This window comes from Pseudomonas sp. NCCP-436 (assembly GCF_019656335.1).
GTDB lineage: Bacteria > Pseudomonadota > Gammaproteobacteria > Pseudomonadales > Pseudomonadaceae > Aquipseudomonas.
This window is the reverse complement of the sequence record NZ_BPLZ01000009.1, coordinates 1-57,671: the sequence shown is the minus strand read 5'-3', so window position 1 is coordinate 57,671 and position 57,671 is coordinate 1. Positions and strand designations below refer to the sequence as shown.

At 61.6% G+C, this 57,671-nt stretch carries 49 protein-coding genes and 1 pseudogene (1 of these 50 running past the window's edge); 31 read left to right on the top strand and 19 right to left on the bottom strand.

The window, feature by feature from the left end:
• A protein-coding gene (locus NCCP436_RS11245) for a 23S rRNA (adenine(2030)-N(6))-methyltransferase RlmJ (protein WP_220804095.1) crosses the window boundary here: on the bottom strand, positions 1-314 show its start. Its footprint begins 529 nt before the window's first position; only the first 314 of its 843 coding nucleotides appear in the window; its start codon is at positions 312-314; the stop codon falls past the left edge of the window.
• 316 nt (positions 315-630) lie between these two features.
• Here NCCP436_RS11245 and NCCP436_RS11240 point away from each other — a divergent pair, with 316 nt between their 5' ends.
• From NCCP436_RS11240 to NCCP436_RS11200, 9 genes are all read left to right on the top strand, one after another.
• A complete protein-coding gene (locus NCCP436_RS11240) occupies positions 631-1,686 on the top strand; it encodes a nitronate monooxygenase family protein (protein WP_220804094.1) in 1,056 nt (351 codons plus the stop codon).
• An 81-nt stretch (positions 1,687-1,767) separates the two neighbouring features.
• Positions 1,768-3,573: an acyl-CoA dehydrogenase gene (locus tag NCCP436_RS11235; RefSeq protein ID WP_220804093.1), complete on the top strand. Its 1,806-nt coding sequence runs from the start codon at positions 1,768-1,770 to the stop codon at positions 3,571-3,573.
• A 126-nt stretch (positions 3,574-3,699) separates the two neighbouring features.
• Positions 3,700-5,421, top strand: a complete 1,722-nt coding sequence (locus tag NCCP436_RS11230; RefSeq protein WP_220804092.1) for a potassium/proton antiporter — start codon at positions 3,700-3,702, stop codon at positions 5,419-5,421.
• Positions 5,422-5,566: 145 nt separating this feature from the next.
• Positions 5,567-8,854, top strand: a complete 3,288-nt coding sequence (gene mscK, locus NCCP436_RS11225) for a mechanosensitive channel MscK (protein WP_220804091.1) — start codon at positions 5,567-5,569, stop codon at positions 8,852-8,854.
• Positions 8,855-8,963: 109 nt separating this feature from the next.
• Entirely contained in the window at positions 8,964-10,427 is a 1,464-nt protein-coding gene (selO, locus tag NCCP436_RS11220) for a protein adenylyltransferase SelO (RefSeq protein ID WP_220804090.1), read from the top strand.
• 205 nt (positions 10,428-10,632) lie between these two features.
• On the top strand, positions 10,633-11,613 hold the full coding sequence (locus NCCP436_RS11215) for a sulfite exporter TauE/SafE family protein (RefSeq protein ID WP_220804089.1): 981 nt from the start codon (positions 10,633-10,635) through the stop codon (positions 11,611-11,613).
• Positions 11,614-11,731: 118 nt separating this feature from the next.
• Complete coding sequence (locus NCCP436_RS11210) at positions 11,732-13,009, top strand: bifunctional O-acetylhomoserine aminocarboxypropyltransferase/cysteine synthase (RefSeq protein ID WP_220804088.1); 1,278 nt, start codon at positions 11,732-11,734, stop codon at positions 13,007-13,009.
• 55 nt (positions 13,010-13,064) lie between these two features.
• The gene (gene trxC, locus NCCP436_RS11205; protein ID WP_220804087.1) at positions 13,065-13,499 is read left to right on the top strand and encodes a thioredoxin TrxC; all 435 of its coding nucleotides are present in this window, start codon (positions 13,065-13,067) and stop codon (positions 13,497-13,499) included.
• 93 nt (positions 13,500-13,592) lie between these two features.
• Positions 13,593-14,036: a YiiD C-terminal domain-containing protein gene (locus NCCP436_RS11200; RefSeq protein ID WP_220804086.1), complete on the top strand. Its 444-nt coding sequence runs from the start codon at positions 13,593-13,595 to the stop codon at positions 14,034-14,036.
• Between the two features lie 22 nt (positions 14,037-14,058).
• On the opposite strand, the gene NCCP436_RS11195 is transcribed toward NCCP436_RS11200, so the two are convergent.
• Together NCCP436_RS11195 and hemE are read right to left on the bottom strand one after the other, a co-directional pair.
• Positions 14,059-14,829, bottom strand: coding sequence for a ParA family protein (locus tag NCCP436_RS11195; RefSeq protein ID WP_220804085.1), 771 nt, complete (start codon positions 14,827-14,829; stop codon positions 14,059-14,061).
• 126 nt (positions 14,830-14,955) lie between these two features.
• Positions 14,956-16,023, bottom strand: a complete 1,068-nt coding sequence (hemE, locus tag NCCP436_RS11190; RefSeq protein ID WP_220804084.1) for a uroporphyrinogen decarboxylase — start codon at positions 16,021-16,023, stop codon at positions 14,956-14,958.
• A 229-nt stretch (positions 16,024-16,252) separates the two neighbouring features.
• Between hemE and NCCP436_RS11185 the strand changes: the two genes are divergently transcribed.
• Together NCCP436_RS11185 and NCCP436_RS11180 are read left to right on the top strand one after the other, a co-directional pair.
• A complete protein-coding gene (locus NCCP436_RS11185) occupies positions 16,253-17,212 on the top strand; it encodes an aliphatic sulfonate ABC transporter substrate-binding protein (protein WP_220804083.1) in 960 nt (319 codons plus the stop codon).
• A 45-nt stretch (positions 17,213-17,257) separates the two neighbouring features.
• Positions 17,258-18,619 carry an LLM class flavin-dependent oxidoreductase gene (locus NCCP436_RS11180; protein ID WP_220804082.1) on the top strand — a complete coding sequence of 454 codons (1,362 nt, stop codon included), beginning with the start codon at positions 17,258-17,260 and terminating at the stop codon, positions 18,617-18,619.
• A gap of 48 nt (positions 18,620-18,667) precedes the next feature.
• On the opposite strand, the gene NCCP436_RS11175 is transcribed toward NCCP436_RS11180, so the two are convergent.
• From NCCP436_RS11175 to NCCP436_RS11130, 10 genes are all read right to left on the bottom strand, one after another.
• Entirely contained in the window at positions 18,668-20,086 is a 1,419-nt protein-coding gene (locus NCCP436_RS11175; RefSeq protein WP_220804081.1) for an FAD-dependent oxidoreductase, read from the bottom strand.
• 34 nt (positions 20,087-20,120) lie between these two features.
• On the bottom strand, positions 20,121-24,566 hold the full coding sequence (gene gltB, locus NCCP436_RS11170; protein WP_220804080.1) for a glutamate synthase large subunit: 4,446 nt from the start codon (positions 24,564-24,566) through the stop codon (positions 20,121-20,123).
• 237 nt (positions 24,567-24,803) lie between these two features.
• A complete protein-coding gene (locus tag NCCP436_RS11165) occupies positions 24,804-26,318 on the bottom strand; it encodes an AAA family ATPase (protein ID WP_220804079.1) in 1,515 nt (504 codons plus the stop codon).
• Between the two features lie 10 nt (positions 26,319-26,328).
• Positions 26,329-27,432, bottom strand: a complete 1,104-nt coding sequence (gene aroB, locus NCCP436_RS11160; RefSeq protein WP_220804078.1) for a 3-dehydroquinate synthase — start codon at positions 27,430-27,432, stop codon at positions 26,329-26,331.
• 51 nt (positions 27,433-27,483) lie between these two features.
• Positions 27,484-28,002, bottom strand: coding sequence for a shikimate kinase AroK (aroK, locus tag NCCP436_RS11155; RefSeq protein WP_220804077.1), 519 nt, complete (start codon positions 28,000-28,002; stop codon positions 27,484-27,486).
• 5 nt (positions 28,003-28,007) lie between these two features.
• Positions 28,008-30,164 carry a type IV pilus secretin PilQ gene (pilQ, locus tag NCCP436_RS11150; RefSeq protein ID WP_220804076.1) on the bottom strand — a complete coding sequence of 719 codons (2,157 nt, stop codon included), beginning with the start codon at positions 30,162-30,164 and terminating at the stop codon, positions 28,008-28,010.
• A 54-nt stretch (positions 30,165-30,218) separates the two neighbouring features.
• A complete protein-coding gene (gene pilP / locus NCCP436_RS11145; RefSeq protein WP_220804075.1) occupies positions 30,219-30,743 on the bottom strand; it encodes a type 4a pilus biogenesis lipoprotein PilP in 525 nt (174 codons plus the stop codon).
• Positions 30,740-31,366 (bottom strand): type 4a pilus biogenesis protein PilO, encoded by a 627-nt coding sequence (gene pilO / locus NCCP436_RS11140; protein WP_220804074.1) that lies wholly within the window; start codon positions 31,364-31,366, stop codon positions 30,740-30,742. The genes pilP and pilO overlap by 4 nt, the downstream gene beginning before the upstream one ends.
• Positions 31,363-31,938 carry a PilN domain-containing protein gene (locus NCCP436_RS11135; RefSeq protein ID WP_220804073.1) on the bottom strand — a complete coding sequence of 192 codons (576 nt, stop codon included), beginning with the start codon at positions 31,936-31,938 and terminating at the stop codon, positions 31,363-31,365. The genes pilO and NCCP436_RS11135 overlap by 4 nt, the downstream gene beginning before the upstream one ends.
• On the bottom strand, positions 31,938-33,002 hold the full coding sequence (locus NCCP436_RS11130) for a pilus assembly protein PilM (RefSeq protein ID WP_220804072.1): 1,065 nt from the start codon (positions 33,000-33,002) through the stop codon (positions 31,938-31,940). The genes NCCP436_RS11135 and NCCP436_RS11130 overlap by 1 nt, the downstream gene beginning before the upstream one ends.
• Before the next feature lie 181 nt (positions 33,003-33,183).
• On the opposite strand from NCCP436_RS11130, the gene NCCP436_RS11125 reads away from it, so the two are divergent.
• Positions 33,184-35,583 (top strand): penicillin-binding protein 1A, encoded by a 2,400-nt coding sequence (locus tag NCCP436_RS11125; RefSeq protein WP_220804071.1) that lies wholly within the window; start codon positions 33,184-33,186, stop codon positions 35,581-35,583.
• Positions 35,584-35,642: 59 nt separating this feature from the next.
• Here the strand turns inward: NCCP436_RS11125 and NCCP436_RS11120 are convergent, their stop codons facing one another.
• From NCCP436_RS11120 to rpmE, 3 genes are all read right to left on the bottom strand, one after another.
• Positions 35,643-36,911 (bottom strand): malic enzyme-like NAD(P)-binding protein, encoded by a 1,269-nt coding sequence (locus NCCP436_RS11120; protein WP_220804070.1) that lies wholly within the window; start codon positions 36,909-36,911, stop codon positions 35,643-35,645.
• A gap of 276 nt (positions 36,912-37,187) precedes the next feature.
• Positions 37,188-37,988: a thermonuclease family protein gene (locus NCCP436_RS11115; protein ID WP_220804069.1), complete on the bottom strand. Its 801-nt coding sequence runs from the start codon at positions 37,986-37,988 to the stop codon at positions 37,188-37,190.
• A 26-nt stretch (positions 37,989-38,014) separates the two neighbouring features.
• Positions 38,015-38,227, bottom strand: a complete 213-nt coding sequence (gene rpmE / locus NCCP436_RS11110) for a 50S ribosomal protein L31 (protein ID WP_220804068.1) — start codon at positions 38,225-38,227, stop codon at positions 38,015-38,017.
• 158 nt (positions 38,228-38,385) lie between these two features.
• Here rpmE and NCCP436_RS11105 point away from each other — a divergent pair, with 158 nt between their 5' ends.
• The 9 genes from NCCP436_RS11105 (at position 38,386) to NCCP436_RS11065 (ending at position 49,264) form a co-directional block, all read left to right on the top strand.
• Positions 38,386-40,605, top strand: coding sequence for a primosomal protein N' (locus tag NCCP436_RS11105; RefSeq protein WP_220804067.1), 2,220 nt, complete (start codon positions 38,386-38,388; stop codon positions 40,603-40,605).
• Positions 40,606-40,706: 101 nt separating this feature from the next.
• Positions 40,707-42,458, top strand: a complete 1,752-nt coding sequence (gene argS / locus NCCP436_RS11100) for an arginine--tRNA ligase (RefSeq protein ID WP_220804066.1) — start codon at positions 40,707-40,709, stop codon at positions 42,456-42,458.
• Positions 42,459-43,133 carry an SPOR domain-containing protein gene (locus NCCP436_RS11095; RefSeq protein ID WP_220804065.1) on the top strand — a complete coding sequence of 225 codons (675 nt, stop codon included), beginning with the start codon at positions 42,459-42,461 and terminating at the stop codon, positions 43,131-43,133.
• A 95-nt stretch (positions 43,134-43,228) separates the two neighbouring features.
• The gene (hslV, locus tag NCCP436_RS11090; RefSeq protein ID WP_220804064.1) at positions 43,229-43,759 is read left to right on the top strand and encodes an ATP-dependent protease subunit HslV; all 531 of its coding nucleotides are present in this window, start codon (positions 43,229-43,231) and stop codon (positions 43,757-43,759) included.
• Between the two features lie 42 nt (positions 43,760-43,801).
• The gene (gene hslU, locus NCCP436_RS11085) at positions 43,802-45,142 is read left to right on the top strand and encodes an HslU--HslV peptidase ATPase subunit (RefSeq protein WP_220804063.1); all 1,341 of its coding nucleotides are present in this window, start codon (positions 43,802-43,804) and stop codon (positions 45,140-45,142) included.
• 59 nt (positions 45,143-45,201) lie between these two features.
• Complete coding sequence (locus NCCP436_RS11080; protein ID WP_220804062.1) at positions 45,202-45,573, top strand: gamma-butyrobetaine hydroxylase-like domain-containing protein; 372 nt, start codon at positions 45,202-45,204, stop codon at positions 45,571-45,573.
• Positions 45,574-45,858: 285 nt separating this feature from the next.
• The gene (gene phaC / locus NCCP436_RS11075; protein WP_220804061.1) at positions 45,859-47,541 is read left to right on the top strand and encodes a class II poly(R)-hydroxyalkanoic acid synthase; all 1,683 of its coding nucleotides are present in this window, start codon (positions 45,859-45,861) and stop codon (positions 47,539-47,541) included.
• Positions 47,542-47,676: 135 nt separating this feature from the next.
• The gene (gene phaZ / locus NCCP436_RS11070) at positions 47,677-48,531 is read left to right on the top strand and encodes a poly(3-hydroxyalkanoate) depolymerase (protein WP_220804060.1); all 855 of its coding nucleotides are present in this window, start codon (positions 47,677-47,679) and stop codon (positions 48,529-48,531) included.
• A 118-nt stretch (positions 48,532-48,649) separates the two neighbouring features.
• Positions 48,650-49,264, top strand: coding sequence for a TetR/AcrR family transcriptional regulator (locus NCCP436_RS11065; RefSeq protein ID WP_220804059.1), 615 nt, complete (start codon positions 48,650-48,652; stop codon positions 49,262-49,264).
• A 37-nt stretch (positions 49,265-49,301) separates the two neighbouring features.
• On the opposite strand, the gene NCCP436_RS11060 is transcribed toward NCCP436_RS11065, so the two are convergent.
• From NCCP436_RS11060 to NCCP436_RS11050, 3 genes are all read right to left on the bottom strand, one after another.
• Positions 49,302-50,051 (bottom strand): phasin family protein, encoded by a 750-nt coding sequence (locus NCCP436_RS11060; RefSeq protein WP_220804058.1) that lies wholly within the window; start codon positions 50,049-50,051, stop codon positions 49,302-49,304.
• Between the two features lie 10 nt (positions 50,052-50,061).
• Entirely contained in the window at positions 50,062-50,496 is a 435-nt protein-coding gene (locus tag NCCP436_RS11055; protein WP_220804057.1) for a phasin family protein, read from the bottom strand.
• A gap of 148 nt (positions 50,497-50,644) precedes the next feature.
• Positions 50,645-50,920 carry a polyhydroxyalkanoic acid system family protein gene (locus NCCP436_RS11050; RefSeq protein ID WP_220804056.1) on the bottom strand — a complete coding sequence of 92 codons (276 nt, stop codon included), beginning with the start codon at positions 50,918-50,920 and terminating at the stop codon, positions 50,645-50,647.
• 140 nt (positions 50,921-51,060) lie between these two features.
• On the opposite strand from NCCP436_RS11050, the gene ubiE reads away from it, so the two are divergent.
• The 10 genes and pseudogenes from ubiE to NCCP436_RS17655 all read left to right on the top strand — a co-directional run.
• Entirely contained in the window at positions 51,061-51,831 is a 771-nt protein-coding gene (gene ubiE, locus NCCP436_RS11045) for a bifunctional demethylmenaquinone methyltransferase/2-methoxy-6-polyprenyl-1,4-benzoquinol methylase UbiE (protein WP_220804055.1), read from the top strand.
• A complete protein-coding gene (locus NCCP436_RS11040) occupies positions 51,831-52,445 on the top strand; it encodes an SCP2 domain-containing protein (protein ID WP_220804054.1) in 615 nt (204 codons plus the stop codon). The genes ubiE and NCCP436_RS11040 overlap by 1 nt, the downstream gene beginning before the upstream one ends.
• Entirely contained in the window at positions 52,442-54,019 is a 1,578-nt protein-coding gene (gene ubiB, locus NCCP436_RS11035; RefSeq protein WP_220804053.1) for a ubiquinone biosynthesis regulatory protein kinase UbiB, read from the top strand. Before NCCP436_RS11040 ends, ubiB begins: the two co-directional genes overlap by 4 nt.
• Before the next feature lie 53 nt (positions 54,020-54,072).
• On the top strand, positions 54,073-54,474 hold the full coding sequence (gene hisI / locus NCCP436_RS11030; RefSeq protein ID WP_220804052.1) for a phosphoribosyl-AMP cyclohydrolase: 402 nt from the start codon (positions 54,073-54,075) through the stop codon (positions 54,472-54,474).
• Positions 54,467-54,799, top strand: a complete 333-nt coding sequence (locus tag NCCP436_RS11025; RefSeq protein WP_220804051.1) for a phosphoribosyl-ATP diphosphatase — start codon at positions 54,467-54,469, stop codon at positions 54,797-54,799. Before hisI ends, NCCP436_RS11025 begins: the two co-directional genes overlap by 8 nt.
• A 23-nt stretch (positions 54,800-54,822) precedes the next feature.
• Positions 54,823-55,056: a twin-arginine translocase TatA/TatE family subunit gene (gene tatA, locus NCCP436_RS11020; RefSeq protein WP_220804050.1), complete on the top strand. Its 234-nt coding sequence runs from the start codon at positions 54,823-54,825 to the stop codon at positions 55,054-55,056.
• Positions 55,057-55,068: 12 nt separating this feature from the next.
• The gene (gene tatB, locus NCCP436_RS11015) at positions 55,069-55,410 is read left to right on the top strand and encodes a Sec-independent protein translocase protein TatB (RefSeq protein ID WP_220804049.1); all 342 of its coding nucleotides are present in this window, start codon (positions 55,069-55,071) and stop codon (positions 55,408-55,410) included.
• A complete protein-coding gene (tatC, locus tag NCCP436_RS11010; RefSeq protein ID WP_220804048.1) occupies positions 55,407-56,192 on the top strand; it encodes a twin-arginine translocase subunit TatC in 786 nt (261 codons plus the stop codon). The genes tatB and tatC overlap by 4 nt, the downstream gene beginning before the upstream one ends.
• The gene (locus NCCP436_RS11005; protein WP_220804047.1) at positions 56,189-56,899 is read left to right on the top strand and encodes a 16S rRNA (uracil(1498)-N(3))-methyltransferase; all 711 of its coding nucleotides are present in this window, start codon (positions 56,189-56,191) and stop codon (positions 56,897-56,899) included. Before tatC ends, NCCP436_RS11005 begins: the two co-directional genes overlap by 4 nt.
• A gap of 103 nt (positions 56,900-57,002) precedes the next feature.
• Positions 57,003-57,671, top strand: a pseudogene (locus NCCP436_RS17655) (IS3 family transposase); the annotation flags it as partial.

Genomic DNA, 57,671 nt, shown 5'->3' with positions numbered 1-57,671 from the left:
AGGCGTGCCAGCTCGGGCGAGCCGGGGTAGTAGCGCAGAACGCCATCCGGATTCATTGCCCGCACCACTTCCAGATAGGCCTCCACCGCATCCGGCAACTGCGTGGCCTGCCACAAACGAGCGATGCCTTCGAGGTATTCACCGGTACGACTGGCCTCATCGGCGTGCAGGTCATAGAGGCCGACACCGGCATGGCTGTCGAGGTAGGCGAAGGGTGCATCCTTGCGCGACAGCAGGGCGATCAGGCGGGTCAGAACCAGGTGCTTGAGCACATCGGCATGGTTGCCGGCATGGAAGGCGTGGCGGTAGTTCATAAGGCTCTCCGAAACGGTCGGCAAGTTTACCAGAGCACCGGGAATCTCCCGGCGACGATTTATCCGACGTGCTGGGCGCCGGGAGAATCGTGCCCCCTATCGCTACAGCAGCAGGCTAATAACCATGTCCCAACCTGACTGAGCCGGGGCTTGCGCTTGTCTGCGTTAATGATCAGCCTGTACAGCGTTTGCCTCTGGCTGGTGGAGCACTGGAGCGCCGCCCTCTACAGCCTTACCAGCATAGTACTGTGCGGATCGCTGCTGTGGTCGTGGCGCTCTGTTAACCCCATCCGCCCCCTGAAACAGGAGCCTTGCCATGTCCCTTACCGCCCTGTTCGGCTGTGAACTGCCGCTGATTCAGGCCCCGATGGCCGGATCTCAGGATCATCGTCTGGCGGCCAGCGTATGCGTTGCCGGCGCGCTTGGCTCGATTCCTGCTGCCATGCTCAGCGCCGAGGCACTGCGCAAGGAACTGCAGGCCATGCGCTCGCTGACCGCGCGACCGTTCAATCTGAATTTCTTCTGTCATTCATTGCCACAAGCCGATGCCTCTCGCGAGTCGGCCTGGCGCCAGCTACTGACCCCCTACTACGCCGAGCTGGGACTGGATCCGACCAGTCCCCCCAGCGGCCCAGGCCGTCTGCCGTTCAATGCCGAGACGGCCGAGCTGGTAGAGGAATTCCGTCCGGCAGTGGTGAGTTTTCACTTCGGCCTACCGGAGGCGTCACTGCTGGAGCGCGTGCGTCGTAGCGGGGCAAGGATCCTATCCAGCGCCACCACCCTGAACGAAGCGCTATGGTTGCAGGAACGTGGCGTCGATGCGGTGATCGCCCAAGGCCTTGAAGCAGGAGGCCATCGCGGCCACTTTCTCGAGCACGATCTCAGCCGTCAGCTCGGCACTTTTGCCTTGCTACCGCAACTGGTCGATGTCCTGAATGTACCGGTGATCGCCGCCGGAGGCATCGGCGATGCCCGCGGCGTAGCAGCGGCCATGGCCCTCGGCGCAGCCGGCGTACAGGTGGGCACGGCCTACCTGCTGTGCCCGGAGGCCGCCACCGGCCCCCTTCATCGGGCCGCATTGCAGAGCCCGGCGGCACGCCATACGGCGCTGACCAACCTGTTCAGCGGTCGTCCTGCACGCGGCATCGTCAACCGCCTGATGCGCGAGCAGGGGCCGCTTCAGCCGCAGGCGCCAGTCTTCCCCCTGGCCACGGCAGCCATCGCCCCATTGCGAGCAGCCGCCGAGGCGCGCGGCAACAGCGATTTCTCGCCACTCTGGGCCGGTCAAAGTGCGCCACTGTGCCGACCGCTCCCCGCCGCTGAGCTGACTCGTGAACTAGCCCGTGGCTTCGCTGCCGGAGCGTCGGTGTAGCGGTGCATCACGCCAACTGATGATGCTGGGCAGACGCCCTGCCGGCTGCCTAGACTCGCTGCATCATCAGGAGGCCGCTTCATGTCCGAGACTCTGCTCAGCTCCCGCAACCTGGCGTTCGAACTCTACGAAGTACTCGACGCCGAGGCACTGACCCAGCGCCCGCGCTTCGCCGACCACAACCGAGAGACGTTCGACGCTGCGCTCGGCACTGCCCGGCAGATCGCCGAGCAACTGTTCGCCCCGCACAACCGCAGAAACGACGAGCATGAACCACAGTTCATCGACGATGCGGCGGTATTGATCGCCGAGGTGGAACCGGCCCTGCGCGCCTTCCACGAGGCCGGTTTTCTCAACGCCACCCGCGATTTCGAGCACGGCGGCATGCAACTGCCCAATCTGCTGTCGCAGGCCTGCTTCGCCCACTTCCAGGCCGCCAATATCGCCACCAGCTCTTACCCGATGCTGACGATGGGGGTGGCCAACCTGATCGAGGCATTCGGCAGTGTCGAGCAGAAGGCACGCTTTCTACAGCCAATCATCGACGGCCGCTTCTTCGGCACCATGGCCCTGACCGAACCGCACGCCGGCTCCTCGCTGTCAGACATCAGAACCCGTGCCGAGCCGCACGCCGACGGCAGCTACCGCATCCGCGGCAACAAGATATTCATCTCCGGCGGCGACCAGCCAATCTCCGAAAACATTGTGCACATGGTACTGGCCAAGCTACCGGACGCACCGCCCGGGGTGAAGGGCATCAGCCTGTTTATCGTGCCCAAGTTTCTGGTCAACCAGGACGGCTCGCTGGGCGCGCGTAACGACGTGACCCTGGCCGGACTGTTCCACAAGATGGGCTGGCGCGGCACTACCTCCACGGCGCTGAATTTCGGCGACAATGGCCGATGCGTCGGTTACCTGGTAGGCCAGCCGTACCACGGTCTGTCCTACATGTTCCAGATGATGAACGAAGCACGCATCGGCGTCGGCATGGGCGCCACCATGCTCGGCTACGCGGGCTACCTGTACTCGCTGGAGTATGCCCGCCAGCGTCCCCAGGGCCGCCAGCCGGACGGCAAGAACCCGACCAGCCCGCAGATCCCCATAGTCGAGCACGCCGACGTGCGGCGCATGCTGCTGGCGCAGAAGGCCTACGTGGAGGGCGCCTTCGACCTGGGCCTGTACGCCGCCCGGCTGTTCGATGACACCCAGACCCTGGAGACCGCCGAGGACCGCACCCGCGCCCTGGAGCTGCTCGACCTGCTCACCCCCATCGTCAAATCCTGGCCCTCGGAGTTCTGCCTCAAGGCCAACGAACTGGCCATCCAGATCCTCGGCGGCCACGGCTACACCCGCGAATACCCGGTGGAGCAGTACTACCGCGACAACCGCCTCAATCCGATCCACGAGGGCACGCACGGCATCCAGTCGCTCGACCTGCTCGGGCGCAAGGTCTCGCAGAACGGTGGCGCCGCGCTCAAGCAACTGCTCAAGCTGATCAACGACTGCTGCCAGCGCGCTAGCGAACATGAGTCGCTCACAGCCCTGCGTCAGCCACTCGAACAATTGCTGGCACGCCTGCAGGCGGTGACCCTGGCCCTGCTCGGCGACCTGATGAGCGGCAAGGTCAACCAGGGCCTGGCCAACTCGGCGCTGTACCTGAAGGTGTTCGGCCACACGGTGATCGGCTGGCGCTGGCTGGAACAGGCGATTCGCGCCGAGCAGGGCCTGGCCCGCACGGACAATGCCGAAGAACAGGCCTTCTACCGCGGCAAGCTGCAGGCGGCGCGTTACTTCCTGACCTGGGAAGTACCCAGCTGCCACCATGACCTGGCCATTCTCGAAGCGCGCGACGACACTTGCCTGGGCATGAAGGACGCCTGGTTCTGAGCCCTGGCAAACCCTGCGCAACCTAATGAAACAAGGAGGATGGTTTTTTTTGACAGCGGCGTCAGGCGTCGGGTTAGAATCGCTGGCACGCTGAATGCATATATGACCATCGCAAGGAGTTAGACATTGGACGCAGGCGCCATCAATCAGCTGTTCTTGATCGGTGCCCTGTTGGTTGCCTTCAGCATCATGGTCAGCTCGGTGTCCACCCGCGTGGGCATCCCGATTCTGGTCATCTTCCTAGGCGTCGGCATGCTTGCCGGCGTCGACGGCATTGGCGGCATCGTCTTCAACGACTATTCGCTTGCCTATCTGGTTAGCAACCTGGCACTGGCCGTAATCCTGCTCGACGGTGGTATGCGCACGCGCAAGGCCACCTTCCGCGTAGCTCTTTGGCCAGCCCTGTCGCTAGCGACCTTCGGTGTGGTGATTACCGCCGGTCTGACCGGCATTGCTGCGGCCTGGCTGTTCAACCTGAGCCTGATCGAGGGCTTGCTGATCGGCGCCATTGTCGGCTCCACTGATGCTGCCGTGGTGTTCAACCTGCTAAACGGCAAGGGACTGAACGAACGCGTAGGCTCCACTCTTGAAATCGAATCGGGCAGCAACGACCCGATGGCGATGTTCCTCACCGTCTCGCTGATCGCCATGATCTCCGCCGGCCAGACCAGCTTCAGCTGGGGAATCCTGCTCAGCCTGTTCGAGCAGTTCGGCATCGGCGTAATTCTGGGACTGGCCGGCGGCTGGCTGCTGCTGCAACTGATCAACCGTCTAAGCGTGGCGGACGGCCTCTACCCACTGCTGGCCGTCAGCGGCGGCATCATGATTTATGCCCTGTCCGGCACCATTGGCGGCAGCGGCATCCTCGCCGTCTATGTCTGCGGCCTGCTGCTGGGCAACAGCCCGATCCGTAACCGACACGGCATCCTGCATATGTTCGATGGTCTGGCCTGGCTCAGCCAACTGGGCATGTTCCTCGTGCTTGGCCTGCTGCTCACCCCGAGCGACCTGCTGCCGATTGCCGTGCCGGCACTGCTGCTGTCACTGTGGATGATCCTCTTTGCCCGCCCACTGTCGGTATTCATCGGCCTGCTGCCGTTCAAGGGTTTCAACCTGCGCGAACGCACCTTCATTTCCTGGATCGGCCTGCGCGGCGCGGTACCGGTGATCCTTGCTGTATTCCCGCTGATGGCCGGTCTGAACAACGCCCAGCTGTTCTTCAACGTGGCCTTCTTCATTGTGCTGGTCTCTCTGCTGCTGCAGGGCACCACCCTGGGCTGGGCTGCACGCAAGGCTCGGGTGGAAATTCCGCCGACGCCGTCGCCGATCTCCCGAGCCGGCCTGGGCATCCACCCGACCAGCCAGTGGGAGCTGTTCACCTACCAGTTGGGGGCGGACAAGTGGTGTATCGGCGCTCCGCTGCGCGATCTGAAGATGCCCGAAAACACCCGTATTGCCGCGCTGTTCCGGGGCCAGCAATTGCTCCACCCATCGGGCAGCACCAAGCTGGAAGCCGGCGACCGGCTCTGCGTCATCGGCCATGAGGACGACCTGCCGGCACTGAGCCAGCTGTTCAGCGAGGAACCGAAGCGCGCAAGCGACCTACGCTTCTTCGGCGACTTCCTGCTGGAAAGCGATGCCGAGCTGGAGGCAATCGCTCAGCTCTACAGTCTCGATCTGGATGATGCCGCGCCCAACCAGCGACTTGGCCAGTTCATTACCCAACTGCTCGACAGCGAGCCGGTGGTCGGCGATCAGGTGCAGTGGAATGGCCTGACCTGGACCATCGCCGAAATGGCCGGGAACCAGATCCGCAAGATTGGCGTCCGATTCACGGAAGGGCGCTGAGCCCCGCATGCCGTCGTTGCGTGCGGACAGGCAACGATGGCAAAGCCCGCGTACGGATTGACCACGCGGCAGAGACTTTTCCCGCAAGATCCCCTAGGCTTCGTTCCAGCTCCCGACGACACTCACCTTCTTGCGCGTCCATCCCATGAGCTTTCTCCGCGTTGCCCTGACCACCGCCCTGTTCATCCTGTACTGCAGCCTTGCCAGCGCCGCTGACAGTCCGCCGTCGGCTGAAACTATACGCAAGAACCTGGATGGCCTGGCCGAGCGGCAATTGTCGGAAGCGGAGAAAAACCAGGCGCAACAGGCGCTGGAGCAAAGCCTTTCTCTGTTGCAGGAACGCAGTGACAGCGAACAGCGCCTGACTCAGCTACTTGAGCAATTGCGACAGGCACCGCAACAGATCGAGCAAGCGCGTCGCGAACTGGCGCAACTGCAAGCACTTCCGGCAGTAGACATAGCCCAGGAACAGACTGACAGCTCACCGCAGGAACTGGAGCAACTACTGGCCGAACGCAGTGCCCAGCTCAACGCGTGGCAACAACAGATCATCGAAGCCAACAGCCTGGTCATCAATGCGCAGATCCGGCCGGAACGGGCGCAGACCGAGATCGCCGCCAATCAGGCGCGTACCCAGCAGATCAATACCGCGCTGAAGAGCGAACGCCTCGATGACCGACCGTTGACACCCGAGCTGCGTACCCAGCTCAACGCCGAAATGGCCATGCTGGCAGCACAGACCCGCCTGCGACGCGAGGAACTGGCTGCTAACAGCCTGCTGCAGGATCTCGGCAGCAGCCGTCGCGAGCTGCTCGATGAACGCATCCGCCGCGCCGAGCAGGAACGCCTGGCATTGCAGGAACTGATCAACGAGAAACGTCGCGCCGAGTCGCAGCAAACGGTAGAGGAACAGTCCCAGCAGGTACGTCGGACATACTCCAGCGACCTGCTGGCACAGGAGAGCGCGCATAACCTGCGCCTGTCCGACTATCTGCTGGAGGTGACCAACCGCCTCAACCAACGCACCCAGCAGAACCTGCAGACCCAGCAGCAACTGGACAACCTGGCACAGACCCGTCAGACCCTGGACGAGCAGATCAGCGTACTGGAAGGCAGCCTGCTGCTGTCAAAGATCCTCTACCAGCAGAAGGAGGCCCTGCCCCGGGTTAGCCAGGCTCGCAGCAATCTGGCCGACGAGATCGCCGATCTTCGTCTCTACCAGTTCGACCTGAACCAGCAGCGTGAGGCTATCGCTCAGCCTGAGCGCTATATCGACCAGTTGCTTGCCGAACACCCGCCGAGCGAAGCGCAGGACAGAATCCGCGTCCAGCTTCAGGCACAACTGACAACCCGGCGCGACCTGCTGGAACGACTCAACCGCAGCCTGGATGCATTACTCAGCGAGTCCATCACCCTGCAACTCAACCGTACCGAGCTGGCCGCCACCGCCGCCAGCCTGCGCACCACCCTGGATCAGCAAATGTTCTGGCTGCCGAGCAACCGACCGCTGGATCTGCACTGGCTGAGAAATGTTCCACAGCGCGCCAACCAGCAGCTGGAAGAGATTGCCTGGTCCGATGCAATCAACGATCTGTTTGCCGGGCTCGCGCACCGTCCCCAGCTGTTTCTGCCACTACTACTGCTGATCGGCCTGCTCCTGTGGCAGCGTCGCCGGCTCGGTGAAAAACTCGGCGAAATCGGTCGCGAGATCGGCCACTACCGCCTCGACAGCCAGTTGCACACGCCACTGGCTCTGCTGCTGTGCCTGCTGCAGGCACTGCCGGGCGCTCTGTTCCTCGGTCTTTGCGCCTATGCCCTGCAGGAAGACATGCGCGGGCACAACGCCAACCTGTCCAACGCACTGTTCCAGATGGCCCAGGCCTGGCTGGTGTTCTATACCCTGTACCGGATTCTGGCTCCAGGTGGCGTAGCCGAGCTGCATTTTCGCTGGGAAGCCAGCACTACCGGCTTTCTACGACGCAAGGTGCGCCACCTTGGGCTGGTGATACTGGCCCTGGTAGCCGTGGTCAGCTTCGCCGAAAACCGTCCGGCCAGCCTGGCTGATGACGCCATCGGCATTCTCGTAGTGATTCCCTGCTACGCCCTGGCCAGTTGGCTGATGCTACGCCTGTTGCTGGACAACCCAGAGCGGGAAAAACTCACCGCACTGCGCCAGGCTGCCGGCATCGCCTTCAGCCTGCTGCCACTAGCGCTGATCGTGGCGCTGCTGTTTGGCTACTACTACACCGCGCTGCGTCTCACGGATCGGCTGATCGAAACCCTCTATCTGCTGCTGATCTGGCTGTTGCTGGAAGCGTCGTTCGTTCGCGGCCTCGGCGTCGCAGCACGACGCCTGGCCTACCAGCGGGCCCAGGCCCAGCGCCTGGCGGAAAGCGAAAACCGCGATCATGGCGAGACCGAATCAGTGGTGGAGACACCGATTCTCGACATGCAGCAGGTCAACCAGCAATCACTGAGACTGATTCGCCTGGCCCTGTTCGGCATCTTCCTGGTCAGCCTGTACTGGGTGTGGGCCGATCTGATCCGGGTCTTCACCTACCTCGACAACATCACCCTCTACGAATACACCACGGCTACCGGCCTGCAGCCAATCAGCCTGCTCGACGCCCTCGGCGCGCTGATCATCGTTGGACTTACGCTGATTCTGGCGCGCAATCTGCCCGGTTTGCTGGAGGTGCTGGTTTTGTCGCGCCTGCAACTGGCGCAAGGCAGCGCCTATGCCACCACCACCCTGCTCTCCTACGTCCTGATCGGTATCGGCATAGTCACCACGCTGGCTACGCTGGGGGTCAGCTGGGACAAACTGCAATGGCTGGTTGCGGCGTTGTCGGTAGGCCTTGGCTTCGGTCTGCAGGCTATCTTCGCCAACTTCGTATCCGGACTGATCATCCTCTTCGAACGCCCGGTACGCATCGGCGATCTGGTGACCATCGGCGGCGTAACCGGCACCGTCAAGCACATCCAGATCCGCGCCACCCACATCATCGACAGTGATCGCAAGGCAGTGATCGTACCCAACCAGACCTTCATCACCAGCCAGTTGATCAACTGGACGCTGGTCGACAGTATCACCCGCCTGGTGCTGACTTTCGTGGTCAACCGCGGCGCCGACCTGGAACAGGTTCGCGAGTTGCTGCTGCAAGCCAGTCTCGACAACCCACGAGTAATGCGCGACCCCGCACCTAGCGCCCAACTGACCCAATACGGCGCCAGCAGCCTGACCTTCGAACTGAAGATCTACGTGCGCGAGCTGGGTGATCGCGGGCCGGCCACCGACGAACTGAACCGACGTGTAGACCAGTTGTTCAGCGAACATGGCATCAACGTCTCCAGCGTGCCGAAAATGGATGTCTACCTGCAGCGCCGTGACGGCAGCGACGAAACGCGCATTGAGACAACGGAACCGCACTGACCAGCCACAAAAGCCGACATCGGATGCTGGCAGTAGCGATCTATTCCTAGCACTATGCTCGGAAATCACACCCGGCCCACCAAGGACGCAAGCTGTCCGGAGTCATGCAGTGAAAACCCTCGACAATCTGCTCTTCGACAACCGCTTTGCCCGCCTGGGCGATGCCTTTTCCACCGAGGTGCTGCCCGAACCCATCGAGGCGCCACGTCTGGTGGTGGCCAGCACAGCGGCCATGGCCCTGCTCGACCTGAATCCGGCCGAGGCGCAACGTCCGGAGTTTACCGAGCTGTTCGCCGGGCACAGGCTGTGGGAGCAGGCCGAGCCTCGTGCCATGGTTTATTCAGGGCACCAGTTCGGCGGCTACACGCCGCGTCTGGGAGATGGTCGCGGGCTGCTGCTGGGCGAAGTGATCAACGAGGCAGGCGAATACTGGGATCTGCACCTGAAGGGCGCCGGCCTGACTCCCTACTCACGCATGGGCGACGGCCGCGCGGTTCTGCGTTCCTCAATCCGCGAATTTCTCGCCAGTGAACACCTTTACGCCCTTGGCATCCCCACTTCGCGCGCTCTGTGCGTCACCGCCTCGGATACCCCGGTGTGGCGCGAGAAACAGGAGCGGGCCGCCATGCTGCTGCGCCTGGCGCCGAGCCACATACGCTTCGGCCACTTCGAATATTTCTACTACAGCCGTCAGCACGAACAGCTAAGAACCCTCGGCGAGCACGTGCTGGCCTGTCATTTCCCCCACTGTCTGGAGCAGGAGGATCCCTGGCTGGCGCTGCTGCGCGAGGTAATCGAGCGAACCGCGACAATGATCGCCTACTGGCAGGCCTACGGCTTCTGCCACGGAGTGATGAATACCGACAATATGTCGATCCTCGGTATCACCTTCGACTACGGCCCCTACGCCTTTCTCGACGACTTCGATGCCAGACACATCTGCAACCACTCCGACGACAGCGGCCGCTACAGCTTCAGCAACCAGGTGCCCATCGCTCACTGGAACCTTGCCGCCCTGGCCCAGACGCTGACCCCCTTCGTCGCCCTGGAAAAGCTGCGCGAAGCGCTGGAGCTGTTCCTGCCTCTCTACCAGGCGCACTATCTCGACCTGATGCGCCGACGCCTGGGCTTCGTCTGCGCCGATGACGGCGACGAGGCACTGATCCAGAGCCTGCTGCAACTGATGCAGCAGGGCACCTCCACCGACTACACCCGCTTTTTCCGCCAGCTTGGCGAGCAGGCCCCGACCGAGGCGCTGCAGGTGATTCGCAACGACTTCGTGGATCTCGCCGGCTTCGACGCCTGGGGCCGCCAATACCTGATGCGTTGCGAGCGCGAGGGCGGCGGCCAGGACGAGCGGCGTACACGCATGCACGCGGTGAACCCGCTCTACATCCTGCGCAATTACCTGGCACAGCAGGCAATCGAGGCTGCTGAGCAGGGCGACTATGAGCCTGTGCGCGAACTGCACGCCGTGCTGTCGCGCCCGTTCGACAAACAACCGGGCATGCAGCGCTACGCCGAGCGCCCGCCGGAGTGGGGCAAGCACCTGGCCATTAGCTGCTCCTCATGAGCATCGGCGGCGCAACCTCTACTTCTGCGTCGCCCTACGTCCTCTTCCATGAGGTCTCAGGCCGGCAACGGCGTGGCCTCAGCAATAATCAAAAATAGAATATCTATCTTCTTAAACGTTCTTAGACGCTATAAGAAAAGCCCTTTATCTTTCGCCCCCTGCTTATTCCCGCCTGTTCTACCACCAACTGTCAGGCCTGCTGCCAATGAAGATTCGCGACCTTGATCTCAGCCCCAGCCCGCTCAACAACGAGCATCAGGCACTAGGTCTGCCCCCCGTCGAAGACTTCGTCAGCCATCCCGACAATCATCCGGTTCTACGTGCGGCCATGTGGTTTGCCGTGGCCACTCTGGTCAGCCTGCTGCTGTTTCTGGCCTGGCGCCTGTTCTTCGGTGACAACGGCGGCAGCAGCGGTTTGCAAATCATCGAAAACACCCTGAGTAGCCCTGTGTTCTGGAGCGCCGTAGCCGTCGGCTTTTTCGCCCAGATGATCGACGGCGCACTAGGCATGGCCTACGGCATCACCGCCACTACCTTCCTACTCGGCGCTGGTGCCTCGCCAGCGGCGGCCAGTGCCAGCGTGCACATCGCCGAAGTGTTCACCACCGGTCTCTCCGGCATCTCCCACGTCAAACTGGGCAACGTGCGCAAAGCCCTGTTTCTGCGCCTGCTGCTGCCGGGCATCCTCGGCGCCATCCTTGGCGCCATTCTGGTGACCCAGGTCGACGGGGAAATATTCAAACCGTTCATTTCCGCCTACCTGCTGATTATGGGCGGCTACATCCTCAGCAAGGCCTACCGCCAGCGCGTAATGAAAAGCCGCGAGCCGAGGCACGTGGCCAAACTGGCGGTGTTCGGCGGTTTTGTCGATGCTGCCGGCGGTGGAGGCTGGGGCCCGGTGGTGACCACCAGCCTGCTGGGCTCCGGCTCCGATCCGCGCACGACCATCGGCTCGGTGAACTTTGCCGAGTTCTTCCTGACCATCACCAGCGCCGCATCGTTCATGCTGCTGGCCGGCGACCCCGGCACCTGGATGATGGTGGCCGGGCTGGTGTTCGGCGGCATGTTCGCCGCACCGTTCGCCGCCTTGCTGTGCAAGATGCTGTCGGCACGCACCCTGCTGACCATCGTCGGCAGCCTGATTACGCTGATCAGCGCCTACAACCTGTACAGTGCGCTGACCTAAGACAAGAACCTTTCGTTCTAAGTAACGGCCCGCTTCATTGCTTCGATGCATTGACCGGGCCGTATCACTTTCTCCATCCTGCGTCTCTACTTTCTCTCACTATCAAGGAACGCAGCAGATGAAAGCCGAAACTCTGGCCCTTCATGCCGGCTACAGTCCGGATCCGACCACCAAGGCGGCAGCAGTACCGATCTACCAGACCACCTCCTACACCTTCGATGACACCCAGCATGGCGCCGATCTGTTCGACCTGAAGGTCGCCGGCAACATCTATACCCGCATCATGAACCCCACCACCGACGTGCTGGAACAGCGTGTCGCCGCCCTGGAAGGCGGGGTCGGCGCACTGGCGGTAGCCTCGGGCATGGCGGCCATCACCTACGCCATCCAGACCATCGCCGAGGCCGGCGACAACATCGTCTCGGTGGCCAAACTCTACGGTGGCACCTATAACCTGTTCGCCCATACCCTGCCGCGTCAGGGCATCGAAGTGCGTTTCGCCGCCCATGACGACATCGCCGCACTCGAAGCCCTGATCGACGGACGCACCAAGGCGGTGTTCTGCGAGTCCATCGGTAACCCGGCCGGCAATATCATCGATCTGGCCGCGCTGGCCGAGGCCGCGCATCGTCATGGCGTGCCGCTGATCGTCGACAACACCGTGGCCACGCCAATCCTCTGCCGACCATTCGAACACGGTGCCGACATCGTGGTGCACTCGCTGACCAAGTACATCGGCGGCCACGGCACCAGCATCGGCGGAATCGTTGTCGACTCCGGCAAATTCCCCTGGGCCGAGCACAAGGAGCGCTTCGCGCTGCTCAACACCCCGGATCCGTCCTACCATGGCGTTACCTACACCGAAGCCTTCGGCCCTGCCGCCTTCATCGGTCGCTGCCGCGTGGTGCCGCTGCGCAATACCGGCGCCGCACTGTCGCCGTTCAACGCCTTCCTTATTCTGCAAGGCCTGGAAACCCTGGCCCTGCGCATGGAGCGACACTGCGATAACGCTCTGAAGGTGGCAGAGTTCCTCAAGACCCATCCGCAGGTGGAGTGGGTCAAGTACGCCGGCCTGGCCGACCATCCGGAGCATGCTCTTGCAAAGCGCTATACCGGCGGCAAGCCGGCGGCGATTCTGTCCTTTGGCATCAAGGGCGGCTTCGAAGCCGGTGCGCGCTTCATCGACGCGCTCAAGCTGGTATTGCGTCTGGTGAATATCGGCGACGCCAAGTCGCTGGCCTGCCACCCGGCCTCTACCACTCACCGCCAACTGGACGACGAGGAGCTGGCCCGCGCCGGTGTATCGCGCGACATGGTGCGCCTGTCCATCGGCATCGAGCACATCGACGACATTCTTGCCGACCTGAGCCAGGCTCTGGACGCATCGCGCGGCTAAACTTGAAAAGCCCCCTGGGCGGCTCCAGATAACGCTTATCTCTCTGGAGCCGCCCATGACCGCCCCCCTGCTGATTCCCTGCCCACATTGCAACGGGCTCAACCGCATTCCCGCCGGACGTCTCGGCGATGCGCCGCGCTGCGGCCGCTGCAAGACCGAAATACTGCCTGCCGCCCCCGTTGAACTGACCCAGTCCTGCTTCTCCAGCCAGCTCAGGGGCGACCTGCCATTGCTGGTGGACGTCTGGGCCGACTGGTGCGCTCCCTGCCGCGCCTTCGCCCCGGTGTTCGCCCAGGCCGCCGGGCAACTGCGGGGCCGCTGCCGCTTGGGCAAGCTGGACAGTGAGGCCAATCCCAGCCTCGCCGGACAATTGGGCATCCGCTCCATCCCCAGCCTGATACTGTTCAAAGGCGGCGTCGAAGTGGCCCGCCAGAGCGGTGCACTGCCATTACCGCAGTTGCTGGCCTGGTTGCGCCAGCAGGGCATCTGAGCACTTCAGTCACTCAACGCGGTCGCTCGGGTCAATTGCACGGCGCGCTCCAGCGCTTAGTCTGGAGAGCATCGTCAGTAAAGGAGCCACGCCATGCCCCTGCCCGTCGAACTTGCCCGCCAGCTTACCGAAGAACAAATCGCCTTCGTCCGCCGTAGCGGTCTAAAGGCCGAGGTGCTGGAGCCAGGGTTCGTCCGCTTGTGCATGCCGCTGGAGGGCAACCGCAACCACATCGGCAGCATGTACGCCGGCGCCCTGTTCACCCTTGCCGAAATTCCCGGCGGCGCGCTGTTTCTTACCAGCTTCGACGTGCAGTGCTTCTATCCGATCGTCAAGGAAATGAACCTGCGCTTTCGCCGTCCGGCCAACGGCGACATTTGCGTCGAGGCGCGCCTGTCGACCGACGAAATCACCCGCCTGGAGGAGCTGGCCAGTCGGATCGGCAAGGCCGAATACCTGCTGGAACTGCAACTGACCGACGACAGCGGCGAAGTGGTGGCGGAAAGTCGCGGCTACTATCAATTGCGACTGCGCTAAAGCCGCTCGCAGAGAGCGCCAATCAGTCCCGGTTGAGCAGATCGTGCAGCTCGACGAACTGTCGGGTCAGCTTGTGCCGGGCATCGAGATAAATCAGCGGCATGCAGGCATGATGGGATTCGCGCATCTTCACCGAACTCATCAGGTTGACCGGCAGCACCGGCAGGCCCTCGGCGAGCAGCTCATCGAGCATCTGCTGCGGCAGAGTGGCACGCGGCTGGAACTGGTTGACCACTATGCCTTCCACCTGCAGATCGGGGTTGTGATCTTCCTTCAGCTCCTCAAGCTCAGCCAACAGGCTATAAAGGGCATTGCGGGAAAAACTGTCGCAATCGAAGGGAATCAGCACACGATCAGCAGCGATAAGCGCTGAAATCGTATAAAAATTCAGCGCCGGCGGAGTATCGAGGTAAATATGATCATAGTCCTCGGCCAATTCCCGCAGCAGCTTTCGCAGCTTATTGATCTTGTGCTTCTGCTCCAGCTTCGGTTGCAGTTCGGCCAGCTCGGCCGTGGCGGTAACCAGATGCAGATTGTCGAAGGGTGTCTCGTAGATATCCACCCGTCCCTTGCGGCCGAAGGGCCCTGAGGAGAGCGTCTGCCTGAAGAATCCGGCGATTCCAGTGGGAATTTCCTCGCCACTGAGCCCGGTGAGGTAGTGGGTCGAGTTGGCCTGGGCATCGAGGTCGATCAGCAGTGTCCGAAAACCCTGCACCGCACTGACTGCAGCCAAGTTACAGGCGATGCTGGACTTGCCCACACCACCCTTCTGGTTGAATACCACCCGTCGCATCGCACACCTCCCTGAACCCGATAGCGACGGATTCTAGGTAAAGATCGTGACAGGCGCGAGACATTCGGTCACTGACTGACCCACATCGCCAGGCGAGATCCACCCCAGAGTCTCGCCCGACCTTACTCAGGCGTGATACGGCGCCGACAGCTCGTGTACCGCCTCAAAGAAAGCGGCTGCATGGGCCGGATCGACTTCAGGCGTAATTCCATGGCCGAGGTTGAACACCTGACCACTGCCCTTGCCATAGGCGGCCAGAATACGCGCCACCTCGGCACGGATGGCCTCGGGTTTGGCGTACAGCACGGCCGGGTCCATATTGCCCTGCAGCGCCACCTTCTGGCCCACACGGGCACGCGCACTGCCAATGTCACAGGTCCAGTCCAGACCCAGCGCCTCGGCGCCGCTGTCAGCCATGGACTCCAGCCACAGGCCACCGCCTTTGGTGAACAGGATCACCGGCACGCGACGCCCCTCGTGCTCACGAATCAGTCCGTCGACGATCTGCTTCATATAACGCAGGGAGAACTCCTGGTAAGCAGCCGCCGACAGCGCGCCGCCCCAGGAATCGAAGATCTGCACGGCCTGAGCGCCGGCCTTGATCTGGCCATTGAGGTAGACGGTGATCGACTTGGCCAGCTTGTCCAGCAGCGCATGCAGCGCCTGCGGGTTGTCGTAGAGCATGGCCTTGGTCTTGCGGAAGTCGCGGCTGGAGCCCCCCTCGACCATGTAGGTCGCCAGGGTCCAGGGACTGCCGGTAAAGCCAATCAGCGGTACGCGGCCACCCAGCTCGCGACGGATGGTACGCACGGCATCCATCACATAGCCCAGATCCTTTTCTGCGTCAGGTATCGACAGCGCCTCGATATCGGCCAGCGAGTTGACAACCTTCTTGAAACGCGGACCTTCGCCAGTCTCGAAGTAAAGGCCCTGGCCCATGGCGTCGGGGATGGTGAGGATATCGGAGAACAGGATCGCCGCATCGATCTGCGGGTAGCGATCCAGCGGCTGAATGGTCACTTCACAAGCCAGCTCCGGGCTCTTCATCAGGCTGACAAAATCACCAGCCCTGGCACGCGTGGCGCGGTACTCCGGCAAATAGCGGCCGGCCTGGCGCATCATCCATACCGGGGTTACGTCCACCGGCTGCTTGAGCAGGGCACGCAGGAAACGGTCGTTCTTCAATTCGGTCATCGCAGAATCCAGGCTAGAACAGCAGCAAAATCGTGGCCGGCATTGTCTCAAAGCCATGCGCAAAAGGCACGGCGCGGGTCATTATCGCGACCCTAGGCATGACCGTAATCAACTTTATATTCCAAAAAGATAAACAAATAAAAAATTGATATAATCATATTGAATTAAAAGATTGCCGCCACCTGCACCGGCTCCTTAGAGTTTTCCCGCTAACCACAAGGAGCCTGCCATGAAGTCGTTCACTCCCGTCCGTACCTGGTTGCTGGCCGCCGTGGCCAGTCTTGGCCTGGCCAGCAGCACGCTGGCCGATACCGCACAAACCCTGCGCATCGGCTACCAGAAGTTCAACAGCGTCAACATTCTCAAAGGTACCGGCGCGCTGGAAAAGGCCCTGGCCGAGCACAATGTGAAGGTCAGCTGGCATGAATTCGCCGCCGGACCGCAACTGCTCGAAGCCCTGAGCACCGGCGCCATCGACCTGGGGCACGCCGCCGACGCGCCATCGGTATTTGCTCAGGCCAGCGGCAAACCGGTGGTCTATCTCGCCGCCGAGCAGCCCTATCCCAAAGGCATCGGGGTACTGGTCGGCAAGGATTCGGGCATCGAGCGCGTTGATCAACTCAAGGGCAAACGCGTGGCCACCGGCCGCGGCTGGAATGCTCAATACCTGCTTGCCCTGGCGCTGGAAGAGGCCGGCCTGAGCTACAAGGATATCGTCCCGGCCTATGTCAGCAGTGCCGCCGACGCCATCTCCGCCCTGCAGTCGGGCAGCGTTGAAGCTGCCACTCTGTGGGATCCGTTCCTCGCCGCTGCCGAGCTGCAACAGCCGGTGCGCAACCTGCGTGATGGCCAGGCATTAACCAACAACCGCACCTTCTACCTGAGCACGGCTGCCTTCGCCGACGCCAACCCAGATCTGCTGCGCACCTTCTTTGGCCAACTGCAGGACACCAACACCTGGGCCAACGCTCACCCCGATGAGGTTGCGGCCCTGCTCGCACCGCAACTGGGTATCGATCCGATCATCCTCAAAACCGCCACCGAGCGCCGCAACTACAGCGCCACAGCCATCACCGACGCCATCGTCGCCGAACAGCAAAAGCTGGCCGATACCTTTGTTGCCCTTGGCGTGCTGCCACGCAGCATCAAGGTTGCCGATGCCGTTTACCCCCACTCGCTGCTGCCCTGATTGGCCCTGGCCCGCCCTCAGGCGGGCCCCTGCTGGGTACGCCCGATGAGCCATCCACCGATTCGCTTTAACGCTTTCAGCATGAACAGCCCCGTGCACCAATCGCCCGGGCTGTGGCGCCACCCGCGCAACCGCTGCCGCCAATTCAACCAGTTCAGCTACTGGCTGGAGCTGGCCCAATTGCTGGAGAACGGCCGTTTCGACGCGCTGTTTCTGGCTGACACCATGGGCTTTTCCGATGTCTACCGGGGCAGTATCGACAGCGCGCTGAGCCACGGCGTGCAGGCGCCGATCCATGATCCCTTGGTGCTGGTCGCCGCCCTGGCCGCGCATACCCGCCACCTGGGCTTCGGCCTGACCTTTTCCCTGAGCTACGAACACCCGTACCCCTTTGCCCGGCGCATCTCCACTCTGGATCACTTAAGCGGTGGGCGCATCGCCTGGAACATCGTCACCGGCTACCTCAACAGCGCCGCGCAGAACAACGGTCTGCCCCGGCAACTGCCGCACGACGAGCGCTACGACCAGGCCGATGAGTACCTAGAGGTGCTGTACAAACTGTGGGAACACAGCTGGGAAGATAGCGCGGTGCTCAACGATACCGAGCGCGGCGTTTTTATAGACCCTGCCAAGGTGCATCCGATCCATCACGCCGGCACCTACTACCAGGTGCCGGGCGTGCATATCTGCGAACCCTCGCCGCAACGTACCCCTGTGCTGTTCCAGGCCGGCGCTTCTGCGCGCGGGCAGCGTTTTGCCGCCGAACACGCCGAGTGCCTGTTTATCAGCGCTCCCACCCAGGCGGCGCTGGCCAGTTATGTACGCGTTCTGCGCAGCGCCGCGCAGAACGCAGGGCGCAGCGGTCAGCTGATCTACGCCCAGGCGCTGATCATTGTCGATGCGAGCGACGAGGCGGCGCAGGCGCGCTACAACGACTACCGCCGATATGTCGACGTACCCGGCACCCTGACCTTGCTCTCCGGCTGGACCGGCATCGACTTCTCCGGCTACGCCCCGGATGCGGTAATCCGCTATCTGGAAAACGACGCCGGGCGTACCGCCCTGGGGGCCTTTACCCTGGCCGATCCCGAGCGTGAATGGACGGTGGCCGAGGCGGCCGAGTTCATCAGTCTGGGTGGGCGCGGGCCGGTACTGGTCGGCTCAGCCACCACCGTGGCCGACGCCCTGGAACAATGGCTCGACAGCACCGGCATCGATGGTTTCAACCTGACCTACGCAGTGGCCCACGACGACCTGCGGGCCGTGGTCGAATATCTGGTACCGGAGTTGCAGCGCCGTGGTCGCTACCCGCTGGAATACGCAGATGGCACCTTGCGCCACAAGCTGTTCGGTCAAGGTGACCGGCTGCCGGCCGAGCATCGCGCTCGACGCATTAACCTGCGCTGAAAGCAAAACACCCGCGACTGGCGCGGGCGTTTGCTCAACCGCTTGGCGTTAAACGCCCAGGTAGTCGAGGATGCCTTCGGCAGCAGTGCGGCCTTCGAAGATGGCCGTCACCACCAGGTCCGAGCCGCGCACCATATCGCCGCCGGCAAACACTTTCGGGTTGCTGGTCTGGTGCTTGAACTGGGCCTGAGCCGGAGCCACCACGCGGCCCTGGCTGTCAATGTTGATGCCGAATTGTTCGAACCACGGCGCCGGGCTCGGGCGGAAACCGAAGGCGATCAGCACAGCATCGGCCGGGATCACTTCCTCGGAGCCCGGGATCGGCTCGGGGCTGCGGCGACCACGGGCATCGGGCTCGCCGAGACGGGTCTCGACCACCTTGATGCCTTCCACCTTGCCGTCACCAACGATCTCGATGGGCTGGCGGTTGAAGAGGAATTTCACCCCCTCTTCCTTGGCGTTCTTCACTTCCTTGCGCGAGCCCGGCATGTTCGCTTCGTCACGGCGGTAGGCACAGGTCACGGCCTTGGCCCCCTGACGAATCGAGGTGCGGTTGCAGTCCATGGCAGTGTCGCCACCACCAAGCACCACAACCCGCTTGCCTTTCATGTCGATAAAGTCGTCTGCCGACTTCTCGAAACCGAGGTTGCGGTTGACGTTGGCGATCAGGAAATCCAGCGCGTCATGCACGCCCGGCAGATCCTCACCCGGGAAGCCGCCTTTCATGTAGGTGTAGGTGCCCATGCCCATGAACACGGCATCGAACTCGTCGAGCAGTTGCTGCATGGTCACGTCCTTGCCCACCTCGGTATTGAGACGGAACTCGATACCCATGCCGCTGAATACTTCGCGACGACGGCTCATCACGTGTTTTTCCAGCTTGAACTCGGGAATGCCGAAAGTCAGCAGACCGCCGATTTCCGGGTTCTTGTCGAACACCACCGGAGTGACGCCGTTGCGCACCAGAACGTCGGCACAGCCCAGGCCGGCTGGACCTGCGCCAATCACCGCCACGCGCTTGCCGGTTGGCTTGACCTGCGACATATCCGGGCGCCAGCCCATGGCAAAGGCGGTATCGGTGATGTACTTCTCCACCGAACCGATGGTCACCGCACCGAAGCCGTCATTCAGTGTGCAGGCACCCTCGCACAGGCGATCCTGCGGGCATACCCGGCCACAGACTTCCGGCAGGGTATTGGTTCGGTGGGAAAGCTCTGCGGCAGCCAGGATGTTGCCCTCGGACACCAACTTCAGCCAGTTGGGAATAAAGTTGTGCACCGGGCACTTCCACTCACAGTACGGGTTGCCGCAGGCCAGGCAGCGGTGCGCCTGTTCCGAAGCCTGCGCCGGCTTGAAGCTGTCGTAGATCTCGACGAATTCCTTCTTGCGCTGGCGCAGCAGCTTTTTCTTCGGGTCCTTGCGCCCGACTTCGATGAACTGGAAGTCGTTATTGAGACGTTCAGTCATTGCGTTACCTCATCAAACCACTTCGGGCGCATTCTTATTGGGGGTTGGCACGGGTGCTGGTCAGCAGGGACTTCAGGCTGGCCGCCTTGGGTTTCACCAGCCAGAACTTGCGCAGGTAGTCGTCCAGGTTTTCCAGCAGGTTCTGGCCCCATTCGCTGGCGGTTTCCTCAACGTACTCGGCCAGCACGCTTTCCAGGTGGCTGCGATAAGCCTCCATCGCCTCGTTGTTGATGCGCTGGATATCTACCAGCTCGTGGTTGACGCGGTCGTAGAACGCATTTTCCAGGTCAAGCACATAGGCGAAGCCCCCCGTCATGCCGGAGCCGAAGTTGTAACCGGTCTTGCCCAGCACACAGACGAAACCGCCGGTCATGTATTCGCAGCAGTGGTCGCCCACACCTTCTACCACCGCATGCGCACCGGAGTTGCGCACAGCGAAGCGCTCACCCGCAGTGCCGGTGGCGAACAGCTTGCCGCCGGTGGCGCCGTACAGACAGGTGTTGCCGATGATGGCACTGTCCTCAGTGGCGAATGGGCTGCCGGCCGGCGGGGTGATGACGATCTTGCCACCGGTCATGCCCTTGCCGACGTAGTCGTTGGCATCGCCTTCCAGGCGCAGGTGCAGGCCGCCGGCGTTCCACACGCCGAAGCTCTGCCCAGCAGTACCGGTAAAGCGGAAGGTGACCGGTGCGTCACTCATGCCCTGGTTGCCATGCAGGCGGGCAATCTCACCGGAAATACGCGCGCCGATGGAGCGGTCACAGTTGCCGATCTTCAGTTCGAACTCGCCACCAGTCTTGCCGCTGATGGCTTCACGGGCCAGCTCGAGCATCTGCTCAGCCAGTCGGCCCTGATCGAACGGAGGGTTCTTCTCTACCTGGCAGAACTGCGGCTTGTCTGCCGGGATGCCGGCGCCAAGCAGCGGGGTCAGATCCAGATTGCCCTGTTTGGCAGTCTCGCCCGGCAGCACTTCAAGCAGATCGGTACGGCCGATCAGCTCTTCCAGGCTACGCACTCCCAACTTGGCCAGCCACTCGCGGGTTTCTTCGGCGACGTAGGTGAAGAAGTTCATCACCATCTCGACGGTGCCGATGAAGTGATCCTTGCGCAGCTTGTCATTCTGCGTGGCCACACCCGTGGCGCAGTTGTTCAGGTGGCAGATGCGCAGGTATTTGCAGCCCAGCGCCACCATCGGAGCGGTACCAAAGCCGAAGCTTTCGGCGCCAAGGATGGCCGCCTTGACCACGTCCAGGCCGGTCTTCAGGCCGCCGTCGGTCTGCACCCGCACCTTGCCGCGCAGATCGTTGCCGCGCAGGGTCTGGTGGGTTTCGGCCAGGCCCAGTTCCCACGGCGCGCCGGCATAGCGGATGGAGGTCAGCGGCGAGGCACCGGTACCGCCGTCATAGCCGGAAATGGTGATCAGGTCGGCATAGGCCTTGGCCACGCCGGCGGCGATGGTGCCCACCCCGGCCTCGGCCACCAGCTTGACCGACACCAGCGCCTGCGGGTTGACCTGCTTGAGGTCATAAATCAGCTGCGCCAGATCCTCGATCGAGTAGATGTCATGGTGCGGTGGCGGCGAGATCAGAGTCACACCCGGCACGGCATAACGCAGTCGTGCGATCAGGCCATTGACCTTGCCGCCGGGCAGCTGGCCGCCTTCGCCGGGCTTGGCGCCCTGAGCCACCTTGATCTGCAGCACTTCGGCGTTGACCAGGTATTCCGGCGTCACGCCGAAACGGCCGGTGGCCACCTGCTTGATCTTCGAACTCTTGATGGTGCCGTAACGCGCCGGGTCTTCACCGCCCTCACCGGAGTTGGAGCGGCCACCCAGGCGGTTCATCGCCTCGGCCAGAGCCTCGTGCGCTTCCGGCGACAGCGCGCCGAGGGAAATACCGGCGGCATCGAAGCGCTTGAAGATCGATTCCAGCGGCTCGACTTCATCCAGCGGGATCGGCGCAGCCGCTTCCCGGACCTTGAGCAGGTCGCGAATCATCGACACCGGACGGGTGTCGACCAGCCTCGAATATTCCTTGAACTTCTCGTAGCTGCCCTGCTGCACGGCCTCCTGCAGGGTACGCACCACGTCCGGGTTATAGGCGTGGTACTCGCCACCATAGACGAACTTGAGCAGGCCGCCCTGCTGGATCGGCTTGCGGTTATTCCAGGCCTCGAAGGCCAGCAGCTTCTGCTCGTTTTCAAGATCAACGAAGCGGGCACCCTGGATGCGACTGGCCACACCCCTGAAGCACAACTCGGTGACCTCGTCGGCCAGACCGACGGCTTCGAACAGCTGGGCTCCCCGATAGGAAGCGATGGTGGAGATACCCATCTTCGACAGGATCTTCAGCAGGCCTTTGGCGATGCCCTTGCGGTAGTGCTTGAACACCTCGTACAGATCGCCCAGCACCTCACCAGTACGGATCAGGTCACCCAGCACTTCGTAAGCCAGGTAGGGATAGACCGCCGAAGCACCGAAACCGATCAGCACAGCGTAGTGGTGCGGATCGCGCGCGGTAGCGGTTTCCACCAGAATATTGCAGTCGCAGCGCAGCCCCTGCTCCACCAGGCGATGGTGTACCGCACCGGTTACCAGCGAAGCGTGAGCCGGAAGCTTGCCCGGGCCGATATGACGATCCGTGAGCACCAGCAGCACCTTGCCGGCGCGTACCGCCTCCTCAGCCTGATCCGCCATGTTGCGCACCGCGGCTTCCAACCCCAGCGACTCGTCATAGTTCATGTCGATAACATGTCGCTCGAAGCCTGGACGCTCCAGATTCATCAGCGAGCGCCACTTCGCCGGTGAGATCACCGGGCTGCTGAGAATCACGCGGGTAGCGTGCTCCGGCGACTCGCTGAAAATGTTGCGCTCGGCGCCAAGGCAGATCTCCAGGGACATGACAATCGACTCGCGCAGCGGATCGATCGGTGGATTGGTGACCTGGGCAAATTGCTGACGGAAGTAGTCGTAGGGCGAGCGAATACGCTGGGAGAGCACCGCCATCGGGGTGTCGTCCCCCATCGAACCGACCGCCTCCTGCCCCTGCTCGCCAAGCGGACGCAGCACCTGGTCACGCTCCTCGAAGGTGACCTGGAACATCTTCATGTACTGCTTGAGCTGATCCGGATCGTAGAAGGGCGAACCATGATCGCGGTCTTCCAGAGTCGCCTTGATCCTCTGGGCATGCTTGCGCAGCCACAGTTTGTACGGGTGGCGCGACTTCAGGCGATTGTCGATGGCATCGGTGTCCAGTACCTGGCCGGTTTCGGTGTCTACCGCCAGAATCTGGCCCGGGCCGACACGCCCTTTGGCGATCACGTCCTCGGGCTGGTAATCCCAGACACCGATTTCCGACGCCAGGGTGATGTAGCCATTTTTAGTGGTGACCCAGCGCGCCGGACGCAGACCGTTGCGATCGAGCAGGCACACGGCGTGACGGCCGTCCGTCAGCACCACACCGGCAGGCCCGTCCCAGGGCTCCATGTGCATGGAGTTGTATTCGTAGAACGCACGCAGGTCGGCGTCCATGGTTTCAACGTTCTGCCAGGCCGGCGGAATGATCATGCGCAGGCCACGGAACAGGTCGATGCCGCCGGTCACCATCAACTCCAGCATGTTGTCCATGCTCGAGGAGTCGGAACCAACACGGTTGACCAGGGGCCCCAGCTCGTCCAGATCCGGAATCAGCTCATTGGCGAACTTCAGGCGCCGGGCCTGAGCCCAGTTGCGGTTGCCGGTGATGGTGTTGATCTCGCCATTGTGCGCAAGGAAACGGAACGGCTGGGCCAGCGGCCACTTCGGCAGCGTATTGGTGGAAAAGCGCTGGTGGAAGACGCAAATGGCAGTCTTCAGGCGCTCGTCCCCCAGATCCGGATAGAAGGCGGCGAGATCCGCCGGCATCATCAGCCCCTTGTAGATGATGGTCTTGTGGGAAAAGCTGCAGATGTAGTGTTCACTGTCCTCGGCATTGGCCACCGAGGAACGGCGCCGAGCAGTGAACAGCTTGATGGCGAACTCCTGATCCGACAGTCCTTCGCCACCGATAAACACCTGCTCAATCTGGGGCAACCGCTCAAGGGCCAACTGGCCAAGTACGCGGGTATCGATTGCTACCTTGCGCCAGCCCACCAGTTGCAGACCTGCAGCAAGGATCTCTCGGTTCATGTTCTCGCGGGCCACCTCGGCCCTGGCCGGGTCCTGATTGAAGAACACCATACCCACTGCGTACTGCCCGGGCAGCTCGACGGAAAACTGTTCGCGAGCAACCGCGCGCAGAAACTCGTCTGGCTTTTGGATCAGCAGGCCACAGCCGTCACCTGTCTTACCGTCGGCGTTGATGCCGCCGCGGTGAGTCATGCAGGTGAGGGCTTCGATAGCGGTCTTGAGCAGGTGATGGCTAGCCTCACCATGCATATGGGCAATCAGGCCGAAACCGCAGTTATCCTTGAATTCCTCAGGACGATATAAACCTGCTTTCATAGGGGGACACTCTCACCAGCTCGCCTGGATATCAGGCAATTTATTTTCTAATTCAAAGGCTTAAACCCGAAAAGCGGGCACGGGCCATCTTTTTGCTCGGGCAAAAGGGAGACCATTTTACATAGCCGCCCTCAACCCCACAATTTTTATGACGAAAAAATGAATGCTTTTGTCGCAAAAGCGAAGGATGGAACTGCAGGGGAGTGGTAGCAACCCTGCAGTGGTGCCGGAGCGATGCTAGCGACTCATCTCCTGCTGAATACTGCCCAGCGTGCGCGGCCAGGGCTTTCCGGCCTGCAGCTTGGCCGGCAGATTCTTCACAGCTGCCTGCGCGGCCTCACGACTGGCAAAACTGCCATAGGTCAGCACGTACAACGGCTGCCCCTGATGAACCTTCTTGAAGTAGCGATACTCACCGCCCCCTTCACGCACCAGTGCCTGGATATTGGCCTCAGAGCGCGATCCGACTACCTGCAGAACAAAGCGCGAAGCAGGCTGCTGCGCATACCAGTTGGCGGCTGCTATCGTAATAGCCGGTTTCTGGGCCGGTACCGGTTTCTGAACTGGAGCAGGTGACGGAGTTGGCGCTGCGGGCTTGGCGACCACCTGCTCGGGCTTCTTCGCCGCAGATGCAGATGCAGATGCAGCAGCCACTGGAGCAGGCGCTGCCGGCGCAGGGGAGGCCGGCAGCTCGAAATTATCCAACTCCTCCACCGCCGCCTCTGCCAGCGGCTGACGGATCACCGTCTGTGCTTCGCCCGCCAGCGGCAATGGCAGAGGCTGGCTCTTACCGGCAAACTCGATCGCCGCTGGCGGCGCCTCGACTGCTGCAGCCGGCCTACCCTCAGCGGACGGCGCCTGCGGTACAACGGCACGCACCGGGGCTTCACTGACCGTCTGCGAATCGCGCCCCTGCATCAGCCAGGCCGCAGCGATTCCCGCCAGCACCACACCAGCCGCCAGCAGATGTTTCTTCGGCACAGTAAACGCCATGCCTCCACTACGTCCTGCAGAACGCCGGGCCAACATCTGCTCAATCAGAAGCTCACGCGCTTCGGTATTGATCAGCCCCGGCCAACCGCCTGAACGCTGGTGGATGATCTCGATCTGCTCGTCAGAAAGGATTTCGATACCCTGTCCGGCACCCTCCAGACGCTGAGCCAGATACTCGCGCACCTCATCCTCGGTGTAGGGCTGCAACTCGATGGCATGATAGGTCTCTTCGTCCCAGCCCAGAGCCTGCAGACGATCCAGCAGCCCCTGCTCGGCAAAGAGAAACACATGCGCCCGTCCCTGCGCGTCACCCGCGGCCAGACTCTGAAGATTCTGCAGCGCAGCATCGTCCAGTTGCTCCGCATCGTCCACCAGCAGGTACACCTCCTGCCCCGTCAGGGCCAACTGCCCCACCTGCGCAAGGATCGAGGGCACATCGGCCTGAGCGACGGACAACCCCTGCGCCACCTGGCGCAATAGCAGTTCGCTGCCCAGCCCATGCTGGGCTATGACCACCGTCTGTACGGCTTGCTTGTTGGTACTGGCTACCAGCGCCTGACGCAGCAGCGTCTTGCCACTACCCTGCGGCCCGGTTACTGCAAGCAGCAACTGGCTGTAACGCGCCAGATGGTGCAATTGCCCCAGCACAGGCTTGCGCTGAGCCGGAAAGAACTTGAAACCGGGTACGCGCGGGGCAAAGGGGTCATGGCTGAACTGGTAATGCGTCAGGAAGGCTTCATCGGCGTGCAGACTGGTCATGGATCACTCTTCAGGAGGTGAGCGACTGGGCCAAAGCTCGGTAGTCGCTGCGCAATGTTGCGTCAAGAATTTCACGCGGGTAGTCGGCGGTGACCACGGCCTCGCCCAGATGTCGCAACAGAACCAGACGCATCTGACCATCCAGGACCTTCTTGTCCACCGCCATATGCTCAAGGAACTGCTCCGGGCCCATGTCCTGTGGCGGCACCACCGGCAGACCGGCAGCCTGCAGAAGATGAATGCCGCGATCACGCTCGGCTGCCGACAACCAGCCCAGACGATAGGACATCTCCAGAGCCATAACCGTTCCGGCGGCCACCGCCTCACCGTGCAACCAGACGCCATAGCCCTGTTCCGTCTCGATCGCATGGCCGAAGGTATGCCCCAGATTCAGTGTCGCCCGTACTCCGGACTCACGCTCGTCCGCACCAACCACGCGGGCCTTGGCGGCACAGGAGCGCTCGATGGCGTAAGTCAGCGCACCCTGATCAAGGTTCCGCAGCGCCGACATGTTGGCTTCCAGCCATCCCAGGAACGGCTCGTCGCAGATCAGGCCGTACTTGATTACCTCGGCCAGGCCAGCCGACAACTCGCGGGCCGGCAGCGTCTCGAGGCTTGCCGTATCGATCAACACCGCCTTGGGCTGGTAGAAAGCCCCCACCATGTTCTTGCCTAGCGGATGGTTGATTCCGGTTTTGCCCCCTACCGAGGAGTCGACCTGGGACAACAGCGTCGTCGGCACCTGGATAAAATCCACCCCACGCTGGTAGCAGGCAGCGGCGAATCCGGCCATATCGCCGATCACCCCGCCCCCCAGGGCGATCACTGTAGTGCGCCGATCATGGCGCGCACTTAGCAGGCCATCAAAGATCAGCTGCAGGGTCTCCCAGTTCTTATGCGCCTCGCCATCTGGCAATACCACGGAAGTAACATTAAAACCTGCCAGACTCTGCAACAGCGTCTGCAGGTACAACGGCGCAACGGTTTCATTGGTGACAACAGCTACCTGACGCCCGGCAATATGGGCGGCCAGCAACGCGGGGCGAGCCAGCAAGCCACTCCCGATATAGATGGGATAGCTGCGCTCGCCTAGTTCAACGTGAAGAGTCTGCATGAGGCCCCCGAAATGAAAAGGGCTCTAGAATAACGCAGTTCACCCCGTGCTTTAACGGGGCGACAGGGCTTCCAGGCGCGAGAGAATTTCCTGCACGACCATTCGCGGCGGCCGCTCGTCCGTCTCGATGACGATATCAGCAATTTCCCGATAAAGCGGATCACGAAGCGCCATGAGATCACGTAACACCTGCGCCGGATTGGCCGAGCGCAGCAACGGACGGTTGCGATCACGGGCAGTGCGGTCGATCTGCTGTTCGACCGACGTATGCAGGTAGATCACCCATCCACCGTCATGCAGAGCCCGACGGTTTTCCGGACGCATCACCACACCACCACCGGTCGCCAGTACAAGGCCATTCTGCGCAGCAAGCTCGGCAATCACCGCCTGCTCCCGCTCTCGAAAGCCCTGCTCTCCCTCAACATCGAAGATCCAAGGAATGTTGGCACCGGTGCGCTGCTCAATTTCCTTATCGGAATCCTTGAAGGGCAAACGCAGTTCTTTAGCAAGCAAACGCCCGATGGTGCTTTTTCCAGCACCCATCGGGCCAACGAGGATTACGTTCCGCACTTAGATCATCGATTCACGGCAATGGCTTGGTTGTTCATGATGCGCGGAGTGAGGAATACAAGCAATTCCGCTTTTCTGTCCTGCACCAGATCACGCTTGAACACACGACCAATAAACGGCAAATCACCCAGGAACGGCACCTTGTCCACCGACTTGGACTGGGTGTTGGAATAGACGCCACCGATTACGATCGTCTCGCCATCGGCCACCAACACCTTGGCATTGACCTCGTTCTTGCTGATTGCCGGGATACCGCCAGTGGAAGAGGCTACCGAGAAGTCCGGGGCATCCTTCGTCACCTTGACCTCCATCAGTACGCGGTTGTCCGGAGTGATCTGCGGCGTTACCTCCAGCGACAGAGCAGCTTCTTTGAAGGATGTACTGGTGGCCCCACTGGAGCTGGCCTCCTGATAGGGCACCTCGGTCCCCTTGAGGATCTTTGCCGTTTCCTTATCCGAGGTGACAACCTTGGGCTGAGAAACCACCTCGCCAGCGCCGGTCTTCTCCATTGCACTGAGTTGCAGATCCAGCACTACGTTATTACTGATGAAGCCGATACCAATACCCGAGGTCGCTCCAGCCGCTCCCAGATCAACGAAAGGACTATTCAGCGGAACTTCCGGGATACCCTCAAAATGCCCCACCCGACGCGATGGAACGTAGTTCTCGTCGCCAGGCTTACCTGATGAATAAGGGTCGTCCGCCACATTCAGGTTGCCGTTCTTGCCCCAGGCGCTCCACTTGTTGCCATTACCGGCCCAGAGGTTCCCCCCCCAGCGCACGCCAAGCGCCTTGTCGTAATCGACATTCGCCTCGACGATGCGGGCCTCGATCATCACCTGGCGAACAGGGATATCGAGCTGAGTGACGATCCGGCGCAGCTCGTCGATCCGCTCCTGAGTCAGGGTGACAATCAGGCTGTTGGTGCGGTCGTCATAGATAACCGAACCACGCATGTCATCCTTAAGCGTCCCGGAAGAGCCCTCTTCGTACAGCTTGGCAATATCCGAGGCCTTGGCATAGTTCAGCTGAATGATGTCCTTGCGCAGCGGGGCAAGCTCCGCAACCTGCTTCTGTACCGCCAGTTCCTGCTGTTCCCGTGCGGCAATTTCATCCGCCGGCGCAACCATCAGCACATTGCCGATCTTGCGCTGATCAAGCCCTTTGGTCTTAAGCACCAGATCCAGCGCCTGATCCCAAGGTACGTTCTGCAGGCGCAAAGTGATATTGCCTCGTACGGTGTCACTGGCCACCAGGTTCAGGTCGGTGAAGTCGGCAATCAGCTGCAATACCGAGCGCACGTCGATGTCCTGAAAGTTCAGCGACAGCTTTTCCCCGCTGTAGGCGAAACGCTCGGACTTGCGCCTCACCGCATCTTCCTCGGTCATCGGCTTGACGCTGACCGTCAGCTTGTTCTCGGTCTGGTACACCAGATAGTCATAAAGCCCGGCCGGTTCCACTACGATACTGGCACGATCAGCCGAGGCACTTGCATTGACGAACTGCACCGGCGTTGCAAAATCCTTCACATCCAGGCGTACACGCAGCGACTCGGGCAGCTGGGTCTTGGGAAAGTCGATACGAATCTTGCCGCCCTGCTCCTGCACATCAGGATTGATGGCTGCATCCGATAGAGTAATGACGAGATTGCCTTCGCCCTGCTCGCCACGCTGGAAGTCGATATCGCTGACTACCCGGCCGCCAGCCACCACGGGCTTCGGCTTGGCAACCACCGGCGTCACACTGGCCACTGGCGCAGCGCTGGAGCTGACAGCAGCCCCCTCACCCACCACCACATACAGGGAGTTGCCCTCAACGCGGGTGTTATAGGGCGCCAGAGTGGTCAGATTGACGATCAGCCGCGTCCGGTCCTTGGCCTCGACCACGGTAACACTCCTGGCGTTGCCCATGCCGATCTCACGATTCTTGCTAGCCAACCGGCTGGTAACGCCCGGCAGATCAAGCGCAATCCGCGCCGGCTGCTCAATGGTATAGCCACGGGGAGCAGCAATTGGTTCGTCGAAGGTCAGTTTGAGCTCAACCCGATCCCCAGGCAGTGCGGCTACGTCCAGCTTTTGCAGGTCGGCCGCCAGAAGAGACGGAGACAACAGTGCGGCCAGAACACCAACACTCAGGCATGAGCGCGAGAACAAGTTATTCATTACATGCTTCCGTTGTGCAGACTGAAAGTTTCTTTTCATATATGTTCCCGCCTATCAGGAGCGCTCTTTGAGCGTTAGGCTGCGCGGCCTTTCAAGCCAACCCTCATCACCGTCCGGAACTATTTCGACCACATCAATCTTGGACTCATCAACTGCAACTACACGTCCATGATTGCGCCCCAGGTAGTCACCCACCTTGATCCTGTGTACTCCACCGGCCCCACTTACCAGCGCATAAAACCCGCCGTCATTCGATAGCGTCCCTACCATTTCGAATACTTCAATATTGAAGCCTTCAAGAAACTGCTTTACCCGATTCTCGTCAGGTCGGATCTCCGGAGCTCCCTTGGCACGGATAACGGTGTCCACTTTTACCGGTGGCTGAAAAGGACTACGCAACGATGAGGCACCATATGTGAAGGCCTCATAGGGGAGAAATTTCGGCAACGGCTCAATCGAGCCCTTGGGCCTGGCTCGAACTTCGTCCATAAAGGACTGAAGGTCAGAGAAGTCTCCCTGCGTACAACCCACCAGGCCCGTTAGACAGCAGGTCAAGAAAACGAACTTGATGGTTTTCATTTCTCAAGCCCCTTATCGTCATACCGATAAGTTTTTGCCAGTACATTCATCCGCAAAGCGGAGGAAACGCCGTCTTTTTCCATCGGTTTTATTTCAAAGTCATGCAGCGTGACGATACGAGGAAGACTGGCAACACCACTAACAAAAGTAGCGAGATCATGGTAACTACCAATAACCGTAATCTGTATTGGTAGTTCGATGTAGAACTGCTGCGCTACTTCGGGAAGCAGTTTGATTTCTTCAAACTCCAGACCACTTCCCAACCCAGTACGAGTAATATCTTCCAGCAGCCCCGGCACTTCCGTATCACTGGGCAATTGCCGTAGCAGAGCTCCGAAGGATTCCTGCATTTCCTTCATCTGCTCCTTATAGGCCTCGAGGTTCGCGGCCTGAGCAGCCTTCCTGCTGAACTCCTGCTTAAGGCTCTCCTCTTGCTGGGTTACCCGCTCGAGATCGGCCTGCAGTTCACTCAGATAGAAGTAGTAGCCGCCGCCTACGACCAAAGCAAAGACCAGCACATAGACAATGCCCTTGACCGCTGCCGGCCAGGAACCGACGTTGTTGAAATCCAGATCGTTAAGATCGAAATTCCGCAGACTTTCAATGGATTCGGCCAGGCTCATTTTTTACCACCCTCGACGACCTCTGCCGCAGGCTGAGTCTGCTGCACACTGAGTTGAAAGACGTTGGCCTGATCCACTGCACCTGCTGTTGTAGCCTTGACCTGAGTCAGGTTGGGCGCCGTCAGCCAATCAGAAGCATCCATGTTGCGCATCAGGTTGGAAACCCGGTTGTTCGACTCTGCCGCCCCCACGATGGCAATGTTCTTGCCTGTCATCTTGACACTGGTGAAATACACGCCGTCCGGCAGAGTTCGTACCAGTTGATCGAACACCCGGCCAATGATCGGACGGTTGCCCTGAAGATCCTGGATGATTTTCATCCGCTCAAGCAGTTGCTGACGCAGTGTTTTTAGCTCGCTGATCTCCTTGATACGCGCATCCAGCACGGCAATTTCCTTCTTAACGAAGTTGTTGCGTGCATTCTGGTGTTCGATAGCTCCATCAAGCAGCTGCATACCCAGAAACACCACGCCGCCAGCCAGAACCACCACCCCCATCAGGGTCACGAGAAAGCGCTGTTTGCGCTCTTCACGCAGTTGTTCGCGCCAGGGAAGCAGGTTAATCCGCGCCATCAGTCGAAACTCCTCATCGCCAGGCCACAGGCAATCATCAGCGAAGGCGCATCACTGGCCAGAGCCCCAGCGTTGACCTTGCTGCTCAGCGCCATATCGGCGAACGGGTTGGCCACCAGCGTCTGCGTACCCAGCTTCTGCTGGATCAGCCGATCCAGATCCGGCACTGATGCAGTGCCGCCGGCCAGCAGGATGTAGTCGACCTCGCTGAACTGCCCGGCCGCGAAGAAGAACTGCAGGGAACGCGCCACCTGCTGCACCACCGCCTCCTTGAACGGCTGCAAAACTTCGCTGTCGTAGTCATCCGGAAGACCCCCTTGTTTCTTGGCGAGTCCGGCCTCCTCTACCGACAGACCATAGCGACGCTGGATTTCCTCGGTCAGTTGCTTGCCGCCGAACAACTGTTCGCGGGTATAGATGGTGCGACCGTTGTGCAGCACGCTCAACGTCATCATGGTGGCACCAATATCGACCACAGCCACTGTCAGCTCGCCATGCCCCGAGCCCAGCTGAGGCTCCAGCAGGCTATAGGCGCGCTCAAGAGCGTAAGCCTCGACGTCCACCACTTTGGCGGTCAGCCCGGCCAGCGCCAGAGCGGCTTCGCGCACTTCGACGTTCTCCTTGCGACAGGCTGCCAGCAGCACTTCAACCCGCTCTGGATTGCGCGGTGCCGGGCCCTGTACCTCGAAGTCGATGGCTACTTCTTCGAGCGGATAAGGGATGTACTGATCGGCTTCGATCTTCAGCTGGTTTTCCAGCTCATCTTCAGACAGCCCGGCCTCCATCTCGATAGTCTTGGTGATAACCGCAGAACCGGCGACGGCCACAGCCGCTGTTTTAAGGCTGGTCTTGGCCTTGGCCAGTACACGAACCAGCGCCTGACCAACGCCTTCGAGCTCGGAGATGTTCTTTTCAACCACAGCATTGGGAGGAAGCGGCTCGACAGCATATGCCTCAACCCTGTAGCGGCTTCCCGAGCGACTCAATTCGAGGAGCTTGACCGAAGTCGAGCTGATATCGATCCCCAGCAGCGTATTCGCTTTCTTAGTGAAGAGCCCTAGCACGACCGTTTTCCTATTAGCATCCGCGACTTACGGACTATTTATGTATTTCTGCATTAAATATCAGTCTTGACAGAAGCGCAAATGGCTCCCCGGCAAAAAAAACGCTTATAATGTGAACAGCTTTTCCCTTTTTACCTCGACTCCTGCTTAACTCATTCTTTTATTTGGAATTCCGAACATCTTGATACGCCTGCTGAAGTTTTTCTGGTGGTCCAGCCTTGCCGTTTTTTGCGGACTATTGCTCAGTTTGAGTGGAGCCTTCCTCTACCTCAGCCCCAGCCTTCCATCCGTCGAATCGCTGCGCGAGGTGCAACTGCAAATCCCGCTGCGCGTCTACAGCCAGGATGCCAAACTGATTGCCGAATTCGGCGAAATGCGCCGCTCCCCAATCCGCTTCGACGAAATCCCCAAGGACTTCATCAGCGCTCTGCTGGCCGCCGAGGACGATAACTTCGCCAACCATTATGGCGTCGATGTCGCGAGCTTGATGCGCGCTGCCACGCAATTATTGAAAAGTGGCCAGATTCAGAGTGGTGGCAGCACCATCACCATGCAGGTGGCCAAGAACTTCTTTCTCACCAGCGAACGCAGCTTCTCGCGCAAGGCCACGGAAATTCTCCTGGCCCTGCAAATCGAGCGCGAACTGAGCAAGGACGAGATACTTGAGCTCTACGTCAACAAGATCTACCTGGGCAACCGGGCCTATGGCATCGAGGCAGCCGCACAGGTTTATTACGGCAAATCGATCCGCGATCTGAACCTGGCGCAGATGGCCATGATCGCCGGTCTGCCGAAAGCCCCATCGCGCTACAACCCACTGGTCAACCCAGCTCGGGCCAAGGAGCGTCGTGACTGGATTCTCGGCCGCCTGTACCGTCTCGGACGCATCGATCAAAGCACCTATGAAGCAGCACTGGCCGAAGTGGTCGACGCACGCCATCACGTTCAGCCACCGGAACTCAACGCCCCCTATATCGCCGAGATGGCCCGCGCGGAAATGGTCGGACGCTACGGCAGCGACGCCTATACAGAAGGTTTCAATGTCACCACCACAGTACCCAGCCATTTGCAGGAAGCAGCCAATACAGCCCTGCGCGAAGGCCTGATCAACTACGACCAGCGCCATGGTTACCGGGGGCCGGAAGCACGTTTGCAGGGAGCCAACCGGGAAACCTGGCTCAGCGAACTGAACCGTTTCCGCTCCATTGGCGGACTGGAGCCAGCCGTCGTCACTCAGGTCGAAAACAGCGGCATTCTGGTGCTACTGCGAAGCGGCGAAGAGCATGCCGTATCCTGGGACAGCATGAAATGGGCGCGCCCCTTCATCAAAACCAACAGCCTGGGGCCACGCCCGCAAAAGCCGGCTGATGTGGTGCAGATCGGCCATGTCATTCGCGTCCAACCCCAACAGGACGGCACCCTCACCTTCACCCAGATCCCGGCCGCGCAAAGCGCGCTGGTTTCGCTTGACCCCTACAGTGGCGCCATTCAGGCGCTGGTCGGCGGTTTCTCCTTCGACCAGAGCAACTATAACCGCGCTGTCCAGGCCAAGCGCCAGCCTGGCTCCAGCTTCAAGCCTTTCATCTACAGCGCAGCCCTGGATTACGGCTACACCGCCGCCACCCTGGTGAACGACGCCCCGATCGTTTTCCAGGAGGCCGGCATGGGCGAAGCCTGGCGACCGAAGAACGACAACAACACCTTCCTCGGCCCCATCCGTCTGCGCGAAGCTCTGTATCGCTCGCGCAATCTGGTCTCAATTCGCCTGCTCCAGGATCTGGGCATCGACCGCAGTCGCAGCTATATCGAGCGCTTTGGCTTTGCCCCCGAGGATCTACCCCGCAATCTGTCGCTGGCGCTGGGTACCGCCAGCCTTACCCCACTGGAGATTGCCGAAGGCTGGGCGACCTTTGCCAACGGCGGCTACAAGATCGAGCCCTACCTGATCGAACGCATCGAAGACCGCAACGGCAAACTGCTGCTGCGCGCCAATCCGGCACGCGTGCCCGGCAGTCTGCCAAATGAAGATGAAGAACTCGCCGACAGCGAAGCCGTCAGTGAGGAGCCGCGAGTAGCCGAGCAGATCATCGATGAGCGCACCGCCTACATCATGACCAGCATGCTGCAGGACGTAATCACGCGAGGTACTGGCCGCCGCGCTCTGGCCCTGGGCCGCAGCGATCTGGCCGGCAAGACCGGCACCACCAATGAGTCCAAGGACAGCTGGTTCTCCGGTTACAACGCCGACTACGTCACCACGGTCTGGGCCGGCTTCGATCAACCGGAAAGCCTTGGGCGCAACGAGTACGGCGGCACCGTGGCCCTGCCGATCTGGATGAGTTACATGGGCGCGGCACTCAAGGATCGCCCCAATCACCTGCCGAAGGAGCCCAAGGGGATACTGACCTTGCGGGTCGACCCGGTCAGCGGCCGGGCCGCCAGCCCTGGCACACCGAATGCCTACTTCGAGCTGTTCAAGAGCGAGGACACCCCACCGCCGATGAGCGAGTTCGAGCCAGGCATGGGAATTCCCAGCAGTCCGTTACCGGTCGACGACATAGCTCCCATCGACCTGTTCTAAGAGACCTGCATCACAATCAATAAAAAACCCGCCGAAGCGGGTTTTTTATTGATTGGCTCTCAGCCTTTGAATACATCATCCACCGAGCTCAGCGGGTAGTGCTTCGGATAGGGCAGCGTTGCCACACCGGAATCGATCGCCGCCTTGGCTACCGCGTCGCAAACCTGGGTGATCAGGCGCGGATCCATCGGCTTCGGAATGATGTAGTCGCGACCGAACGCCAGATCGATGCCACCGTAGGCATCGCAGACTTCCTTCGGCACCGGCAGCTTGGCCAGGTCGCGCAGGGCCAGGGCTGCAGCGATCTTCATTTCTTCGTTGATGCGAGTAGCGCGAACATCCAGCGCCCCGCGGAAGATGAAGGGGAAACCCAGCACGTTGTTGACCTGGTTCGGATAGTCGGAACGACCGGTAGCCATGATCACGTCACTACGCGTGGCATGTGCCAGCTCGGGGCTGATTTCCGGATCCGGGTTGGAGCAGGCAAAAACGATCGGATTGGCCGCCATGCGCTTGAGATCTTCCGGGCTCAGCAGGTTGGCACCAGACAAGCCGACAAACACATCAGCACCGTCCAAGGCGTCGGACAGGCTGCGTTTATCGGTTTCGCTGGCGAACACGGCCTTATACTGGTTCAGGTCATCACGGCCTGCGTGGATCACGCCCTTACGGTCGACCATGGAAATGTTCTCGATCTTCGCCCCCATGCTGACCAGCAGCTTCATGCAGGAGACAGCAGCAGCCCCGGCCCCGAGACAGACGATCTTTGCTTCTTCCAAAGTCTTACCGGCAATTTCCAGCGCGTTGAGCATGCCGGCAGCAGTTACGATGGCGGTACCGTGCTGATCATCGTGGAAAACCGGGATGTTGCACTGCTCGATCAGTGCGCGCTCGATCTCGAAGCACTCGGGAGCCTTGATATCCTCGAGATTGATGCCGCCGAAGGTAACGGAGATGCGCTTGACCGTGTCGATGAAAGCCTGCGGGCTTTCGGCGTCCACTTCGATGTCGAACACATCGATACCAGCGAAGCGCTTGAACAGCACGCCTTTGCCTTCCATGACCGGCTTGGAGGCCAGCGGGCCGAGATTCCCCAGACCGAGAATGGCAGTACCGTCGGAAATAACGGCCACCAGGTTGCCCTTGCCGGTGTAGCGGTAGGCCAGCTCGGCATCGCGGGCAATTTCACGCACAGGCTCGGCCACACCCGGGCTATAGGCCAGGGCCAGGTCACGGGCAGTCGCGGTGGGCTTGGTCAACTCGACACTCAGCTTCCCGGGGCGGGGCTGGGCATGGTATTCGAGAGCGGCATTTTTTAGATCTGACATAGTGGTATTTCCGCTTTTTAGGGCTGTTGAACGGGCAGGCGGCCGAGGATACGCAAGTTGTATACAGATATACAAGACTGTTCAGTCGCATTCCAATCACCGACCAAGCGCGGGGTTTCCAGCCTGGCATAAGGCCTGCGGCAGGCCCCAACCTCCAGGCCCAGGCGTAGAGCAGAGCTGCGCGCTTAACCCTTCGCTGCCAGCGATCCGGGAAGGCTTCTCAGGCTTGACGACGCCCCACCTGCAGCCAGAAGCCCTGGAACTGTCAGAGCACCTTCACGGCCCGGATGTCAGCATCTCCGGATGCGTCAACGGCATCATCCAGCGCGCCTGCCCCGTCTGCAGGCCGCCACGGGCGCGGCGATCGATAACCCAGCCTCGCGCCTCCACACTCTCGCCCTGCAGGGCTTTCAAAGCACGGAGATCGAAGTCGCCGAATGACTCTGGCGCAACCCGCAGCACCCGCCCGCCATCAAGATCGAGCCACAGCCCACCACGGTTCTGCTGCACCCGTACAACTCGACCGGCCAGCAGCGCGAAACCGCCGCTACGAAGCTGCCCGGCGCGCTTGACCGGATCGTTCCGCCACAAGCCGCGACGCTGCTGACGAGCCTGTTGCTCGGCAGCAGCCTGGCAGCCCACCAGCGCGGTATTGGGCGACACCGCCACCATGAAGCCCAACCCTTCACTCAGTAGCTGAGCCTCAATGTTGCGCCCCTGATGATCATAGAGATGAGCCAACGTGCGGCCGTAACGATCCTGCCGCTGCGCCCCGTAAAGCAGGCCGACCCGCCCATCGCTGGCATCAACCAGCGCCTGCAGACGGCGCCTGGCCTGCACTGCAAAGGGCTCGTCACTACGCCCCTTGCGCCCTAGCTCGGGCGTATTGATACCGATCAGACGAACGCTACGACCGTCACGCAGGCGCAGAGTGTCACCATCGACCACCTGACGTACCGCCACCTGCGGCAGATCAATGCGCGAAGGACAGAATGCCTGGACGAAATCGATCCAGGCCAGCGAAACGAAAAAGGCGCCCACAAGGGACGCCTTCTTCAGCATTACGGAATGGCGCATGGCGGCTTCCGTTGGGCTTCGACCACTTATTTGGAGCCGAATACGCCGAAACGCTGCTTGAAGCGATCGATACGGCCGCCGGTATCCAGCACTTTCTGCTTGCCGGTGTAGAAGGGGTGGCACTCGGAGCAGACGTCGATGTTTAGGTTCTTGCCAATGGTGGAGCGGGTCTTGATGACGTTGCCGCAAGAGCAGGTGGCGTCGATCTCGACGTAGTTCGGATGGATATCGGCTTTCATAGTGCTTTCCTCGGGATAATCGTGCCGCCACCCGACCCAACGTCAGGCACCGCACATAAACAGGTCGCGCATGTTACCAGACGCTTCGGTCGATGCAAGCGGCTCAAGCCGCCGACCGTCGCATGCTAAGATCGACCGCCTGACCATGGAGCCCATGCGTGCCCGAACCGATCCTGCGCCTCGCCCTGCCGTCACCCCTGCGCCGCCTGTTCGACTACCGTCCGCCGGCCGGCGCCCCCCGCAGCGCCCTGCAGCCAGGCGTGCGGCTGCGCGTGCCCTTCGGCCGACGCGAGATGATCGGTATTCTGGTGGAAACCGGCAGCCACAGCGAGGTGCCGGCAGACAAACTCAAACCGGCACTGGAGCTGCTCGATGCACACCCGCCGCTGCCGCCGGCGCTCTTTCGACTGTGCCTGTGGACGGCGCAGTACTACCAGCACAGTCTGGGCGACACCCTGAGCTGGGCGCTACCGGTGCTGCTACGCCAGGGCGAAGCTGCGGAAACCCGTCAGGAGCGCTTCTGGCTGGCCAACCCCGACGCCAGCCTCGACGACCCGCGCCTGACTCGTGCGCCACGTCAGCGCGAGGCACTCAGGGTGCTGACCCAGCATTCCCATGGGGTGCCCCATAGTCTACTGGGACAGTTGCAGCTCAACCGCGACAGCCTGCAACTTCTGCACGAAAAGGGCCTGGTGCGCGTAGAAGTCCGCCCCCCCCGGCCGCAGCCGCGTCCGAGTCACTGGCTGGCCCAGCCGGAGCTGCCGCTTAATGAGGAACAGCGTGCCGCCGTCAATGCCGTTGCTTCTGCGCGCGGGCAATACAATGCATTCCTTCTGGCCGGAGTCACCGGCAGCGGCAAGACCGAGGTCTACCTGCAGTTGATCCACCAGTGCCTGCAGGCCGGCAAGCAAGCGCTGGTGCTGATCCCGGAAATCAACCTCGGACCACAGACTTTCGAGCGCTTCGCCCGCCGCTTCAATGCCCGCATCGCCCTGTTGCACTCGGCAGTCAGCGACCGCGAGCGACTGGATGCCTGGCTGGCTGCCCGCGACGGCGAGGCTGACATCGTCATCGGTACCCGCTCGGCGCTATTTACGCCGATGAAGAATCCGGGGCTGATCATCGTCGACGAGGAACACGACGCTTCCTATAAACAGCAGGAAGGTCTGCGTTATCACGCTCGCGACCTGGCACTGGTACGCGCCCGCCAGGAGAACATCCCAATCCTGCTTGGCTCAGCCACCCCGTCACTGGAAAGCCTGCACAATGCCCACAACGGGCGTTACGCCATGCTCAGACTGACCCGCCGCGCCGGCGGCGCCAGTCAGCCACGCTTCCGGCGTCTGGACGTCAAAAGCCGACCACTGGACTCAGGCATATCTGGACCGATGCAGCAGGCTATCGCTCAGACCCTTGCAGCCGGCCAGCAAGTACTGGTGTTCCTCAACCGCCGCGGCTTTGCTCCTACGCTGCTGTGCCACGATTGCGGCTGGCTGTCGGAATGCCCGCGCTGCGACGCTCGTATGACCGTGCACCAACGCTACCGGGAGCTGCGCTGCCACCACTGCGGTCATGTCGAGCGCCAGCCGGACAGCTGCCCGAAATGCCGGCATGTGGATCTACGCCCGGTAGGCGCCGGCACCGAACGTGCGGAAGAACGTCTGGCACTCCTATTTCCGGATTACCCGGTACTGCGCATCGATCGCGACAGCACCGCACGCAAGGGCGCCATGGATCGCCTGTTCGGCACCATCAACAAGGGCGAGCCCTGCATTCTGGTAGGCACCCAGATGCTCGCCAAGGGCCACCACTTTCCGCGAGTGACTCTGGTGGCCATTCTCGATGCCGATGGCGGATTGTTCTCCGCCGACTTCCGCGCCAGCGAGCGCATGGCGCAGTTGATCGTTCAGGTGGCCGGGCGCGCCGGGCGCGCCGAGGAGCCCGGCAAGGTAATCATTCAGAGCCACCTGGCCGACCACCCGCTGCTGGTACAGCTCACCGAGCAGGGCTACTTCGCCTTCGCCGAGCAGGCTCTGTCCGAGCGTCGCGCCGCCGGTCTGCCACCATTCAGCCACATGGCGCTGCTGCGCGCCGAGGCGCACAAGCCCGGCCAGGCCGAAGCCTTCCTCGATGAGGCCTGCGCCGAAGCCGAACACCTGCTGGGCCAGCTCGGTCTGAACGGCATCGAGCTGCTCGGACCGGTGCCCGCTCCGATGGAGCGCCGCGCCGGTCGCTTTCGCGCCCAGTTGCTGCTGCAGAGCAATGCCCGCGCCAACCTGCATCGCCTGCTCACGCCCTGGCTGCAGTTTCTGGAGCAATCACCGAGCGGTCGCGCAGTACGCTGGTCGCTTGATGTGGATCCGATCGATCTGTTCTGAGACGCTCCCGGCTTTCTGCCCGGAGCCTGTGGCCTGGCAGTCACTGCTGCTCTTATAATGCGCAGTTTTCGACCAATACCCCAAGGCAACCCGAGCCGACCATGAAAGACAGCATTCGCCACCTGATCCAGCAAGCTCTCGACCGCCTCACTGCCGAAGGCACGCTGCCAGCCGGTCTGACGCCTGCCATCCAGGTGGAGAACACCAAGGACAAGAGCCACGGTGACTTCGCCAGCAATATCGCCCTGATGCTGGCCAAACCCGCCGCCATGAAACCGCGCGACCTGGCCGAAAAACTCATCGCCGCACTGCCCGCCGATGCCGGCATCGCCAAGGTGGAAATCGCCGGGCCAGGCTTTCTCAACTTCTTCCAGAGCACAGACGCCCTTGCCCAGCGCCTGGAAGACGCGCTGGCTGACGAGCGTCTCGGCGTGCGCAAGGCCGGTGCGGCCCAACGCGTGGTCATCGACCTGTCTTCGCCGAACCTGGCCAAGGAAATGCACGTCGGCCACCTGCGCTCGACCATCATCGGCGACGCGATAGCCCGGGTGCTGGAGTTTCTCGGCGACGAAGTCATCCGCCAGAACCACGTCGGCGACTGGGGCACCCAGTTCGGCATGCTGCTGGCCTTCATGGAGGAAAACCCGAGCGCTGCCGAAAGCGAGCTGGCCGATCTTGAAGGTTTCTACCGCGCCGCCAAGAAACGCTTTGACGACTCGGCCGAGTTCGCCGATCGCGCCCGTGAGCTGGTCGTCCAACTACAAGCCGGAGACGAGCAGTGCCTGAAGCTGTGGCACCGTTTCAACGACATCTCCCTGTCTCACTGCCAGAAGGTCTACGACCGCCTCGGCGTCAAGTTGGGCATGGCCGACGTCAAGGGCGAAAGCGCCTACAACGCGGATCTGCCGGACATCGTCCAGTCACTGCGCGACAAGGGCCTGCTGACCGAGGACAACGGCGCCCAGTGCGTCTTCCTCGATGAGTACAAGAATGCCGAAGGCAACCCGCTGCCCGTAATCGTGCAAAAGGCCGGCGGTGGCTACCTCTACGCGACCACGGACCTGGCGGCCATGCGTTACCGCAGTCAGGTGCTCAAGGCCGATCGTGCCCTGTACTTCGTGGACCAGCGTCAGGCCCTGCACTTCCAGATGGCCTTCGAAGTGGCACGCCGTGCCGGCTTCGTCCACGACGGCATGCAACTCGAACACATGGGCTTCGGTACCATGAACGGCGCCGACGGTCGTCCGTTCAAGACCCGAGATGGCGGCACGGTCAAACTGATCGACCTGCTCGACGAAGCCGAACAGCGCGCCTACGAGCTGGTCAAGACGCGTAATCAGGAGCGCGGCATTGAGCTGGATGAGGACGAGTTACGCACCATTGCCCGAGCCGTGGGCATCGGTGCGGTGAAGTACGCCGACCTGTCCAAGCACCGCACCAGCGACTACAGCTTCAACTTCGAGCTGATGCTGAGCTTTGAGGGCAATACCGCGCCCTATCTGCTCTATGCCTACACCCGGGTAGCCAGCCTGTTCCGCAAGCTGGGCCGCAGCCTGGATGATATCGGCGGTCAAATTCGCCTGGCGGCAGAACAGGAACAGGCCCTGGCCGCCAAGCTGGCGCAGTTCAACGAACTGCTCGGCAGCGTTGCCGACAAGGGAACACCGCACATGCTGTGCAGTTACCTGTACGACCTGGCTGGTCTGTTCTCCAGCTTCTACGAGAACTGCCCCATCCTCAACGCCGAAGACGAAGCAACCCAGCAGAGCCGTTTGCGCCTGGCCGCCCTCACCGGCCGCACCCTCAAGCAGGGCCTGGAGCTGCTCGGCCTGGAAACCCTGGAGCGGATGTAAATGGCTGCACGCAAGAAACCGGCACCCAAGCGCGGCGCCAGCCGCTATCAGCCCCCAGCGAAGAAGCCGGTGCCCGGCTGGATCTGGCTGGCCTGCGGCCTGGTGATCGGCGGTTTCTTCATGTTCCTGTTCAGCCTCGAACCCGGTCGCGACGAGATCAAGCGCGACCGCGGCGAGCAGGTACGCAACAGCACACCGGAGGTCAAGCCGAAACCCGCCGAACCGGCCAAGCCCAAGTACGACTTCTACACCCTGCTGCCGGAATCCGAGGTGATCCTGCCGCAAGCACTGGAAGAACCGGCAGCGCCACCACCGGCGAGCAAACCCGTGACTCCGGAGCAAGCAGCAAAGATCGACGAGGCCCGCGCTCTTGCCGCGCTCAATGGCGAAACCCCACCACCGCCACCGGCCGTGGTCGCCAGCGCCCCGATCACTACCCAGTTCTTCCTCCAGGCCGGATCGTTCCGCAAGCGCGAGGATGCCGACAGCCTACGCGCACAGATCATCCTGCTTGGCCAGAATGTGCGGGTGGAGACCGGCAAGGTGCGTGACGAAACCTGGCACCGGGTATTGGTGGGCCCGTTCGCCAGTCGTGAACAGTTGGCCAGCGCCCAGAAATCCCTTGCCTCAAGCGGCTTTAGCAACCTGCTGTTACAACAGCGCCAGGTACGCTGATCAACACCTGCAGCGTCGCCGCTTGAAAAACGGCGACGGCTCCCCCATCTGAGTCTTCATTCGGGCAGTTCGCCCCGCAGCGTGGAGACTCTTCCTTGACCACCATCGTTTCAGTTCGCCGCCACGGCAAGGTCGTGATGGCCGGTGACGGCCAGGTTTCCCTGGGCAACACCGTGATGAAAGGCAACGCCAAGAAGGTTCGCCGGCTCTACCACGGCCAAGTGCTGGCCGGCTTCGCCGGAGCTACCGCCGACGCCTTTACCCTGTTCGAACGCTTTGAAGGCCAGCTGGAAAAACATCAGGGCCACTTGGTGCGCGCCGCCGTCGAACTGGCCAAGGACTGGCGCACCGACCGCAGTCTGAGCCGACTGGAGGCCATGCTGGCAGTAGCCAACAAGCATGCCTCACTGATCATTACCGGCAACGGCGACGTGGTCGAGCCCGAGGAAGGCCTGATCGCCATGGGCTCCGGCGGCAACTTCGCCCAGGCCGCGGCACGCGCCCTGCTGATGAAGACCGACCTGTCCGCCCGCGAAGTGGTAGAAACCGCACTAGGCATCGCCGGCGACATTTGCGTCTTCACCAACCATCACCAGACCATCGAGGAACTGGACGCCACTCAGTAACGTCCACTGCCTCACAGCTTTTTCGATAGCGAGCCCGACTCCATGTCCATGACGCCCCGTGAGATCGTTCACGAACTCAACCGCCACATCATCGGCCAGGACGACGCCAAACGCGCCGTCGCCATTGCCCTGCGCAATCGCTGGCGGCGCATGCAGCTACCGGCCGAGCTGCGCCAGGAAGTGACGCCGAAGAACATCCTGATGATCGGCCCGACCGGTGTCGGCAAGACCGAGATCGCCCGGCGCCTGGCCAAGCTGGCCAACGCCCCGTTCATCAAGGTTGAGGCCACCAAGTTCACCGAGGTCGGCTATGTCGGTCGTGACGTCGAGTCGATCATCCGCGACCTGGCCGACGCGGCCGTGAAGATGCTGCGTGAGCAGGAAATGACTCGAGTACGCCACCGTGCCGAGGACGCTGCCGAGGAGCGCATCCTGGATGCCTTGCTGCCACCCGCACGCCAGGGCTTCGGTGACGAGCCGGTGCGCAACGAGGACTCCAACACCCGCCAGCTGTTCCGCAAGCGCCTGCGCGAAGGCCAGCTCGACGACAAGGAAATCGACATCGAGGTGGCTGACGCGCCCATGGGCGTGGAAATCATGACCCCCCCAGGTATGGAGGAGATGACCAGCCAACTCCAGAGCCTGTTTGCCAGCATCGGCAAAGGCAAGAAGAAGACCCGCAAGCTGAAGGTAGCCGACGCACTCAAGCTGGTGCGCGACGAGGAAGCCGCACGCCTGGTCAACGAGGAAGAGCTAAAGGCCCGTGCACTGGAAGCGGTGGAGCAGAACGGCATCGTCTTTATCGACGAGATCGACAAGGTTGCCAAACGTGGCAACACCGGTGGCGCCGACGTCTCCCGCGAAGGCGTGCAGCGCGATTTGCTGCCGCTGATCGAGGGCTGCACGGTCAATACCAAGCTGGGCATGGTCAAGACCGACCATATCCTGTTCATTGCCTCGGGCGCTTTCCATCTGGCCAAACCCAGCGACCTGGTGCCTGAGTTGCAAGGTCGCCTGCCAATCCGCGTCGAACTCAAGGCCCTGAGCCCGCAGGATTTCGAGCGCATCCTCAGCGAACCGCACGCTTCGCTCACCGAGCAGTACAGCGCCCTGCTCAAGACGGAAGGGCTGAACATCGAGTTCACCGAGGACGGTATCAGGCGCCTGGCGGAGATTGCCTGGCAAGTCAACGAGAAGACCGAGAACATCGGTGCCCGCCGCCTGCATACCCTGCTTGAGCGGCTGCTCGAAGAAGTTTCCTTCAGCGCCGGCGACCTGGCCGTGCAGCAGAATGGCCAGGCCATTCGCATCGATGCCGACTACGTCAACAGCCATCTTGGCGAACTGGCGCAGGATGAAGATCTGTCGCGCTACATTCTGTAACTACTGCGGCCGGATGCGCGGGCTACGTGCATCCGGCCTTCGCCCGGGAAATACCCGCCATGCCCATTCCCAGCGCCATCAAGCTGCACAAGGCCTCGAAAATTCTCGAACTGCGCTACGGTGAACAGTCCTACCGGCTGAGCGCCGAATTCCTGCGTGTCCACTCCCCCTCGGCCGAAGTTCAGGGTCACGGCAACCCGGTTCTGCAGAGCGGCAAGCTGAACGTTGGCCTGGAGCGTATCGAGCCGGCCGGCAACTATGCACTGAAACTGTGCTTCGACGACGGCCATGACAGCGGACTGTTCACCTGGGACTATCTCCATGAACTGGCCACCCGCCAGGAAACCCTGTGGGCCGATTACCTGGCCCAGCTTGCCGCCGCCGGAAAATCCCGCGACCCCAATGAATCAGTCGTACGCCTGATGCTCTGACCAAGCACAACCCGCGACGCAGAGCCATCCCCGCCCCATACCCTGCACTTCGACGCCAGTTAGAGCGCGTTTTCTAATTTATCGCGGCATACTCCCGCGCCATTGACCTGCTTGCCTAACTGTCAAAACTCGGGTAACCAAGGATCTGGCAGGTTCTCTGCATTCGTCACTGGCGAATGCAATGCGCGGATTTGATCTGTACCCGGCAACCCGAGCACTACCGGGCCCCGAGTCGTCACGCCCACCACGGGCCGGTATTTGCCTCAGGACAATGGAGCGTCGTAGATGAGTGACAAGAATAACGAAGAGCTGAAACGCCAGGCCTCGGAAAACACCCTGGGGCTCAATCCGGTTATCGGCATCCAGAGCCGGGATCTGCTCGCCTCCGCGCGCATGGTGCTGGCCCAGGCACTCAAGCAACCCTTCCACAGTGCCAAGCACGCCGCTCACTTCGGCCTGGAGCTAAAGAACGTCATGCTCGGCCAGTCCAGGCTCCAGCCCGACGAGGGGGATCGCCGCTTCAACGACCCCACCTGGAGCCAGAACCCACTCTACCGGCGCTACCTGCAAGCCTACCTAGCCTGGCGCAAGGAACTGCACGACTGGATCGAACACAGCTCGCTGTCCGAGCAGGATGCCAGTCGTGGTCATTTCGTCATCAACCTGATGACCGAGGCCATGGCGCCGACCAACAGCATGGCCAACCCGGCCGCGGTCAAACGCTTTTTCGAAACCGGCGGCAAGAGCCTGCTTGATGGCCTGTCGCATCTGGCCAAGGATCTGGTGCACAACGGTGGTCTGCCCAGCCAGGTGAACATGGCCGCCTTCGAGGTGGGCAAGAACCTCGCTACCACCGAAGGCGCGGTGGTATTCCGCAATGATGTGCTGGAACTGATCCAGTACCGGCCCATTACCGAAAAAGTGCATGAACGCCCGCTACTGGTGGTACCACCGCAAATCAACAAGTTCTACGTCTTCGATCTGTCACCAGACAAAAGCCTGGCGCGCTTCCTGTTGCGCAACCACATCCAGACCTTCATCGTCAGTTGGCGCAACCCGACCCCGACGAACCGCGAATGGGGCCTGACCACCTATATCGAGGCCCTCAAGGAGGCCATCGAGGTGGTCTGCACCATCACCGGCAGCAAGGACGTCAACACCCTCGGCGCATGTTCCGGCGGCATTACCGTAGCGGCACTGCTTGGCCATCTGGCCGCCCTCGGCACGCAGAAGATCAATGCTGTGACCCAGGTGGTCAGCGTGCTGGACTTCAGCCTCGACACCCAGATCGCACTGTTCGCCGACGAAAAGACTCTGGAAGCAGCCAAGCGCCGCTCCTACCAGGCCGGTGTACTGGAAGGTAAGGACATGGCCAAAGTGTTCGCCTGGATGCGGCCCAACGACCTGATCTGGAACTACTGGGTCAACAACTACCTGCTCGGCAACGAACCGCCGGTATTCGACATCCTCTACTGGAACAACGACACCACTCGTCTGCCAGCCGCTTTCCACGGCGAATTGGTAGAGATGTTCAAGCACAACCCGCTGCTGCGCCCCAATGCGCTGGAGGTCTGCGGCACACCCATCGACCTGAGCCAGGTCAAAACCGACATCTACTGCGTGGCCGGCACCACCGACCACATCACGCCCTGGGAGACCTGCTACAAGTCGTCACTTCTGTTCAGCGGCTGTAATGTCGAGTTCATCCTTTCCAACAGCGGGCACATTCAGAGCATCCTCAACCCGCCAGGCAACCTCAAGGCGCGCTTCTCCACCAACAGCGAACGCCCGTCCTCGCCGCGTGAGTGGCTCGAGGGCGCGACCAAGCACGCTGATTCCTGGTGGCTGCACTGGCAGAGCTGGCTCAGCGCGCGCTCGGGCGAGCAGAAGAATGCGCCACGCACGCTCGGCAGCCGCAAGTACCCGGCCGGGGAAGCCTCGCCCGGTACCTATGTGCATGAACGCTGATCGGCAGCCCCCTCGGCGGCACCTGGATGTGCCGCCGACCAGTGCCCAAGTGCCGGCTCGCCAGGCTCGTCCTGGACATCCCGGATGCGGTTCGGAAGACCGTGCCCGGCACTCAACTGCTTAGGGGCTGCCCCCATGTCGCAACCATTCGTTTTTCGCACCATCGACCTCGATGGCCAGACGCTTCGCACCGCCGTCCGCCCCGGCAATGGTCAGTTGGTGCCACTTCTGATCTTCAATGGCATCGGCGCCAACCTGGAGCTGGTGATGCCCTTTGTCGCCGCACTCGACCCGGGCCTGGAGATCATCGCCTTCGACGTGCCTGGTGTCGGCGGTTCATCCACCCCGATCACGCCCTACCGCTTCCCCGGCCTGGCCAAGCTGGCGGCACGCATGCTGGATTACCTGAACTACGGCCAGGTCAATGCCATCGGCGTATCCTGGGGCGGAGCACTGGCCCAGCAGTTCGCCCACGACTACCCCGAGCGCTGCAAGAAGCTGATCCTTGCCGCCACCTCGGCCGGAGCCGTGATGATTCCGGGTAAACCCAAAGTGCTCTGGCGCATGGCCAGTCCACGGCGCTACATCCAGCCGTCCTATGGTGTACAAATTGCGCCGGACATCTACGGCGGCGCCTTCCGCCGCGATCCAGGGCTGGCCACTGCGCATGCCAGCAAGGTTCGCTCCGGCGGCAAGCTCGGCTACTACTGGCAGCTGTTCGCCGGGCTCGGCTGGACCAGCATCCACTGGCTGCACAAAATCCGCCAGCCGACCCTGGTGATGGCTGGCGACGATGATCCGCTGATCCCGCTGATCAATATGCGCTTGCTGGCCTGGCGCATTCCCAACGCCGAGCTGCACGTCATCGACGACGGACACCTGTTCCTGGTAACCCGAGCCGAGGCTGTGGCGCCGCTCATCATGAAATTTCTTGAGGAGGAGCGGCAACGCGCGGTGATGCACCCGCCGCCCTCCACCATCCGGCCCTGACAAACAACCGGCACCTCGTACTTGTCCAATCAGCCGGTTTGAAGCTGCAGGCAGCTCTCTACGGAATTATTCAAGGAAAGGCCGGCTACACGCCCTGGTCACGCACAGGAAGCAGCACATGAAGACTCGCGAACGCATTCTGCAGACCGCCCTGCGGCTGTTCAATGAACAGGGCGAGCCCAATGTTTCAACCCTGGAGATCGCCAACGAGCTGGAGATCAGTCCGGGCAACCTCTACTACCACTTCCACGGCAAGGAGCCGCTGGTAATGGAGCTGTTCGAGCGCTTCCAGAGCGAAATGGCTCCCCTGCTTGATCCGCCGGCTGAAGCACGCCTGGAAGTGGAAGACTACTGGCTGTTCCTACATCTGATAGTCGAGCGCCTGGCGCAGTACCGTTTCCTCTTCCAGGATCTGTCGAACCTGGCCGGCCGCCTGCCAAAACTGGCCAGGGGAGTACGCCACTGGGTTAATGCACTGAAGCGCACCCTGGCGGCGCTACTGGCGCGGCTGATGGCCAATGGTCAACTAGACAGTGACACTCAGGCATTGGGTCAACTGCTGGAACAGATCACTATGACCCTGCTGTTCTCGCTCGATTACCAGCGCATCCTCGGCGAGGAGGCCGAGGTACGCCTGGTGGTGTACCAGATCATGATGCTGGTTGCGCCGCATCTCACTGAGATGGTGAGGCCCACCGTAGAACAGCTCGCCCTGCGTTATCTGCAGGGCTGAGCGGCCGCCAGCGCGACACTGGGCGGCCTGGTGTGGCTCAGGAGGCGCTTTGCTCGGCAGCTGGGGCAGTGGCCGGAACCTCTGCAGTCGGAGCAGCCTGAGTCTCTGCGACAGGAGCCTGCGGAGCAGCGGCAGGCTTGGCCACCGTACGCTTGCGGGTTGCTGGCTTCTTCTCTGTAGCCGGCTTGGCCGCAGTCGCTGCTTTGGCAGGGCTCTTCGCAGCTGCTTTGGCAGCCGTCTTCGGCGCAGCCTTGGCACCTTCAGCAGCCTTGGCCGCCGGTTTTGCAGCGGTCTTGGCAGCAGGCTTCTTCGCCGCCGGTTTGGGAGCAGCCTTGGCAGTCGTTTTCGCGGCCGGCTTGGCCACCGACTGGGCGCTCACGCCGGCAAGCTTCTCCAGCTCCCGAGTCAGGCTTTCGACCTTCTCGCTAAGCGCCTTGACCTCAACTCGGCTGGGTACGCCCAGGCGTGAGATGGCACTGTTTAGCCGCTTGTCGAAGGCCTCCTCCAGTTCGCTCCACTTGCCGATTGCCTTGTCCTTGACCTTGTCGACCTTGGAGCGTGCGCCACCAACCCCGCTCTTGACCGCCTCGACCTGCTTGTCGACCTCACTCTTGACCAGCTTTTCAGCCTTTTCGCCATCCTTGACCAGCGCATCGAACAGCTTTGTGCCGTCCTTGCTCACTTTCGAGTAAGCACCCAGGCCTGCCAGCCAGATCTGGCGCGAGTATTTCTCCACCTCGCCGACCCAGGAGCCAGCCTGTTTCTCGGTTTTCTTCTTGATAGCCATCCTGATCTCCTTATTTGGTACGCGCGACATGCTCGAGCAGGGCGCTCAACTCATCCAGCTTAGCAGAGAGCATTTCCACATCCTGCCGGGACGGAATACCGAGACGGCTCAACCCGGCAGCCACTCGTGTATCGAAGGCCCGCTCAATTCGCTCGAGTTGGACATCGACCTTACCCTTAAGCTCCGTGACATTGTTTTTTACCAGTTCGATCCGGCTATTGGCCGCTTCGACCTGTTCATCCACCCGCTTGCGGCCCTTGCCCTCGACTTGCTCCCCGGTCTTGACCAACTCACGGAAATACTCGAGCCCCTCGGCTCCCGCCTTGGCGTAGGCGCCCAGGCCGGCCAGGTAGATCTTGCGGGCATAGCCCTTCACATCACCGAGCAGCCCGTTCTTGGCCTGGCTATCGATTTCGACGTCCTTCTCCACGGCAACTTTCGACATGGTGCACCTCACGCATTCTTTCAGTTAGCGGAAACGCCCACGAAATGCAGGCTTGGGTACACCCTAAGGAGAAAAATTAGAAATCACATACTAGACCGGCATACAGCACCACCACGTATTGCGCGCGGCGACGTTGAAAGCAATCGCTTCAGGCCAGCGACTTGTCCAGTGCACGCTCGATCTCGCGCTGGATCATTCCGCCCATGGGCGACAGCAGCAAGCCCAGTTTCAGCTCCACCCGAACCGTACTGTCGCCCACCTCAATACTGCCCTCGGCACCGCTGCGACGGAATTCCAGGGTGTCACCCTGCCAGCGATAGCGCACCTCATACTCGCTGGCCAGTCGTTCGGCCAGTTGCTCGGCCTTCGTGCGTGCGGCCTCGCGGCCAAGGGAATGGGAACGTTCAACACGGATGCGAGACATGGCAACTCCTTGATCGACAACATGGCCTGCGGCATGGGGTCACGCCACTCTAGCAGTCTGTGGTGCCGACGGGCAGCCGGGCAAGACAAAGGGCCGGACCCTCTTTAGAATGGACGGTGATTTTCAGCCGGTAGAGCGATATGAGCGACCCACGCAAAGCCCAGGAGCAGGAACCCACCACCCATTTCGGCTTCCAGAGCGTGCCGGAAAGCAAGAAGGCGGAAAAGGTCGCCGAGGTATTCCACTCGGTGGCCGCCAAGTACGACCTGATGAATGATGTGCTCTCCGGCGGTCTGCACCGGCTGTGGAAGCGCTTCACCATTGAGCTGTCCGGCGTACGCCCGGGCAACCGTGTGCTGGACATCGCCGGTGGTACCGGTGACCTGACCCGCAAATTCGCCAGTCTGGTCGGACCGACCGGCGAGGTAGTACTTGCCGACATCAACGATTCGATGCTCAAGGTCGGTCGTGACCGTCTGCTGGACAAGGGCGTGGCCAGCAACGTTTCGTTCGTCCAGGCCGACGCCGAAAAGCTGCCCTTCCCGGACAACCACTTCGACGTGGTCACCATCGCCTTCGGCCTGCGCAACGTCACCCACAAGGAAGACGCCCTGCGCTCCATGCTGCGCGTGCTCAAGCCGGGCGGCCGCCTGCTGGTGCTGGAATTCTCCAAGCCGGGCAACCCGCTGCTGGCCAAGGTCTATGACACCTATTCGTTCAGCTTCATGCCGCTGGCCGGCAAGCTGATCACCAACGATGCCGACAGCTACCGTTACCTCGCCGAGTCGATCCGCATGCACCCGGATCAGGAAACGCTCAAGGCGATGATGGTCGAGGCCGGCTTCGAGCGTGTGACCTATCACAACATGACCGGCGGCATCGTCGCCCTGCACCGCGGCATCAAGCCCTAATGCTGGTCACCGGACTGCTGGCAGGCGTCGAGGCAGGACTCAACCGCGTCCTGCGCCTCGATGCCACCGCCCTGCCGCGCCTGCAGGCGCTGAGCGGCAAGGTTATCGCCGTGCATGGCAGCAACCCGGCCTTCTCGTTCTACCTGCTGCCCAGCGGGGACGGTCTACAACTGGCTGGTCAATGGCACGTCGATGCCGACTGCAGCCTCTGCGCACCAGCTGCCAGCCTGGTGCGACTGGCTGTAAGTCGCGACAAGACCAGCGTACTGCATGCCCCGGAAGTCTCACTGGACGGTGACAGCGGCGTTCTGCTGCAACTGGCAGATATCCTCCAGGATCTGGAACTGGACTGGGAATACGAACTGTCTCGCTGGCTAGGCCCGCTGGCCACGCCCCTGCTTGCCGGACATCTGCGCAGCCGGGTGAATCTGACCAGCAGCAGCGTAGCCAGCCTCCGGCAGAATCTGGCTGACTTCCTGGCAGAGGAATCTCGCAGCCTGGTGGGCCAGCGCGAAGCCGAAGCCCGCTTCAACGAACTCGATCAGCTCAAGCTCGCCCTCGACCGACTTGAGGCGCGCATCGAACACCTGAGCCAACGAGCGCCCGACGCATGAAACTACTCGCCGTTCGCCGCCTGCTGCGCATCCAGCGCGTAGTCGTTCGCTACCAACTGGATGAGCTGCTGCTGGAGCTTCCGCTACCAGCCTGGCTGCGTGCCCTTGCCTGGCTGCTGCCGTGGCGCTGGCGGCCACGCAAGCCGCTACAACTGTCGCGCGGCATGCGCCTGCGCCTGGCGCTGGAAGAACTGGGACCGATCTTCATCAAGTTCGGCCAGTTGCTGTCGACCCGGCGCGACCTGATGCCAGCGGATATCGCCGACGAGCTGGCGCGCCTGCAGGATCAGGTACCACCCTTCCCGGAAGGCCAGGCCATCGCACTGATCGAAGAACAGCTCGGCGCCAGCGTCGGCCGCCTGTTCACCCGCTTCGACAGCCATCCGCTTGCCTCGGCCTCGGTCGCCCAGGTACATGCCGCACAACTGAAAAGCGGCGAGGAAGTGGTGGTCAAGGTGGTGCGCCCGGGGCTGAAACCGGTGATCCGCCAGGATCTGGCCTGGCTGTTCCTGATTGCCCGCATCGCCGAGAAGGTCTCGGCCGACGCCCGCCGGCTACGCCCGGTGGAGGTGGTCAGCGACTACGAGAAGACCATCTACGATGAACTCGACCTGCTGCGCGAGGCCGCCAACGCCAGCCAGCTGCGACGCAACTTCGAGGGCTCGGCGCTACTCTACGTACCTCAGGTGTACTGGGACTATTGTCGCCCACAGGTACTGGTGATGGAGCGCATCTACGGCGTGCCGGTCACTGACCTGTCGACTCTGGCCGACCAGCGTACCGATATGAAACTGCTGGCCGAACGAGGTGTGGAAATTTTCTTCACCCAGGTGTTCCGCGACAGCTTCTTTCACGCCGATATGCACCCTGGCAATATTTTCGTCAGCACCCGAACGCCGTGGGACCCGCAGTACATCGCCATTGACTGCGGCATTATCGGCAGCCTCACCGACGAAGATCAGGACTATCTGGCGCGCAATCTGCTCGCCTTCTTCAAGCGTGACTACCGCAAGGTGGCGCAACTGCACATCGACTCGGGCTGGGTGCCGGCCGATACCAAAGTCAACGAGTTCGAAGCAGCGATCCGTACCGTGTGCGAACCTATCTTTGAAAAACCGCTGAAGGACATTTCCTTCGGCCAACTGCTACTGCGTCTGTTCCAGACCGCGCGTCGCTTCAACATGGAAGTGCAGCCGCAACTGGTACTGCTGCAGAAGACCCTGCTCAACATTGAGGGCCTTGGCCGCCAGCTGTACCCGGATCTGGATCTGTGGAGCACTGCACAACCCTACCTGGAACGCTGGATGCGCGAGCGCATGAGCCCACGCCACGTGCTGCGCCAATTGCAGCAGCAGGCCGAGCAGGTGCCGCATCTTTCGCAGATTGCCCGCGAAACCCTCGAGCGCCTGCACCAGTCCGGCCAGCCGCAAGCAGTAGAGCGCCACTGGCCGCTGCATTTGATCGGAGCGGCGCTGGTGGCCGGTGGAGTGCTGCAAGGGCCGGGCTACCTGCCGGATACCTGGCCAGCCTGGCTGATGCTGACCAGCGGCCTTTATCTCATCGCACGCCGATAGCCAGCTCTGTATGGCACTGGCACACTTGGCAGAGCAACTGATACGGATCACCCATGAACGACTGGCTTGACGACATTCACTGGAACGAAGACGGCCTGGTGCCCGCCATCGCCCAGGATTACCAAAGCGGCCGCATCCTGATGATGGCCTGGATGAACCGTGAATCCCTCGCCCTCACCGTAGCCGAGCAGCGTGCCATCTATTGGTCACGTTCGCGTGGCAAACTATGGCGCAAGGGCGAGGAGTCCGGCCATGTGCAGAAACTGCATGAACTGCGTCTGGACTGCGACGCCGACGTCATCGTCCTGCAGGTCGAGCAGCTCGGCGGCATTGCCTGCCACACCGGCCGGGAAAGCTGCTTCTACCGGGTGCTGGAGGACGGTACCTGGAAAACCGTCGAAGCGGTTCTGAAGGATCCGCATGCAATCTACTCCGCGGAGCACCGCCATGACTGATACTCTAAGCCGGTTGGCCGAGGTTCTCGAAGCGCGCAAGGGCGCGGCCCCCGACACCTCGTACGTCGCCAGTCTCTACCACAAGGGGCTGAACAAGATTCTGGAAAAAGTGGGTGAGGAGTCGGTGGAAACCATCCTCGCCGCCAAAGATGCCGAGCGCAGCGGTGACTGCGCCGATCTGATTTACGAAACCGCCGACCTGTGGTTCCACAGCCTGGTCATGCTCGCCGCCCTTGGCCAGCATCCGCAGGCCGTGCTCGACGAACTGGAGCGGCGTTTTGGCCTTTCCGGCCATGCGGAAAAAGCCGCACGGTCTCACGAATAACCTTCTACTACGGAGAACGCATCATGGGTCTCGGCGGAATCAGCATCTGGCAACTCCTGATCATCCTGCTCATCGTGGTCATGCTGTTTGGCACCAAGCGCCTGAAAAACCTCGGCTCGGATCTGGGCGACGCCATCAAGGGCTTTCGCAAATCGATGGACAGCGGCGAGACTGGCAAGCCTTCCGTAGAAGACAGCAAGGGCCAGACCATCGACGCCCAGGCGCGCAAGGTGGAAGAGCCGGCGAAGAAAGACTAAGGACAAACCGCCATGTTCGACATCGGTTTGAGCGAGCTGCTCCTGGTTGGCCTGGTAGCCCTGGTGGTGCTTGGTCCCGAGCGCCTGCCCGGCGCCGTACGCACGGCCGGCTTATGGATCGGCCGGCTCAAGCGCAGCTTCCAGGCAATCAAGGCCGAGGTAGAACGAGAAATCGGCGCCGACGAGATCCGTCGCCAGCTGCACAATGAGCGGATCCTTGAGCTGGAGCGAGAGATGAAGGCGATGAAGCAGGAGCTGACCGCCACTGTTAACAGCCGGCAGGAGGAACCTGTTACTCGTTCCGATGCGGAAGCTGAAACACGAGCGCCTCAAGACCAGAATCCCCAGCCATGAGTAAAACGCCGGAAACCGACCAGGAAATGCCTCTGGTCTCGCACTTGACCGAGCTACGCACGCGCCTGCTGCGCTGCGTAGTGATCGTCCTACTGATCTTCGCCGGGCTGTTCTATTTCGCCCAGGACATCTATGCCCTGGTAGCCGCCCCCTTGCGTGCCTATCTGCCGGAAGGCGCGACGATGATCGCCACAGGCGTGGCATCCCCCTTTCTCACCCCCTTTAAGCTGACGCTGATGTGCTCGCTGTTCCTCGGCATGCCGGCGATCCTGCATCAGGCCTGGGGCTTTATTGCGCCTGGACTTTACACCCACGAGAAACGCATTGCCGTGCCATTGCTGGCTTCCAGCATCCTGTTGTTCTACGCAGGCATGGCCTTTGCCTACTTCGTGGTATTCCCCATCATGTTCGGTTTCTTCGCCAGCGTGACACCCGAAGGCGTGGCGATGATGACCGACATCGGTCAGTACCTGGATTTCGTCCTGACCCTGTTCTTTGCCTTCGGCATAGCGTTCGAGATCCCCATTGCCACCTTCCTGCTGATCTGGGTCGGCATCGTCGATGTCGCCACCCTGCGTAAGAGCCGCCCCTACGTGATCGTCGGCTGCTTCGTAGTCGGCATGGTGCTGACGCCGCCGGACGTGTTCTCGCAAACCTTGCTGGCCGTACCCATGTGGCTGCTGTTCGAGGCGGGCGTACTGGCCGGTGCGCTGGTACGGCGCAAGCGCGAGCAGGAACAGTCCGCCGACTCCACAGGCCAGCCGCCCGCATCATTGCCATGAATCTGCTGCTGCTGGAGGACGCCGACTTCGTCGGCGTTGATCGCGTACGCCTCAGTGGTCGGCGTCTGAAACACCTGCATGAAGTCCACCGTGCCGAGGCTGGCGACCGCCTTCGAGTCGGCCGCCTTGGTGGGCTGATGGGCGAAGGCAGGCTGCTTGCACTGGATACCGAGCATGCCGAGCTGCAGATCAAGCTCGACCAGTCGCCGCCAGCCAAACTGCCGCTGACCCTGATCCTCGCCCTGCCGCGCCCGAAAATGCTCAAGCGCGTACTACAAACCGTTAGCGCCATGGGAGTGGCACGCCTGGTGCTGGTCAACAGCTACCGAGTGGAGAAGAGTTTCTGGCAGACGCCGTTTCTCGAACCTGAAGCGATCCGCGAACAACTGATCCTTGGCCTGGAGCAGGCGCGCGATACGCTGCTGCCCGAAGTGAGCATCGAAAAACGCTTCAAGCCCTTCGTCGAGGATCACCTGCCCAGGATGGCGGCCGGCACGCTTGGTCTGATCGGCCATCCTGGCGACTACCCGGCCTGCCCACGAGCGGTAGAAGAGCCGGTGACCCTGGCCATCGGCCCGGAAGGTGGCTGGATTCCCTACGAGGTGGAACTGTTGCGCGAAGCCGCCGGGCTGCAGCCGGTACAGCTCGGCGAACGCATTCTGCGAGTGGAAACGGCGGTGCCAGCGTTACTGGCCAGGTTGTTCTAACAGGCCGTTGAAAAACGTAGAAGAGGCAGGCAAGACAATACGGGTTCTACCCCGTTAACACGGACACTTTCGAGTAAGCTCACGCCGAGCTGAAGGAGTGTTCATGAAGCGCAAGAAATACAGCCCTGAATTCAAGCGGGAAGCCATCGAGCTGGTTCGTCGTTCAGGGGCGAGCTGCCGGCAGGTGGCCCTGGAGATTGGTGTGGTCCCCAACCTGCTCACACGCTGGGTGCGGGAGGCGCAACCAGGCACTGAGAAAGCCTTCCCTGGAACGGGAAGCCCGCGGGATGAGGAGCTTGCCCGCCTCAAGCGTGAGTTGGCCCGGGTCACCAAGGAACGTGATTTTTTAAGAGACGCGGCAGCGTACTTTGCCAAGGAGTCATCGAGCGGTACACGGTGATCCAGCGCTGCCGCAACGAGTACCCGGTACGCCTGATGTGCCGTTGCCTGAAGGTTTCCGCCAGCGGCTACTATGCCTGGCAGGATCGCGAGCCAAGCTCACGTGCTCAAGAGAATGCGCGCCTGGTGATGCGCATTCGTGAGATTCACGAAGACAGCCGTGGTGTGATCGGAGCACCACGCATGCACGAGGATCTGCGCGACGAGGGCGAAACCGTCAGCCTGAATCGCGTTGCTCGCCTGATGGCGGCTGAGCAAATTCAAGGCTGGCCACGCCGGAAGCGGCGTGGCTTTGGGAGAGTGGCCAGCAGCCGTCCAGCAGGCGTGAAAAACCTGCTGGAGCGCGACTTCACCGCGCAGGAACCAGAGCGCA

Coding starts and splice junctions, on each gene's coding strand:
- NCCP436_RS11240 (WP_220804094.1), top strand. CDS start 631: ATGTCCCTTACCGCCCTGTTCGGCTGTGAACTGCCGCTGATTCAGGCC.
- NCCP436_RS11235 (WP_220804093.1), top strand. CDS start 1,768: ATGTCCGAGACTCTGCTCAGCTCCCGCAACCTGGCGTTCGAACTCTAC.
- mscK (WP_220804091.1), top strand. CDS start 5,567: ATGAGCTTTCTCCGCGTTGCCCTGACCACCGCCCTGTTCATCCTGTAC.
- NCCP436_RS11215 (WP_220804089.1), top strand. CDS start 10,633: ATGAAGATTCGCGACCTTGATCTCAGCCCCAGCCCGCTCAACAACGAG.
- NCCP436_RS11210 (WP_220804088.1), top strand. CDS start 11,732: ATGAAAGCCGAAACTCTGGCCCTTCATGCCGGCTACAGTCCGGATCCG.
- trxC (WP_220804087.1), top strand. CDS start 13,065: ATGACCGCCCCCCTGCTGATTCCCTGCCCACATTGCAACGGGCTCAAC.
- NCCP436_RS11200 (WP_220804086.1), top strand. CDS start 13,593: ATGCCCCTGCCCGTCGAACTTGCCCGCCAGCTTACCGAAGAACAAATC.
- NCCP436_RS11195 (WP_220804085.1), bottom strand. CDS start 14,829: ATGCGACGGGTGGTATTCAACCAGAAGGGTGGTGTGGGCAAGTCCAGC.
- hemE (WP_220804084.1), bottom strand. CDS start 16,023: ATGACCGAATTGAAGAACGACCGTTTCCTGCGTGCCCTGCTCAAGCAG.
- NCCP436_RS11185 (WP_220804083.1), top strand. CDS start 16,253: ATGAAGTCGTTCACTCCCGTCCGTACCTGGTTGCTGGCCGCCGTGGCC.
- NCCP436_RS11180 (WP_220804082.1), top strand. CDS start 17,258: ATGAGCCATCCACCGATTCGCTTTAACGCTTTCAGCATGAACAGCCCC.
- NCCP436_RS11175 (WP_220804081.1), bottom strand. CDS start 20,086: ATGACTGAACGTCTCAATAACGACTTCCAGTTCATCGAAGTCGGGCGC.
- gltB (WP_220804080.1), bottom strand. CDS start 24,566: ATGAAAGCAGGTTTATATCGTCCTGAGGAATTCAAGGATAACTGCGGT.
- NCCP436_RS11165 (WP_220804079.1), bottom strand. CDS start 26,318: ATGACCAGTCTGCACGCCGATGAAGCCTTCCTGACGCATTACCAGTTC.
- aroB (WP_220804078.1), bottom strand. CDS start 27,432: ATGCAGACTCTTCACGTTGAACTAGGCGAGCGCAGCTATCCCATCTAT.
- pilQ (WP_220804076.1), bottom strand. CDS start 30,164: ATGAATAACTTGTTCTCGCGCTCATGCCTGAGTGTTGGTGTTCTGGCC.
- pilP (WP_220804075.1), bottom strand. CDS start 30,743: ATGAAAACCATCAAGTTCGTTTTCTTGACCTGCTGTCTAACGGGCCTG.
- pilO (WP_220804074.1), bottom strand. CDS start 31,366: ATGAGCCTGGCCGAATCCATTGAAAGTCTGCGGAATTTCGATCTTAAC.
- NCCP436_RS11135 (WP_220804073.1), bottom strand. CDS start 31,938: ATGGCGCGGATTAACCTGCTTCCCTGGCGCGAACAACTGCGTGAAGAG.
- NCCP436_RS11120 (WP_220804070.1), bottom strand. CDS start 36,911: ATGTCAGATCTAAAAAATGCCGCTCTCGAATACCATGCCCAGCCCCGC.
- NCCP436_RS11115 (WP_220804069.1), bottom strand. CDS start 37,988: ATGCGCCATTCCGTAATGCTGAAGAAGGCGTCCCTTGTGGGCGCCTTT.
- rpmE (WP_220804068.1), bottom strand. CDS start 38,227: ATGAAAGCCGATATCCATCCGAACTACGTCGAGATCGACGCCACCTGC.
- argS (WP_220804066.1), top strand. CDS start 40,707: ATGAAAGACAGCATTCGCCACCTGATCCAGCAAGCTCTCGACCGCCTC.
- NCCP436_RS11095 (WP_220804065.1), top strand. CDS start 42,459: ATGGCTGCACGCAAGAAACCGGCACCCAAGCGCGGCGCCAGCCGCTAT.
- hslU (WP_220804063.1), top strand. CDS start 43,802: ATGTCCATGACGCCCCGTGAGATCGTTCACGAACTCAACCGCCACATC.
- NCCP436_RS11080 (WP_220804062.1), top strand. CDS start 45,202: ATGCCCATTCCCAGCGCCATCAAGCTGCACAAGGCCTCGAAAATTCTC.
- phaC (WP_220804061.1), top strand. CDS start 45,859: ATGAGTGACAAGAATAACGAAGAGCTGAAACGCCAGGCCTCGGAAAAC.
- phaZ (WP_220804060.1), top strand. CDS start 47,677: ATGTCGCAACCATTCGTTTTTCGCACCATCGACCTCGATGGCCAGACG.
- NCCP436_RS11065 (WP_220804059.1), top strand. CDS start 48,650: ATGAAGACTCGCGAACGCATTCTGCAGACCGCCCTGCGGCTGTTCAAT.
- NCCP436_RS11060 (WP_220804058.1), bottom strand. CDS start 50,051: ATGGCTATCAAGAAGAAAACCGAGAAACAGGCTGGCTCCTGGGTCGGC.
- NCCP436_RS11055 (WP_220804057.1), bottom strand. CDS start 50,496: ATGTCGAAAGTTGCCGTGGAGAAGGACGTCGAAATCGATAGCCAGGCC.
- NCCP436_RS11050 (WP_220804056.1), bottom strand. CDS start 50,920: ATGTCTCGCATCCGTGTTGAACGTTCCCATTCCCTTGGCCGCGAGGCC.
- ubiE (WP_220804055.1), top strand. CDS start 51,061: ATGAGCGACCCACGCAAAGCCCAGGAGCAGGAACCCACCACCCATTTC.
- NCCP436_RS11040 (WP_220804054.1), top strand. CDS start 51,831: ATGCTGGTCACCGGACTGCTGGCAGGCGTCGAGGCAGGACTCAACCGC.
- ubiB (WP_220804053.1), top strand. CDS start 52,442: ATGAAACTACTCGCCGTTCGCCGCCTGCTGCGCATCCAGCGCGTAGTC.
- hisI (WP_220804052.1), top strand. CDS start 54,073: ATGAACGACTGGCTTGACGACATTCACTGGAACGAAGACGGCCTGGTG.
- NCCP436_RS11025 (WP_220804051.1), top strand. CDS start 54,467: ATGACTGATACTCTAAGCCGGTTGGCCGAGGTTCTCGAAGCGCGCAAG.
- tatA (WP_220804050.1), top strand. CDS start 54,823: ATGGGTCTCGGCGGAATCAGCATCTGGCAACTCCTGATCATCCTGCTC.
- tatB (WP_220804049.1), top strand. CDS start 55,069: ATGTTCGACATCGGTTTGAGCGAGCTGCTCCTGGTTGGCCTGGTAGCC.
- tatC (WP_220804048.1), top strand. CDS start 55,407: ATGAGTAAAACGCCGGAAACCGACCAGGAAATGCCTCTGGTCTCGCAC.
- NCCP436_RS11005 (WP_220804047.1), top strand. CDS start 56,189: ATGAATCTGCTGCTGCTGGAGGACGCCGACTTCGTCGGCGTTGATCGC.